The following is a 56,643-nucleotide window of genomic DNA, read 5'->3' on the forward strand; positions in this document are numbered from 1 at the left end:
GGACTGGTGAACCCTATCGGCCTGGAAGACTGGAAAGCCCTCGGTGTGCCCTACCAGAGCGTCGACCAGTGGTACCAGCGCGAGCTGAAAATGAGTGCCGACGGGGTGCGCAAATATGAACGCGACACCTATTATGGCGGGCGCTGGAAGCCGGAATACGAACGCTGGGTGGATATGCTCGCCGGCCTGAACAAAGGCCCGGGGCATACCCAAGTCGCGTGGAACTCGGCATTGATTTACGACATGATCTTCACCCAACCGGTGTACTACGAATTCAAGGATCTGAAGGTGCCCACCCTGTTGCTAATTGGCACCAGCGACACGACTGCGATCGGCAAGGATGTGGCGCCGCCCGAGGTCAAGGCCAGGATTGGCAATTACCAGGTGCTGGGCAAGCAGGTGGCCAAGCTGATTCCCCACGCCACACTGGTGGAATTCCCCGGCCTGGGCCATGCGCCACAGATGGAAGAACCGGAGCAGTTTCATAAAGCGCTGTTGCAGGGTATGAATGCCCTTTGATTTCGAGGCCCATGGCATGTCGATACAGATCGCAGTGATAGATGACTGGCAGAACGTCGCCAGTGACGTGGTGGATTGGTCGGCGCTGGACGGCGTGGGTCAGGTACATTTTCTCCACGACTACCCCGCTGATACGGCGACAATGGTTGAACGCTTGAAGGGCTTCGAGGTGATTTGCGTCATGCGCGAACGCTCCACCTTCGACAAGGCCTTGCTGCAAGGGCTGCCCAAGCTAAAATTGCTGGTCACCGGCGGTATGCGCAATGCTGCCATCGATATTGCCGCCGCCAAGGCCCTGGGTATCCAGGTGTGCGGCACCGACAGCTATAAACATGCGGCGCCGGAACTGACCTGGGCGCTGATCATGGCCTCTGCGCGCAATCTGCTGGCCGAAGCCAACTCGCTGCGCGCAGGCGGATGGCAGGTGGGCCTGGGCGGTGACCTGCATGGCAAGACCCTGGGCAGTATCGGCCAGAAAGAGTCCATGCATAGGAGCGAGCTTGCTCGCTCCTACACTGATCGGCATTAGACGTGACTATCCGATTTGATCACGGCATTTTCACAAGGCCTTCACTTTTCGACCTATAAGGTCAGGCCTACCTACTCCAGTGAATCACTTGGCCCGCCCTCTCCTCGCGGGCCTTTTTTTTGCGTGCGCAAACCTTTATCAGCCATCACGCCTGATCGCTGTCATGGTAAAGCACAGGGGCAGTTGCGCGGCCTGATGCTCATATTGATCGTAGAGTTCTTCCCGGTTGGAATGCGGGTATTCCTGCAAATGAGCGATCTGCAACTGCGCTGCGATAGCCGCGCTGAGCACACTGCCCAGGGTATGTACATACCAATAGGAGGTCGGCCCGGGCCGCTCGTCCTTCCCTTCATAGACAATTGCCTCCTGCAGCACAAAGGGTTCACGCTGGAAGTAAGAACTGGCAGGCAGCATCGGGTTGGCCCCACAGGGGTCAAACACCTCAAGAAAGGGATGGGTTTCGTACATGACCAACGTACCGCCGGGCTTCAGCACACGGGCAACCTGGCGCATGAACAACGCCACATCCGGCATCCAACCCAGTACGCCAATGGTCACCAGGGCAATATCGAACCGTGCCTGCAAACGCTCCGGCAAATGGTGGATATCGGTCTCAATGAAATCAGGGCTGTGTGGCGAGACCTCGGCCAATTCCCGCGCCTGTTCAAGAAACTCCCGGGATTGATCAACCCCCACCACCGAACGGGCCCCCAAGCCATACAACGAAAGGCTTTCGCGTCCGTTGTTGCAGCACAATTGCACCACGTCCTTGCCCACCACACCTATCTCATGCAGCAACGCGGTGATAGTGGGGTCAAGGCAGGAAAAGTCAGGTTCGGCCACCGAGGCCAGTAGCTCCCTCCAGGTCGCCGTGTCTTTGTGCAACCGGGCCGATTCGTCCCAAGCGTTTTTATTGCTGGCAATCGCCTCTTGCGCTGAGGGCATGTCCATTGCGTCTCCAGAAAGTCAATACAGCGGGCTTAGGAACATAAGCCAAATATCTGCCAGATAAAACCCGCAGCCCCAGCGAAACTTATGGCCAAGCCTACCGGTCATTAAGCCATCGCGTGTTCAGCCCTTGAACGCCGCTCTTGAAGGTCGCACTGTGGCCCATCATTCAGATCTGCGTACCGCCCTTTCCCTGGACAGCCTGAACTTCTTTCTTGCGGATGTTCGCGACGGTCTCGGGCCGTACCTGGCGATCTACCTGCTGGCGGTCCATAAATGGGACCCGGCCAGTATCGGCGTAGTCATGACCCTGGCCGGTATCGCCGCCTTGATCACCCAGGGCCCGGCGGGTGCGCTGATCGACCGAACCCGCAGCAAGCGTGCAGTCATCGCGATTGCCGCGCTGCTGGTCACCGGCAGTTGCCTGATACTGCCCTTCGTCAGTTCATTTGGTTGGGTGGCGCTGACCCAGGCCGCCAGCGCCGTTGCCGCATCGGTATTCGCCCCGGCCATTTCTGCCATCTCCCTTGGTATTACCGGCCCCCGTGCTTTCACTCGGCGTACCGGGCGCAACGAAACCTTCAACCACGCCGGCAACGCTGTGGCCGCACTGCTGGCCGGGGGCCTGGCGTATCTGTATGGGCCGGTGGTGGTGTTTTACCTGATGGCGTTTATGGCGGTCGCCAGTGTCATTGCGGTCAGTTGTGTTTCTGGCAAGGCGATTGATCATGACGTGGCCCGTGGCTTCGATCCCGCCCATCACAGTGACCATGAGCAGCCATCGGGCCTGACAGTCTTGCTGGCCAACCGCCCGTTGCTGCTGTTCGCCGTGTGCTGCGCGCTGTTTCACCTGGCCAATGCCGCGATGCTGCCACTGGTCAGCCAGAAACTGGCGCAGATCAACCTGCAGATGGCCACCCCCCTGACCTCAGCCTGCATTGTCGCTGCACAGTTGGTCATGGTCCCGATCGCCTGGCTGGTCGGGCTCAAGGCTGATATCTGGGGGCGCAAGCCGCTGTTGCTGGCCGGCTTTCTGATCCTGCCGCTGCGTGGCGTGCTGTATACCCTGTCCAGCGATCCGTATTGGCTGGTGGCGGTGCAGATGCTTGACGGTATCGGCGCGGGTATTTTCGGCGCGTTGTTCCCGGTCATCGTCAAGGACCTGACCCAAGGCACCGGGCGTTTCAATGTCAGTCTAGGCGCCCTTTCCACTGTGTTCGGCCTCGGCGCGGCGCTAAGCAGCAGCCTGGCCGGCTTCGTGGTGCAACAGGCCGGCTATAACGCAGCCTTTCTGACCTTGGCGGGCGTGGCGGGCGTGGCGTTGCTGCTGTTGTGGCTGGCGATGCCGGAAACCCTGGCAAAACCCAGCCTGCAGGTGCCGGTAATGGGCTGAAGCAGAGCCCCCCTGTCATCCAAGGTGCTCTGCCCCGCCCGCGTTCAGGAAATAAAGATGCCTGCGCCATTCAACTGAGTCATGTTCACGCCCATTAACATCACCGAGTTGTCACCAAAGGCCAGCACGGTGTTGTCCTCGAACGTCGAGGCATAAGAGCGGTAATCGTAATCCTGACCCAGGCCAGCCATACCCATGAACACCAGTTTATCGCTGGCCTGGTAACCCTGGATCCGGTCGTTGCCGAAGATGCCGTCGAACAGGAAGGTATTACTGCCACCGCCTGCAACCATCAGGTCATTGCCGGTGCCGCCAACAAATACGTCATTACCCGGGCCTCCGATCAGGTGATCGTCGCCGCCCAAGCCGAACAGCCAATCACCCGTGGCATGAGCGGTGAGGACATTGTCATGCGCATCGCCGTTGGTAGAGGCCACGTAGTGCGTAAGGTCGTTACCGGCCAGCAGGCCATCGCCGGTCACCTTATAAGTGATGTCATTGGAGCCCCAAGGGATTGAAGTCCAGGGTATATAGGCCTTCTCTTTGCTGACCAATGCGCCGATATCCCGGGTCATACTGATACCGCCATAGGCGTCGTTGACATACAACGTGCCATCGCCGTCATTGGCAAAGCTGAAGGCGCCCAGTGGCTTTTGCAGTTCGAAGACGTTATTGCCCTGCCCCCCCAGCAGGATGTTGTAGCCGCCGTCATCGCGGAAACGATCATCACCTGCGCCACCTTCCAGGAAGTCATTGCCCGCTCCGCCCTTGAGCAGGTCGTTGCCCTCGGTACCGAAGATGAAGGTATTGCCGGTGTGTTTTTCGGCGTAGCGGTTCAGGTCTTGCACCCAGGTGGTTTCACGCGTGGCCTCGCTGAGGCTGGAGACTACGATAGTCGAGTCTTTGCTGGTCAGGTCGTAGAAATCCGAGGACGCGATACGCTTCATGCCTTGGATGTAACCGTCCAGGGAGTGAGCCTTGCCGACTCCCCAGTTGAGGGCATTGGGTAAATGCGCCCAGGCCGAGGCGTAGTTATCGGTAAAGCTGACCAGGTTATTGGCCGCCGAATCCCAAACGCTATCGTTACCCCAGCGCAGTGCCGACGTATTGATGCCTTCGCCATCAATGGCCTTGAACACCAGGTCATTCTCATAGCCGATGTTCAAGATCCGAGTGTCACCCGAACGTTGTGTGGGTGAGGCAAAGGTGACGTAGTTGGCATCCTCGAAGAAACCGCCCCAATGATCATGGCTCAAGGTCGCCAAGCTGTTGGCCCCGAGTGCGCCGAGGCTATGGCCGGTGATCAGGATATCCTTGCCGGTCAAGCCCTGGCTCCTGGCGTAGCTGGCGACGTTCTCCAATAAGCCACTGAACGCGAACTGAGCATAATTGGCGGCGTATCCGGGAACGGCGGCAGCAGCCAGATCGCTGGCGACGTCGCCCAATCCATCCCAGGACAAGCCAAAGGACGTCCCACGAAAGGCAACCCCCATGGCGATCAGCTTACCCAAGCCATCGTACTGCCCCACAATCTTGACGTTGGCGGAGGGAGCCAATACCGTCTCGCCCCAAAAGGTGCCGTACTCGTCGACTTTCTGCGTCACCCCCAGTGCTTGCGCACCGATAGGCGCCCAGCCGCCAGCGGTCAGCGGTTGGCCGCTGGCGTCATAAGCGTAATCGGACAAGGCCAAAGCGTCGTTCAGCAGCGCCTTGGCCTTCTGGCCCGTCATGCTCTTGTAATCGAAAACCCCCATACCCATTGCCCCTTTTCAGATGACTTTTGATGTGGCCTCAGTGCCCATGGCCGGGACAGATTGGTGATGGACGGGAAAGGACTGTCAATCGTTACCTAAAAAATGAATACCTGCCCGCCGGCCCGAGCTTTGGTTTCAGCGCTTCGAATCACGCAAGGCGCGGAACATCGTCGTCGACTGCCATACAACTGTCGCCTCACATATGCGACAATGCGCGCCAAATTCCAACACACATCCCAAATTTTCCGCTCAGCGACCGGGTTTCGCGCCTTGATGTCGCTGTTGACGCATGCCTGAAGGCACCTGCCGTCACGCTCGCAACCCATTGATAGGTAAAGTAATTGATCTCCACAGCTAACATCACCATGCAGTTCGGCGCCAAGCCGCTCTTCGAGAACGTCTCGGTCAAGTTCGGCGCCGGCAACCGCTATGGTTTGATCGGGGCCAACGGTTGCGGCAAGTCGACCTTCATGAAAATCCTCGGTGGCGACCTCGACCCGTCCGGCGGCCAGGTCATGCTGGAGCCGAATGTGCGCCTGGGTAAACTGCGCCAGGACCAGTTCGCCTACGAAGAATTCACCGTGCTCGACACCGTGATCATGGGCCACGAAGAGCTGTGGAAGGTCAAGGCCGAGCGCGACCGTATCTACTCGCTGCCGGAAATGAGCGAAGAAGACGGCATGGCCGTGGCCGAGCTGGAAACCGAGTTCGCCGAAATGGACGGCTACACCGCCGAATCCCGCGCCGGTGAGTTGTTGCTGGGCCTGGGGATTCCCCTGGAGCAGCATTTCGGCCCGATGAGCGAAGTGTCCCCAGGCTGGAAACTGCGTGTATTGCTGGCTCAGGCGCTGTTCTCGGACCCTGAAGTGCTGTTGCTCGACGAACCGACCAACCACCTGGACATCAATACCATCCGCTGGCTGGAAAACATCCTCACCCAGCGCTCCAGCCTGATGATCATCATCTCTCACGACCGTCACTTCCTGAACAGCGTGTGCACCCACATGGCTGACCTGGACTACGGCGAGCTGCGCCTGTTCCCGGGCAACTACGACGAGTACATGACCGTGGCGACCCAGTCCCGCGAGCAGTTGCTGTCGGACAACGCCAAGAAGAAAGCGCAGATCTCCGAACTGCAATCCTTCGTCAGCCGCTTCTCGGCCAACGCCTCCAAAGCCAAGCAGGCCACGTCCCGTGCCAAGGCGATCGACAAGATCCAACTGGCCGAAGTCAAGCCGTCGAGTCGTGTGAGCCCGTTCATCCGTTTCGAGCAGAACAAAAAGCTGCACCGCCAGGCGGTCATGGTCGAAAAGATGGCCAAAGGCTTTGACGGCAAGCCGCTGTTCAAGGACTTCAGCTTCCAGGTTGAAGCTGGCGAGCGCGTGGCAATCATCGGCCCGAACGGTATCGGCAAGACCACCCTGCTGCGCACCCTGGTCAACGAACTGACCCCGGATGCCGGCAGCATCAAGTGGACCGACGCCGCCGAACTGGGCTACTACGCCCAGGACCACGCCCACGACTTCGAAGACGACGTGAGCCTGTTCGACTGGATGGGCCAGTGGACCCAAGGCGAACAAATGATCCGTGGCACTCTGGGCCGCATGTTGTTCTCCAACGACGAAATCCAGAAGTCGGTCAAAGTGATCTCCGGTGGTGAGCAAGGCCGCATGTTGTTCGGCAAGCTGATCCTGCAAAAGCCGAACGTGCTGATCATGGACGAACCGACCAACCACTTGGACATGGAATCCATCGAGGCGCTGAACCTGGCACTGGAAAACTACCCGGGCACGCTGATCTTCGTCAGCCACGACCGCGAGTTCGTATCGTCTTTGGCCACCCGCATCATCGAGTTGAGCCCAAGCGGCGTGATCGACTTCAGCGGCACCTATGACGACTACCTGCGTAGCCAGGGTGTGGTGTTCTAAGAACGCCCTCAGCTTCCAGGGCAGTCAGATCCAAATGTGGGAGGGGGCTTGCTCCCGATAGCAGTGTTTCAGTCAATAGATCTGTTGGCTGACACTCTGCGATCGGGAGCAAGCCCCCTCCCACATTGGTTAGAGCAGTGGCATCATGGCCGCACCGCCCGCCAGCGATCGAGTACCCATGCCTGCCGCCCCCTCCTCCCTGTCGATCACCCTGCAGATCGTCTCCATCGTGTTCTACACCTTCATAGCCTTTATCTGCATCGGCCTGCCGATTGCGGTGATTCCAGGCTATGTGCACGAACAACTGGGTTTCAGCGCAGTTGTCGCCGGGGTCACCATCGGTTCGCAATACCTGGCCACGCTGCTCAGCCGCCCGATGGCCGGGCGGATGTCGGATAACGTCGGCACCAAGCGTGCGATAGTGCTGGGCCTGGCCGGCATCCTGATCAGCGGCGTGCTGACCTTTATCGCCACCCTGGTGGACAGCCTGCCAGCCTTGAGCCTGGGCATTCTGATCGTCGGTCGCCTGTTGCTGGGCGTGGCCCAGGGCCTGATTGGCGTGGGCACCATCAGTTGGTGCATGGGCGCGGTGGGGACTGAACACACGGCCCGCTCGATCTCCTGGAATGGCATTGCCTCCTACGGCGCCATTGCCGTTGGTGCGCCGGTCGGCGTGGTGATGGTGGCGGAATATGGCTATACCAGCCTGGGAGTTGCCCTGTCGGTGTTGGCGGGGCTGGGGCTGGTGCTGATCCGCAATAAACCGTCGGTGCCGGTGGTGCGCGGTGAGCGGCTGCCGTTCTGGGCAGTGTTCGGGCGAATCGCACCGTTCGGCACCAGCCTGTGCCTGGCGTCGATTGGCTACGGCACGCTGACGACCTTCATTACCCTGTATTACCTCAATCGTGGCTGGAGCGGCGCGGCGTATTGCCTGACGGTATTTGGCGCGTGTTTTATTCTCTCGCGCCTGATGTTCATTTCTGCCATCAGCCGGTTTGGTGGGTTTACCGCCGCCATCGCCTGCATGAGCATCGAAATCCTGGGCCTGACGCTGCTGTGGCTGGCGCCGTCCACCGGCGTCGCCTTGATCGGTGCCGGGCTGACCGGCTTTGGCCTGTCGCTGGTGTACCCGGCGCTGGGGGTTGAAGCCATCAAGCAAGTGCCGGACAGCAGCCGAGGTGCGGGGCTGAGTGCCTATGCGGTGTTTTTCGACCTGGCGCTGGCGATTGCCGGGCCGTTGATGGGCGCCGTGGCGTTGAATCTTGGCTACGGCTGGATCTTCTTCTGTGCCGCGTTGCTGTCGGTCAGCGCACTCGCCCTGACCGTACTGCTCAGGCGCCGCGCCTACTGATCAGCCGTCTGCAGGCCGGCACGCGTCGCCTCACCGAGGGTTCGGCTGAAAAAGCGCCCGGCTTCAGAGACCATATCGCGGTGAATACCTTCGCGGTCGACGCCATCGGCATCGGTGCAGATGCCTGGCATTGTCGCCAGTTGATCGCTGTCGCATGGCGCCATGAATACAAAGTGCCCTGCCCCGGCTAACAGCTTGAAGTCCGGTGGCTCTGGGAGCTTACGCGCCAGGGCGGCAGCGTTTTTGTCCACCGCCACCAACTGGTCGCCGTCGCCACTGTAGAGCAACACCGGCACGTGCACATCGGCCAGAGTGTGGCGGCCGAACATCAGGCTCAGTGGCGCCATCAGCATCAAGGCATGGATGCGTGGGTCGGCCTGGGGCTGCAAGTCGTCGCGGTCGACCACCAACTCGCCCTTGGTGGTGCAGGCATCACGGTCCTCGGGGCGTTGTTGGCAGTAACGGCGCAGGCGCTCGAAATCCGGCTTGGCGCCCGCCAGGATCAGCGCGGTTTCGCCACCGGCGGAATAACCGATCACGCCAATCTGATCGACATCCACAAAGGGCGACAGCATGGGATCAGCCAGGGTCGCGGTGATCGCCTGGGAGATCTGGATCGGCCGGCCATACAGATTACTCACAGTGCCCAGGCGGCTGTGGTCCTTATAGTTGTCGCCGGGGTGCAGGACCGCCACCACCACAAATCCCTTGCGCGCCAGTGACGTGGCCAGATCATGCAAGGCCAGGGGCGTGCCGGTATTGCCGTGGGACAACATCAGCATGGGAAAACGGCCGATGGCAACCTTGGCGTCTTCACTGGCCGCGACCTGATAGGCGCCCAGCGGCGTGGTGCGTTCGGTGTCAGTGGAAGGGTAAAACGCAATGGCCTTCATCGGCTGCGAATCCAGCGGGTCGAGCACGCTCATGCGATGAAACCCCACACTCCAATGCGGGTGCGGTGCCGGTGCAGCGTGCACTGAAAGCAGGCCGCTAAGCAGCGAAAGAACCAGAACAGCACTAAGACGCATCATGGGGATGTCCACCTTTGCTGCGTAAGAACCGGCATGTCGAATAAAAGTCCAGGTATCGGATCCCTATCTGCATAACCTCTGCATAACCTGGGCCACAAACGAAAAAACTCCGTACTCCGCTCGCGTTCAGGCGATCAGAATACAGAGTTTAGGCGCCCGGCTTCAGAATGAAACCGGGCAACGGCTTAATTTACACAAGCCTTACGCGGCGGCGAACAACTGCTGGTTGATCCGCACGTTGGCGTCGTTCAATGCTTTGCTGCGCGCTTCATCACCGTAGGCCAGCCCTTCAGCGCGGACGATTTCAATATTGGTGATGCCGAGAAAACCGAACAGCAGTTTCAAGTAGCCTTCATGGGCAGCGCCAGATGCCTGATCCGCGTGCAAGCCACCGGCCGTGGACACGATAATCACCTTCTTGTTACCGCACAGGCCTTCAGGGCCGGCTTCGGTGTAGCGGAAGGTCTGGCCGGCAACCGCGATGCGATCAATCCAGGCTTTCAACTGGGTAGGAATAGTGAAGTTGTACATCGGCGCGCCTACCACTATGGCATCGGCGGCGAGGAATTCAGCCAGCGATGATGCACTCAGTTCGGCCTCGTGCTTTTGCGCGGCATCGCGCAGTTCGGCCGCAGTGCCCAGTGCACCCAGGGTAGCGCCGGAGAAGTGGTTGATGCCTTCGCTGGCCAGGTCACGGTAAGTCACTTGCACACCCGGTTCAGCCGCTTGCCATGCCTTGACCACACCGGCACTGAGTTGGCGGGAAGCCGAGTTGTCGCCGAGGATGCTGGAATCGATATGCAGTAGTTTCATGGTGGATCTCCGAGGTGGGATCGACAGTGGCGATCAGATGGTGGTGATGCTACGCATGAAACCAATAGTCGATAAGCCACCTGAAATGCGATAGTTTGTCCTACTGACAGGACAATAGGCCGACCATGCAAGACCTCAACGATCTCTACTATTTCGCCAAAGTCGTCGAAGCCGGCGGTTTCGCCGCGGCGGGCCGGCTGCTGGGGATTCCCAAGTCCAGGCTGTCACGGCGCATTGCCGAGCTTGAAGAGCGCCTGGGAGCGCGCCTGCTGCAACGCACTACCCGACAACTGACCCTGACTGCCGTGGGCGAGCGTTACTTGCGCCATTGCCAGGCGATGTTGCTGGAAGCGGAGATGGCCGATGAGGCCGTGGCGAGCATGTCCAGCGAGCCGCGTGGACGCCTGCGGGTCACGTGCCCGGTGGGTCTGGCCCAGCAGATCCTGCCGGAATTGGTGGCAGGCTTTCTGGCCGCGCACCCGTTGGTGCAACTGGACATGACCCTGGTCAATCGCCGCGTCGATCTGGTCGCCGAAGGCATTGACGTGGCCCTGCGTGTGCGCGAACTGGGTGATGAAGACCCGCTGCTGGTGACCAAGCGCCTGCGCCAGGCCCAGACAGTGCTGGTCGCCAGCCCGGCATTGATGCGCGAGCGGCAGGTCCTCGCCCTTGAAGACCTCAAGCAACTGCCCATACTCGGCGCACTGGAAGCCGACCGCATGGTGCACCAGCGGATTATCGACCCCCAGGGCAACCTTCACGATCTGGTGATGGAGGCCCGCCTGGGCATCGATGACTTCATCGTGCGCAAGGCCAGCGCCATCATGGGCCTGGGCTTTACGGTGCTGCCGATGATGTATTGCGAAGAGGAACTGGCCAGCGGCCGCCTGGTGCAATTGCTGCCGCAATGGTCATTGCCGGGCGGCTGGTTGCAGGCCGTATACCCGCATCGGCGCGGCGTGCTGCCAGCGATCCGCGCGTGGATCGACTACCTGGAAGAAGGCTTCAAAGGCTGTGGAGATCGACTGCTATGAGCATGACCGAAACACAAGTGGCCGCGTTCTGCCTGACCCTGCCCGGTGCGCGGGAAGATTATAAATGGGGCGGCGTGCGCGTGTTCTCGATTGCCGGCAACAAGATGTTCGCCTTGCAGAACCTGCGCGGCGACTCGCTGGCGTTCAAGGTCGACAAGGAGCTGTTCCTGGGCCATGTCGACCGCCCCGGTATCCACCCCGCACCGTATCTGGCGCGGGCGCAGTGGATCATCATGAATACGCCCTACCCGCTGGGCGCCGATGAGCTGCGTGGCTTGTTGCAGCGCTCCCACCAACTGGTGGTGAGCAAACTGCCCAAGCGCACGCAGGTCGGTTTGTTGCTAGAGGATTGAAAGCAGCGTACCGCCCAGGAACAGCTGGTCCAGCCAAAACACCTGATGCAGCAGCACGATCACCCAGAACAGCACCTGGTAAGACACCTTGCGCGTCTTGTGCCTGAACACCTGCTGGGCAATCAGCGCACCCGGCCAACCGCCTGCCAGCTCGACAGCGTGCAGAATGTTTTCCGGGATGCGCCGGCCCTCGGTCTGCGCCTTGCGCTTGTCGCTCCAGTACAGGAAGAACGCCACCACACTGACCACGCCATACGCCGCCAGCGGGATCACCGTCTCGCCGCGATACCACAGCACCGCTGAACCCAACAGTGGCGCGGCGAATAACAACACAAAGATCAGCGCCTTCAGGCGTGGATGCTGGATGCTCATGGCTTGACCGCAGTCCAGTCGATCCAGCCGAATTGCCAGGTCGCCAGGATGACCAGGCCGAAGGCAATCCGGTACCAGGCAAAGACCGCGTAGCTGTGGCTGGCGATGAACTTGAGCAAGCCCTTGACCGCGATCATGGCGAAAATGAACGAGGTGACAAAACCTATGGCGAATACCGGGAAGTCCGCCGGCTGGAACAGGTCGCGGTACTTGTAGCCCGAGTACACCGCCGCCCCGACCATGGTCGGCATGGCCAGGAAGAACGAAAACTCGGTGGCCGTCTTGCGCGACAGGCCGAACAACAGGCCGCCGATAATCGTCGCACCGGAGCGCGAAGTGCCCGGAATCATTGCCAGGCACTGGGCCAGGCCGACCTTGAGGGCGTCTTTCCAGGTAATGTCATCCACCGTTTCAGCGCGCACCGCATGTTGGCGCTGTTCGGCCCACAACATGATCACCCCACCGACCACCAGGGCACTGGCGACGGTGATCGGGTTGAACAGGTAATGCTTGATCAGGTCGGCAAAAATCACCCCCAATACCACCGCCGGCAATACGGCGATGATCAGGTTGACGGTGAAACGCCGGGCCTTGGGCTGGGTCGGCAGGCCGATGACCACATCGAGGATCTTGCGGCGAAACTCCCAGACCACCGCCAGGATCGCGCCCAGCTGGATGATGATATTGAAAGCTTCGAAACGCTCGCCGCCGAAATTGATCAGGTCGGCGACGATGATCTGGTGCCCGGTGCTGGAGATCGGCAGGAACTCCGTCAGCCCCTCGACGATGCCGAGAATCAATGCCTGTATGGCGGTCCAAAAATCCATGCTCTCTCCAAAGGTCATGCGCGTGGCATGCCTCTTAGTCTTTTTTAAAGTTCACTGACGATGAGCGCACTCAAGCGCCCGCGGTTGATTCTCAACGCCGGTCTGCAAAAATTCCGTGAAAAATCAGGCAGTACTCAGGTTTTTCGATTCCGGGCCGAAAGCCTATCAGACACGCCGGAAATCTCGAAGCAGCACCACAATTATAAAGAGCATGGAGTGACAGGACGATGAACAGTTTGCGGAGCATGTCGATCAGCCGCCGCCTTTGGCTGATCCTGATAGTCGCCGTGTTGATGCTGCTGGCCTTGGGGCTGCTGATGCTGAACCAGATCCACGGCGACCTCTACCAGGCCAAGCGCCAGCAGACCCAGCACGTGGTGCAGACCGCCAGTGGCGTACTCGGGTATTACCAGAACCTGGAAAAAACCGGGGTACTGACCCGCGACGCCGCGCAGCAGCAAGCCCTGAGCGCGGTGCGTGGCCTGCGCTACGACCACGATGACTACTTCTGGATCAACGACCTCACCCCCGTGATGATCATGCACGCGGCCAACCCCAAGCTCGATGGCCAGAACCTCTCGGCGATTCGTGACCCGGATGGTTTCGCCGTGTTCAATGAGTTCGTGATTCTGGCCAAGGCCAAGGGCGCCGGGATCGTCAACTATCGCTGGCCGAAACCGGGCGCCGACGCACCGGTGGAGAAAACCTCCTATATCCAGCTGTTCGAACCCTGGGGCTGGATTATCGGCTCCGGCGTGTACGTCGATGATGTGCAGGCCGAGTTCAAGACCCAGGTATGGAAAGCCTCGGCAATCGGCCTGGGCATTGCGCTGATGATGGCCGTGCTGGTGGTGCTGATCGCCCGCAGTATCGTGCAGCCGTTGCAGGCGGCGGTGAATGCCATGGGCAATATTGCCAGCGGTGAAAGCGACCTGACCCGCAGCCTGGACACCCATGGCAGCGACGAGCTTACCCAGCTGGCCCGCCACTTCAATGGCTTCACCGCCAAGTTGCGCCAGGTGGTCGGCCAATTGCAGGTATGCGCGAACGCTTTGGGCCAGTCATCCACCGAGTTGGGCCACAACGCCAGCCAGGCCCACGACCGCAGCCAGCAGCAGTCGCAGCAGATGGAACTGGTGGCCACCGCCATCAACGAAGTCACTTACGGCGTGCAGGACGTGGCCAAGAATGCCGAGCACGCGGCCAGCGAAATGCGCGATGCCCAGGCCCAGGCGCAACAGGGCCAAGTGAATATTGACGGCAGCTTGCAGCAGATCGATCAGCTCTCCAGCACCATCAGCCAGGCTGTGGAGGTGATCCGCACGCTCTCCAGCGAAAGCACGCAGATCGGCGGCGTACTCGAAGTGATCCGTTCCATTGCCGATCAGACCAACTTGCTCGCCCTCAACGCCGCCATCGAAGCTGCCCGCGCCGGGGAGCAAGGCCGTGGCTTTGCGGTGGTTGCCGATGAAGTGCGCTTGCTGGCCCAGCGCACGCAGAAATCCACCGCCGAAATCCAGGTGATGATCGAGCGCCTGCAAGGCCACTCGGAAGCGGCGGTCAAGGTCATCAGCGACAGCCACAGTGCCTCGCAACTGACCATCGAACAGGCCGGCCAGGCCGGAGCCAGCCTCACCGCCATCGGCCAGGCACTGCACAACCTCAACGGGTTGAATGCTTCGATTGCCAGCGCCACCCTGCAACAAGCCCATGTGGTGGAAGACATCAACCAGAACGTCACCCAGGCGGCCGGGCTGTCCCACAGCACGGCGCTGGCGGCGGAACAATCCAGCGTGGCGAGTGCGCAGTTGCGGGGCTTGAGTGAACAGCTTGATGGGCTGTTGCGTCAGTTCCGAATCTAGCGCCGGGTAAATTGTGGGAGGGGGCTTGCTTAGCCTTATGTAGGAGCGAGCTTGCTCGCGAAAAACCCAGAGGCGCCGCGTTTACTCAGGAAACACGCGTTACCGTTGACGTTTTTCGCGAGCAAGCTCGCTCCTACACGGGGCATGGTGGCGAGCCCCCTCCCACATTTGTATTGCTGTGTTTTGAGGATCGGTGAGCTCTGGGTACAATCACCGCCCTCTCCCACTTCCCAAGGATCCGCCATGTCCGGGCTTGAACTGTTCGCCGCCGCCCTGGGGGTGATCGCTGTCTGGCTGACGGTCAAACAAAACCCTTGGTGCTGGCCCATCGGCCTGGTGATGGTGCTGCTCTACACCTGGGTGTTTTTCGAGGTCAAGCTCTACTCCGACATGCTGCTGCAAGTGGTCTACGCCGCGTTGCAGGTGTATGGCTGGTGGCAATGGACCCGTGCCGGCGAAGTCAAACAGGGCCGTCAGGTCACCAGCCTGCGAGCGCCTGCGATCATGATCAGCCTGGCCGTAGGCGCCGTCGGCAGCCTGTTGCTCGGCGCCGCCATGGCTCACTGGACCGACGCCGCCCAGCCCTGGCTCGACGCCGCCCTCACCGGTTTCAGCCTGGTGGCGCAGATGTGGATGGCGCAAAAACGCGTGCAGTGCTGGGCGCTGTGGATTGTCGTTGACGTGATTTTTGTTGGGTTGTTCCTCTACAAAGGCCTCTACCTCACAGCCGCGCTCTATGCACTGTTTACCGTGATTGCCGTACAAGGCTGGCGCGAATGGCGCACCGACCCGGCGTTGCACTCATGAAGGTGGTGGTACTGGCAGGCCCCGAATCCAGCGGCAAAAGCTGGTTGGCGGCGCAACTGAACGCGCACTTCGGCGGGTTGATGGTGGGTGAATACGTGCGGCATTTCATCGATCACCATCAGCGTGACACGACCCTGGCGGATATCCCCGCCATCGCCCATGGCCAATTAGCCTGGGAAGACAGCGCCCGCGCCCGGCACCCTGCCCTGTTGATCCTCGACACTCATTTGCTGACCAACAGGCTATGGAGCCAGACCCTGTTTGGCGATTACCCCGGTTGGCTTGATGACGAACTGCTGGCCCGGCAGTACGACCTGCACCTGCTGCTCTCCCCCGAGGACGTGGAATGGAGCGCCGATGGCCAGCGCTGCCAGCCGGAACTGGCCGATCGCCGGGCGTTTTTCCAGGCCAGCCTGGAGTGGATGCAAGAGCATCAACAGCCGGTGGTGGTGATTCGCGGGGATTGGGAGCAGCGTCGCCAAGCGGCATTTTCCGCAGTAGAGCAGTTGCTCAAGCGCTGACACACTTCCCCTGTGGGAGCGGGCTTGCCCGCGAATGCTATGTATCAGCTAGCACATGCATAGACTGACCCACCACTTTCGCGGGCAAGCCCGCTCCCACATTTTTACCGTACCAGGTTTTAGTAACCCAACGACAAGCCCGTGTTGCGCCGCGGATCGTTCGCCCCATAGAAACGATTGTTACCCACTGGCTTGCCACCCAGGGAAGGCGCGCCTACCAGGATCGCCGCCAAGTGGTTGGCATCTTGCGGGCCTGCAAACTTATGGCCCCAGCTTTCGAGGATCTTCTGGGTATCCGGGCTGACCGCAAAGGTCTCAAGGTTAGTGGTCTCGGGCATCCATTGCTGATGGAAGCGTGGTGCGTCGACCGCTTCCTGGATATTCATCTTGTAGTCGATCACATTCAGGATGGTCAGCAAGGTGGCGGTGATGATGCGGCTGCCACCTGGCGTGCCGACCACCATGACCGCCTTGCCGTCCTTGGTGACGATGGTCGGGCTCATCGACGACAGCGGCGCCTTGCCCGGTGCGATAGCGTTGGCCTCACCCTGCACCAGCCCGTACATGTTCGGCACGCCGACCTTGACGGTGAAGTCGTCCATTTCATCGTTGAGGATCACCCCGGTCTTGCTCGCCATCACCCCGGCACCAAACCAATCGTTGAGGGTGTAGGTCACCGAGACCGCGTTGCCCCATTTGTCGACGATCGAATAGTGAGTGGTGTTGTTGCCTTCGTGGGGTGACACACCTGGCTTGATCGCCTGGGAATCACCGGCCTTTTGCGGCTCGATGGCAGCGCGCAACTTGGTGGCGTAGTTCTTGTCCAGCAGATGCTCGATCGGGTTCTTCACGAAATCCGGATCGCCGAGGTAGCTGTTGCGGTCCACGTAGGCATGGCGCATCGCTTCGATCTGGTAGTGCAGGCCCTGGGCCGAGTGATAACCGAGGTCGGCCATCGGGTAGCCTTCGAGGATGTTCATGATCTGGCAGATCACCACGCCGCCCGAACTGGGTGGCGGCGCCGAGACCACATGGTAACCACGGTAATCGCACTCGATGGGCGCCAGTTCGCGGGTCTTGTACTTGTCGAGGTCAGCCTGGGTGATGATGCCCTTGCCGGCCTGGCTGGAATCCACCAAGGCCTTGGCCACCCAACCTTTATAGAAACCGTCGGTGCCCTTGGCGGAGATTTCCTTGAGGGTTCTGGCCAGGTCTTTTTGCACCAATTTCTGGCCCACCTGCATCGGTTGGCCGTTGTGCAGAAAGATCCCGCGCAAATCCTGATCTTTCTCGAATTCGCCAGTGGCGGTGTGCAACAGGTCGATATCGCCCTGCTCCAGCTCAAAGCCGTTTTCCGCCAGTTTGATCGCCGGGGCAATCACTTGGGCGCGCTTGAGAGTGCCGTATTTGCTCAGGGCCAGTTCCATGCCGGAAACGGTACCCGGTACGCCGACCGCCAAATGGCCTTTGGCGCTGAGGCCCTCGACCACGTTGCCGGCCTTGTCCAGATACATGTCGGCGGTGGCCGCCAACGGGGCCTTTTCGCGGAAGTCGAGGAAGGTCTTGCGTCCGTCCGCCAGTTGCACGGTCATGAAACCGCCGCCACCGAGGTTACCCGCCGCCGGGTACACCACCGCCAGCGCGTAGCCCACGGCAACGGCTGCATCCACTGCGTTGCCGCCGGCCTTGAGCACATCCACGCCGACATGTGTGGCCAGGTGCTGGGCCGTCACCACCATGCCATTTTCACCGGCTACCGGGGCCTGGGAAGCGGCGTGAACACCGCTGACTGTCAACACGAGCGCAGTGGCGATCAAAGTGCGGTGCAAAGGTTGGTATTTCATCCATGGCTACTCTATTTATTGAGATGCGCCAAAATAGCCGCTCCCAAATCTAATCCCCAGTGCAATGGCGTTTTTATTACAGAACTTGTCGGTCATGGAACGGACGCGTAACGAAACAGCGAATAAACCGAATGTGGGAGGGGGCTAGCTCCCTCCCACATTTGTACCGCCAATGGCGCTAGAATCAGCGCCACTTTTTCGCCGCCGCTTTGATACGAGCCTTTTTCATGAGCTTTGATTTCGACACGCTCCACCCACGCCACGGTACCGGCAGTACCAAGTGGAGCCGCTACCCGCAAGACGTTCTGCCGATGTGGATCGCCGATATGGACATCGCCGCGCCGCCCGCTGTATTGCAAGCCCTGCACACGCGCCTCGACCAACAGATTCTTGGCTACAGCATGGCCGGCCCGGATGTGCGCGAGGCCATCATCGCGGACCTGTGGGCCAAGTACGCCTGGCGCGTACAACCTGAAGAACTGCTATTTCTGCCTGGCGTCGAGCCTGGTTTCAACATGGCCTTGCACGCCTTCGTCAAACCCGGCCAAGCGGTAGTGCTGCAAACCCCCAACTACCGGCCGATTCGCCTGGCACCCGGCAACTGGAACCTGCCGCGCATCGAAATGCCGTTCGAGTTGATCAACGGCGCATACGTCACGCCAATGCCTGCGATGCGCCAGGCATTGAGCGGTGCCGGTGCGCTGCTGCTGAGTAACCCGCACAATCCCATCGGCAAAGTATTCCCCCGCGAAGAACTGCAGGCCGTGGCCGACGCCTGCCTTGACAGCGGCGCGCTGATCATCAGCGACGAGATTCATGCCGAGCTGTGCTTCGATGGTCGCCGGCATATCCCCACTGCCAGCCTCAGCCCCGAGATTGCCCAGCGCACTATCACCCTGATGTCGGCGAGCAAGGCGTATAACGTGGCCGGCTTGAAGACCTGCTTCGCCGTGGTGCAAAACGCCGAGCTGCGCGAGCGCTTCAATAACGCGCGCTGCGGCATGGTCGACAGCGTCAGCCCCCTGGGCCTGGAAGCCACTCGCGCGGCCTACAGCCAATGCGGCGACTGGCTCGCTGCGCTGTTGCAGTACCTGCAGGCCAACCGTGATTACCTGCTCGATGCGCTAAAGACCCGCCTGCCCGGTGTAGTGATGCACGCACCACAAGGTACCTTCCTGGCGTGGCTCGATTGCAGCGCATTGGGCCTGGAAGACCCGCAACGGTTCTTTCTGGAACAGGCCAGGGTCGGCCTGAGTGCCGGGATTGAATTTGGCGATGACAGCCAACAGTTCGTGCGCCTGAACTTCGGTTGCCCACGGGCGATGCTCGAGGAAGGTATACAGCGCATGGAACGTGCCTTGCGCCAGCGCTGACTCGCCCAGCGAAACATTCGTGGGAGGGGTAAGCAATCCCCACCCACGTTATCCATTCACAACTTGGCGATGGACACTTCCGTCGACTTCACAAAGGCAATCACTTCGCTGCCCACCTTCAATTCCAGGTCACGTACCGAGCGCGTGGTAATCACCGAAGTAACAATGCCGGACGCCGTCTGCACGTCGATTTCCGACACGACTTCCCCCAGCAGAATTTCCTTGATTACGCCTTTGAACTGGTTGCGCACGTTGATCGCTTTGATGGTCATGTCGGCTTTCCTTTTGGCTGTTGGGTCAATCCGCACGAATGCGCAGGCCCCCAAAATGCGCCTCACGAGAAAACATTAAAAGGAATAAATAACTATTTATCCATTCCATAATGATATATGAGGGGAATGTCCTTCGGCGCCCATCTGCCCGGCGCCGCACTCTCGACAGCGACGTATGACCGCATATCTTGTGCGTTGACCAACCTTGTTACACACCATATAGTGTGCCCACAAACAGAACAGACCACTACATAGTGTGCAGAATCGGTATTCACCGACCACACTCAGCGCAGTATTTCAATGCCTGGTAGCCTGCAAATCGCACATTTTTTGGACGGGTTGAACACCGTCAGAACGGATCAGAAGGGAGTATTTCAATGCTGAGTTGGGATGAAGTCGACAACGAAGACACCGGTGCAGCGGTGATCAAAGGCGCCAACGCCGGCCATGCAAGCGAAGCCAACATGGACCGCCTCGACGGTGCCGGCGCCGCTGCTGCCCTGGAGGCGCGCAACGTGACCGCCAACGACTCCGCCGCGATCATCCGCGCCAAGGCCGCCCTGGACAAACTCGACGTCGCCGAAGGCCTCGCTGAGCTGGAAGGCTCCGCCGCCCGCGTCGCCGTCGACGAAAAGCGCATGATCAACTGCCGCGCCGACCTCAACCAACTCGTGCCTTTCAAGTACGACTGGGCCTGGCAGAAGTACCTCGACGGCTGCGCCAACCACTGGATGCCGCAAGAGGTCAACATGACCGCCGACATCGCCCTGTGGAAAAACCCCGAAGGCCTGACCGACGACGAACGCCGCATCGTCATGCGCAACCTCGGCTTCTTCTCCACCGCCGACTCCCTGGTCGCCAACAACCTGGTGCTGGCCGTGTACCGCCTGATCACCAACCCGGAATGCCGCCAGTACATCCTGCGCCAGGCATTCGAAGAGGCGATCCACACCCACGCCTACCAGTACTGCATCGAATCGCTGGCCATGGATGAGGGCGAGATCTTCAACATGTACCACGAGATTCCATCGGTCGCTAAAAAAGCCGCCTGGGGCCTGAAATACACCCGTTCGATCTCCGATCCCAAATTCGAAACCGGCACCGTCGAGACCGACAAGGAGCTGCTGCGTAACCTGGTCGCTTACTACTGCGTGCTGGAAGGCATCTTCTTCTATTGCGGCTTCACCCAGATTTTATCCATGGGTCGCCGCAACAAGATGACCGGCGTGGCCGAGCAGTTCCAGTACATCCTGCGCGACGAGTCGATGCACCTGAACTTCGGTATCGATGTGATCAACCAGATCAAAATCGAAAACCCGCACTTGTGGGATGCCGAGATGAAGGAAGAAGCGACCCAGATGATTCTGCAAGGGACTCAGTTGGAGATCGAGTACGCTCGCGACACCATGCCTCGCGGCGTGCTGGGCATGAACGCGGCGATGATGGAGGATTACCTCAAGTTCATCGCCAACCGTCGCCTGTCGCAGATTGGCTTGAAGGAAGAGTACCCAGGCACCACCAACCCGTTCCCGTGGATGAGCGAGATCATGGACTTGAAGAAAGAGAAAAACTTCTTCGAAACCCGCGTGATCGAGTATCAAACAGGTGGTGCGCTGAGCTGGGACTGACGTAACGCTGTAGGAGCGAGCAAGCTCGCTCCTACAGTCAACGGCTTCAGTTCGACACCTGCTCCAGGAAAATCAACTGCAACGGCTCGCTGAGCAAAGCATCCGCCGTGGCCGCAAAGTGCTGGAAGTACGGCGTGGCAAAATGCTCATCCAGTGCTGCCTGGCTCTTGAACGCCTCGCGCATATAGAACGTGCCGGGTTCATCGCGTCGCTCGAACAACACGTAATCCAGATTGCCAGGTTCGGCCCGCGTCGGTTCGATCAGGCTCAGCAAACCAGTCTTGAGCGCGTGTTCTTGGCCAGGTTTGGCCTTGAGTACGGCGAGGGATACCAGGGGTTTGGGCATGGCGATGTCTCTTTGAGTGGGTGGGTTGGAACAGCCGGCAACAGCGGTGAACATCACGGCATACAGCCAGGGTTTGATCGATGCTCTCATGGGTGTCGCTCGCAATGGATTGAAGCCATCGTTGCCCATTTGGCGACGCAGAAACACCGACTAAACACGCTTACACTTTCTTCAAAGGCTTGAAAATGCCGCACTCCATCAAGACCCCTTGCGTCGGCCTGTGCTCCACCGTCTACGGTGATCTGGTCTGTCGGGGCTGCAAGCGCTATCACCACGAGGTGATCCAGTGGAATGGCTATAACCCCGAGGAAAAACAGGCGGTGTGGCTGCGTCTGGAACAGCTACTGGTGCAGGTGATGGCCAGCAAGCTAGAGGTTTTCGACCCACACTGCCTGCGACAGCAGTTGGAGGCCCGCAAGATTCGCTTTATGCCGCACCAGTCGCCGTATTGCTGGGCATACCAGCTGATCGCGCGGGGTGCACGGGTGATTTCCAGGCTGGATGCCTATGGGTTGGCATTGCTGCCGGAGTTTCGCGAGCGCCACCTGGCGGATTTGCGCGATGCGATAGATCGGGAATTCTTTCTGCTTTCAGAGGCGCATTACGAGCGCTATATCGCCCCTGGATTCCTCAAGGATGCCTTCGGGCCAGCCTTGATCGCCACAGTCTAATGTGGGAGGGGCGGTGCGACGCTTCGACTTGCCCCCTCCCCAATCAGCAGGTCCAGGGCGCATCCCGTTCTGGCTGCAACCCGTAGAGATGAATCGCCCGCTGACACACCGCCGGCGCCAAACTCCCCTGCTCCACCAATACCGTCAACGCTGCCAGCACAATATGGTGCCGATCCACCTCAAAGAAATCACGCAACGCCGCCCGTGTATCACTGCGCCCAAACCCATCGGTGCCGAGCACGGTGTAGCCCGAATCCACGTACGAGCCAATCATCTGCGGCACTGCCCGCACATAATCGGACACGGCAATCACCGGCGCGCCTTTGGGCAAACAGTCATGCAAATGACTGACACGCTTGATGCCCTGCGGATGCAGGCGATTCCAGCGCTCCACCTCTCTCGCTTCCCGCGCCAGTTCACTGAAGCTGGTGACGCTGTACACCGCGCTTTGCACCTGCCAGTCGTCCATCAGCAACTGCGCCGCCGCCAGGGCCTCACGCACCAGCGTGCCGGAGCCGAGCAGGCGCACCTGCGCGTCCTGCGTACCCTGCAAGCGATACATGCCCTTGATGATCGCGCCTTCCACGCCTTCCGGCAGGCTGGGTTGCGGGTAGTTTTCGTTCATCAGCGTCACGTAGTAGAACTCGTCGACATCCTGCTCCAGCATCCGACGCATACCGTGGTCGAGGATCACCGCAAACTCACCGGCGAACGCCGGATCATAGGCGCGGCAATTGGGCACGGCGGCGGCAGCAAGGTGGCTGCTGCCGTCCTGATGCTGCAAACCTTCGCCGCCCAGGGTGGTGCGCCCGGCCGTGGCGCCGAGCAGGAAGCCCCGGGCACGCTGGTCGGCAGCTGCCCAGATAAGGTCGCCCACGCGCTGAAAACCGAACATCGAGTAATAGATATAGAAGGGCAACATGCGCAGGCCATGCACCGAGTAACTGGTCGCGGCGGCCACCCAGGAACTGATGGCGCTGGCTTCGCTGATGCCTTCTTCCAGGATCTGCCCGTCGGTGGCTTCGCGGTAACTGAGGATCGAGCCGATGTCTTCCGGCTCATAGTGCTGGCCGACACTGGAGTAGATGCCAATCTGCTTGAACAGGTTGGCCATGCCAAACGTACGCGCCTCGTCGGCAACGATGGGCACGATGCGCGGCCCCAATTGTCCGTCTTTGAGCAAGTGGGTGAGCATACGGACGAAGGCCATGGTGGTAGACATTTCCTTGCCTTCAGCGGCCGTGGCGAAACCCGCATAACCGCTCATGGACGGCACGCTGACCCGCGCTGCGAGCTGGCTGCGGCTGGGCACGTAACCGCCCAGGGTGTTGCGGCGCTGGTGCAGGTAGCGTAACTCCAGGCTGTCATCGGCCGGCTTGAAAAAACTCAAGGACTCGACCTGCTCATCCGACAGCGGCAATTGGAAGCGATTGCGAAAGGCAATCAGCGCCTGGCGATCAAGCTTCTTCTGTTGGTGAGTGGTCATCTTGCCCTGCCCGGCTTCGCCCATGCCAAAGCCCTTTTTGGTCTGGGCCAGGATCACCGTGGGTTTGCCCTTGGTCCGGCGGGCTGCGTGGTAAGCGGCGTGGATCTTGACCATGTCATGGCCGCCACGCTTGAGGCGGTCGATCTGCTCATCGCTCAGGCCCTCGACCAGCTTGGCCAGGGCTTCACTCTGGCCAAAAAAATGCTCGCGATTATAGGCGCCATCCTTGGCGGCGAAGGTTTGGAACTGGCCATCCACGGTCTGCGAAAGGGTTCGGACCAATGAGCCGTCGACGTCCTTGGCGAGCAACGCATCCCAGTCCGAGCCCCACACCAGTTTGATCACATTCCAACCGGCGCCGCTGAACAATGCCTCCAACTCGTCGATGATGCGTCCATTACCGCGTACCGGGCCGTCGAGGCGTTGCAGGTTGCAGTTGACGACCCAGGTCAGGTTATCCAGGCCCTCGCGGGCGGCCAGGGTCAGAGCTGACATGCTTTCCGGTTCGTCCATTTCGCCGTCGCCGAACACGCCCCATACATGGCGGTCCGAGGTGTCCTGCAAGCTGCGGTGCTGCAGGTAACGCATAAAGCGCGCCTGGAAAATCGAGCTGATGGGGCCAATGCCCATGGAACCGGTGGGGAACTGCCAGAAGTCGGGCATCAACCATGGATGGGGATAGCTGGACAGCCCGCGAGCGCCCTCCTTCGGCCCACCGATTTCTTGGCGGTAGTGGGCCAGATCCTGTTCTGTCAGGCGCCCTTCAAGGTAGGCACGGGCATAAATACCGGGCGCCGAATGGGGCTGGTAGAACACCAGGTCACCGCCGGATTGCTCGCTGCGGGCGCGGAAAAAGTGGTTGAAGCCCACTTCGAACAAATCCGCGGCGCTGGCGTAACTGGCGATATGCCCGCCCAGTTCGCCATACGCCTGATTGGCGCGCACCACCATGGCCAGGGCATTCCAGCGCACCAGCGAGGCGAGGCGCTCTTCGGTGGCCAGGTCGCCGGGAAAAGCCGGCTGCTGCTCGACGCTGATGCTGTTGATATACGGTGTGCCGTGGCGGGGTTTCCAGTCGATGCCCGGCGCACCGCCTTCGCGGGCCAGCAGGTCGAGAATTTCGCGGGCCCGGGCGGGGCCGGCATTGGCCACCAGCGAGGCCAGGGCATCACGCCACTCATCCAGCTCCTGCTGATCCTGCGCCGTGTGATTGACTGCGTGGGCGAAACCGTTCATGGGCACCTCCGGACTTTTTTTCCAGTTTATGTCGGTGCTGAAGGATTTTTTGCCTGTTATCAGGCTCACCCAACAGAATTTTGAGCATGAATCACTGTAGATCGGCTTTATTCCAGCACGTTGTGCTCATGCACCCGCAAACCCGGCAATTGTGTTTAAAATGCCGCCCGCCCGATGACTGACGCACAACGATGAACCCAGACGCACTCGCAACCCTTCACGCCCACTTGCTGACCGCCCTGGCTGACGCACCGGTGGAAACCCGGCGCCTGTTCCATGGCCGTGGCCGTTGCTGGCCGGGCCTGGAACAACTGACGGTGGACTGGCTGCAAGGGGTGGTGCTGGTAGCGCTGTTCAAGGAAACCGAGCACCTGCAAGCCCTCAAGCAGACGCTGCTGAACATCGACTGGGCGAGCTTTGGCGCGCACACAGTGGCGCTGCAACACCGCTACCTGCCGCAAAGCACCACCGAGTGGTTAGTGGGTGAGGCCATCGATGAGCTGACCATCACCGAGGGCGGCCTGCGGTACCTGATCGACCTGGGTAAAAAGCAGAACAGCGGGCTATTTCTGGACATGCGCTACGGGCGCAACTGGGTGCGCGAACAGGCCCAAGGCCAGCGCGTGCTGAATTTGTTTGCCTATACCTGCGGTTTTTCGGTGGCCGCCATCGAAGGCGGCGCCGACCATGTGGTGAACCTGGACATGGCCCGTGGCGCCCTCAGTCGTGGCCGCGACAACCATCGCCTGAACGGGCATGACCTGGGCAAAGTCACCTTCCTGGGCCACGACTTGTTCAAGTCCTGGGCCAAGGTCACCCACAGCGGCCCTTACGATCTGGTGATCATCGACCCGCCGTCATTCCAGAAAGGCAGCTTCCTGCTGACCAAGGACTACCAGCGCGTGCTGCGCCGCCTGCCGGACTTGCTCACCGCCCAAGGTACGGTGCTGGCGTGTATGAATGACCCAGCCTTCGGCGAAGATTTCCTGATCGACGGTGTAACCCGCGAGGCACCGGGCCTGCGCTTCGTGCAGCGCCTGGACAACCCGCCGGAATTCCCCGACGTCGATCCGCAAAGTGGGCTGAAGGCCCTGGTGTTCCGTCAGGGTTGATGCCGAATCGTCCTACGCTTGCTACGCTTACGCAGACACCGGGCGGTGAACCTTATCCCCCTCTTCCCGGTCGATACCTGCATTCCCCGGCCAGACTCGACGGCGCTACGTTGTCGGCTGCCCCGTTTGACCTTTTGGAGAACCGCCCGTGATATCGACCCTGCATGTAGCCAGACTCAAAGCCTGGGGCGCCCACGGCTTTACTGCCACCGGAGTGGTACTGGCCTTCCTGGCCACCCTGGCGCTGCTGGAAAACTCCCCCAAGGCGTGCCTGCTGTGGCTGGGCCTGGCGCTGGTGGTGGATGGCGTCGATGGCTCGCTGGCACGACGGGTGAATGTCAGCACGGTATTGCCCAGCTTTGACGGCTCGGTCCTGGACCTGGTGATCGATTACCTCACCTATGTGTTCATCCCCGCACTGTTTATCTACCGCTATATCGACCTGCCGGAATTTACCCACCTGTTTACGGTGTCGGTGATTCTGGTGTCTTCGCTGTTCTGCTTTTGCAATGTGAACATGAAGAGCAAGGACAACTACTTCGTCGGCTTCCCCGCCGCCTGGAACGTGGTCGCCCTGTGCGTGTACATCATCCAGCCTGACGCCTGGGTCACCTTGCTGACCGTGATCGGCCTGGCCCTGCTGACCGTGACACCGATGAAGTTTTTGCACCCATTCCGGGTCAAGCGCTTCATGCCGATCAATATTGCGGTGACTACGATCTGGTTACTGTGCAGCTTTTTGATGGTGGTGGACTATCCCAACACCAACCCGTGGACGTTCGGATTGTGGTCGCTGATGTCGGCGTATTTCCTGGGCATTTGCATCTGGCGTACGGCGCTGGAATGGCTGGGCGCGCACAAATGACCGAGCACGCTCGGTAAAAATGTGGGAGGGGGCTTGCCCCCGATAGCAGTGGGTCAGTGACCAATAAGCTGACTGACCCACCGCCATCGGGGGCAAGCCCCCTCCCACATTTGAGTCACATCGCAGTAAGATGCTGGCTTTCTGCGGCCCTCCAACAATAAGCCCTGCCCATGCCCTTCGAACTCAGCGTTGACCTCACCACCCTGGCCATCCTGGCCGTCGTTGCCTTTATCGCCGGTTTTATCGACGCCATCGCCGGCGGCGGCGGGCTGCTGACCACACCGGCCCTGCTCACCGCCGGTATGCCGCCTCACCTGGTACTGGGCACCAACAAACTCAGCTCCACCTTCGGCTCGGCCACCGCCAGTTTCACCTTTTACCGGCGCAAGCTGTTCCACCCGCGCCAATGGGTGCACGCCATCGTCGGTACATTGATCGGCGCGCTGACCGGTGCGGTGGTCGCCCACTACCTGCCCGCCGAAACCCTGAACAAGATGCTGCCGGTGATCGTCTTTGCCTGCGGGGTGTACCTGTTGTTCGGCGGTACGCCAAAGGCGCCGGTGGATGCCGAAGCACCGATCAAGAAGAAATGGCAGGCCACCCAGGGCTTTGGCCTGGGCTTCTACGACGGCGTGGCCGGGCCCGGCACCGGTGCATTCTGGACCGTCAGCACGATGCTGCTGCACCCCATCGACCTGGTGAAGGCCAGCGGCGTCGCGCGCAGCATGAACTTCGTCAGCAACGCGGCGGCGCTGACGGTGTTTATCATCAATGGCTCGGTAGACTGGATCGTCGGGCTGGCGATGGGCGTGTCAGTGATGTGTGGCGCGTTCTTTGGCGCACGCAGCGCAATCAGCGGCGGCGCCAAATTCATTCGCCCGGTGTTTATCACCGTGGTGCTGGGCCTGACCGTACGCCTAGCCTGGCAGCACTGGTTCAGCGTGGCCTAAGCGGCGGGCCACGTAGAGGTCGATCAGGTAACGAGCAATCGAACGTGACGCCGGCAACGGCGGCAGTTCGTGGATGTTGAACCACTGCGCATCCTCGATCTCGTCGGCCTGGGGCACGATGTCGCCACCGGCGTACTCGGCGTGGAAACCCAGCATCATCGAATGGGGGAACGGCCAGCACTGGCTGCCCATGTACTGGATATTCTTCACTTCTATCTGCACTTCCTCGCGCACTTCGCGGATCAGGCAGTCTTCGGCCGATTCGCCGGGTTCGGCAAAGCCGGCCAAGGTGCTGTAGACCCCTGTGACGAAACGTGGCGAGCGCGCCAGCAGGATCTCGTCGCCACGGGTCACCAGCACGATCATGCTCGGCGAAATCCGTGGGTAGCTGCGCAGGTCGCAAGGCGCGCAGTACATCGCCCGCTCCCGCGGGACCTGAACCATGGCCTGGCCGCAACTGCCGCAGAAACGATGCTCCCGCGCCCAGGTGCCGATCTGGGCGGCGTAGCCCAGCACTCTGTAGAGAGTGTGATCGCCCTGTAGCATGAAACCGCGCAGCCCCTGCCAACTGCACCCTGGCACATCGGCAGCACTGTCGAGTTCCAGCAAGTACACCGGTTCACCATCGAGGTGGCCGATGCCGTGTTCAGCGAACACCGGCAGGTCCTGACGCTTAAGCCACTCCCGAGGGAACAGAGGGCCATTGGCGTCATGCAAAAAGCCCTCACGGCTGCGGGCGACGGCCCAGCCGCCGACGGCGTCGTTATCCAGCAGCGTTGTGGTAATCCAGCCTGGGGTCATATCAGTCAATCCACGAATTCGGGTTTCTGCTTGCTCATATGGGCCGCAATGGCCACGCGCAAGTCGTTGGATTGCAACATAGCCGAGTTCCAGGTGGCAACGTATTCCAGGCCGTCATTGACTGTGTGGTCACGCATGTAGCTGATCATGGCTTTGGTGCCGGTCACGGCGATTGGCGACTTGGCGGCGATTTCATGGGCGATTTCCATAACGCCGGCCAGCAGGCTGTCCTGATCGGCATACACGCGATTGACCAGGCCGATGCTGCGCGCTTCTTCAGCACCGAACTGGCGACCGGTGTAAGCCAACTCACGCAACATGCCGTCGCCGATGATGCGCGGCAGGCGTTGCAAAGTGCCTACGTCAGCGGCCATGCCGATGTCGATTTCCTTGATCGAGAACTGCGCGCCCTCGGCCGCGTAGCGCATGTCGCAGGCGCTGATCAGGTCAATGGCCCCGCCAATGCAGTAGCCCTGGATCGCGGCGAGTACCGGCTTGCGGCAATGGTCAACCGCATTGAACGAGGCTTGCAGCTCGAGGATCTTGCGCCGTAACAGGCGCGCATTACGCCCCACGTCCTTGCTGAACTCATTGGCTATCGAGGCCAGCATCATCAGGTCGATACCCGAAGAGAAATGCTTGCCCGCACCACTGAGCACCACGGCGCGCACGGCATCGGTGTCGTCGATCCATTGGAAGATGTCGATGATTTCGGTCCAGAACGCCGCGTTCATGGCGTTGATCTTTTCCGGGCGATTGATCTGCACATGGGCAACGTTGCCGCTCAGTTCGACGACGAAGGCTTGGTATTCGGACATGGCAGTGATCCCTGACTGGCGATTGAGGAAGGCCAGACTATATCAAGGGTGCGCCACGGCGCATCGGCCAAAAGCGGGACTGGCCACGGTGAGGGAAAAGACGCTGGATAAAACCCGGTGCACACGCCATCCTTTGCGCTTTAAGCCGCCCCTGTCAGCGGCGCTCGACGTTTTAAGGATATGCCATGCACGCCCAACCCCTCTCCCCCGCCGATTTCGACTTCATTGAGGCCACCTTGCTCAAATACGGTGAAGACCACTCGGTGCTGAACATGGCCGAACTCGACGGTTATTTCACCGCCCTGGTTTCCAGCCCGGCCAAGGTGGACGTGGCCGAGTGGTTCCCGGCGATCTGGGGGGGGCAAAACCCTGAATGGGACAACATGGACGAGGCCCAGGATTTTCTCGAACTGTGTGTACGCCATATGAATACCCTGGCTGCTCGATTGGCCACCGACTCCCAGGCATTCAAAGCCCGTTTCGATGAAACCGAACATCAAGACCAGGCAGTGACGCTGGCTGAAGAATGGTGTTTTGGTTATGTGCGGGGTGTGACGATCGGCAACTGGCCGCCATTGCCCGCCGAACAAGCCGGGCAACTGGAAAAAATCACCGGGTGCGCCGAGCAGGACAATTTCGAACTGCCGGCGGACCTGGATATAAACGCCCATCAACAGCAGGTCAGCGAAATCGAACCGGCTGCGCGGGTGCTGCATGACTACTGGTTGAGCCAGCGTTAAGCCGGGCTTGCTGGCCCCGTCCCACATTTGAATCGGAGCACATTCCAGAAAATTCACGCAGATCACTTGCTCACTCGACAAGCATGGCGTGTTTGCCTGATTATTCGGGTCCGCACGTCGGCCACTCCACGCCACCTCGCCTTGACCAGGAGCCTTGTACCTTGAGTTCGCAAAAAACCGTGACCGTTACACCGCCCAACTTTCCTCTCAATGGCAAGGTCGCGCCCCCCGGCTCCAAATCCATCACCAACCGCGCCCTGTTGCTGGCGGCATTGGCCAAGGGCACCAGCCGTTTGAGCGGTGCGTTGAAAAGCGATGACACTCGCCATATGTCAGTCGCCCTGCGTCAGATGGGTGTGAGTATCGATGAGCCAGACGACACCACGTTTGTCGTCACCAGCCAAGGCTCGCTGCAATTGCCTCCCCAACCACTGTTCCTCGGTAACGCCGGGACTGCCATGCGCTTTCTCACCGCCGCCGTGGCCACCGTGCAAGGCAGCGTGGTGCTGGACGGCGATGAATACATGCAAAAGCGCCCGATTGGCCCGCTGCTGACCGCCCTCGGCCAAAACGGAATTCAGGTCGACAGCCCCACTGGCTGCCCGCCCGTGACCGTGCATGGCACAGGCAAGGTACAAGCCAGGCGCTTTGAGATCGATGGCGGCTTGTCCAGCCAGTATGTATCGGCCCTGCTGATGCTCGCGGCCTGTGGTGAGGCGCCGATTGAAGTGGCGTTGACCGGCAAAGACATCGGCGCCCGTGGCTACGTGGACCTGACCCTGGATTGCATGCGCGCCTTTGGCGCCCAGGTTGAAGCCGTGGACGATACCACCTGGCGCGTCGCCCCGACCGGCTACACCGCCCAGGATTACCTGATCGAACCCGACGCCTCGGCCGCTACCTACCTGTGGGCCGCCGAAGTGCTGACCGCTGGCCGTATCGACATCGGTGTCGCGGCCCAGGATTTCACCCAGCCGGACGCCCAGGCCCAGGCCGTGATCGCCCAGTTCCCGAACATGCAAGCCACGGTGGTCGGTTCGCAAATGCAGGACGCAATCCCGACCCTGGCCGTGCTCGCCGCTTTCAACAACACCCCGGTGCGTTTTACTGAACTGGCGAACCTGCGCGTCAAGGAATGTGACCGTGTACAGGCACTGCACGACGGCCTCAATGAGATCCGCCCAGGCCTGGCGAGCATTGAGGGCGACGACCTGCTGGTGGCGAGCGACCCAGCCCTGGCCGGCACCGCGTGCACGGCGCTGATCGACACCCACGCCGACCACCGCATCGCTATGTGCTTTGCCCTGGCCGGGCTGAAAGTTTCGGGGATTCGCATCCAGGACCCGGACTGCGTGGCCAAGACCTACCCTGAGTACTGGAAAGCCTTGGGCAGCCTGGGCGTTCAATTGACCTACTGACACGCCGATCGTGAAACTTCGCCGGGAGCGTCGATGACCATTCGCCAACCCTGCCCTCCCGGCGCCTGTGTGTGCGAGCGTGAACAACTGCTGGAGGCGCCCGGCGCGGACCTGCGCATCCTCCAGTTGACGCGACAGCAGGAAAAAATCCTGCTCGAACGCCTTGAAAACCTCAAGAGTCTGCAAGACCTTGAACACATGCAGCAGCGGATGTACGAGCAACTGGGCATCCGCGTGCACATTGCGCCTGGGCATACCGAGGTCAAGAGTATGCGCGGGATCCAGATCGTTATCGACGAGTTGCCGGGCATGTGCCGCAAGACTCGTCAATCGATCCCGGCATCGATCCGCCGCGGCCTGGAAAAACGCCCCGAGATTGCCTACCGCTTGCTCGATGCCCACGACCTGTTTCGCGACACCTGAATCACCCCGCGACTGTCTCGCGCTGGAACATCCCCTGCCCCACAGCTTTGGCCGTGTGCAAATGCGCCTGGGCGCCCCCGCTCTCCGAATCCAGCAGCAGCTTGGACGTCAGCACCTGCGCCCCGCAGTAATCAAAGATGCCGTAATCGATCTGGGTGTGCATGGCCTTGGCATAGCCGTGCCGATCGAAAGCGCTGTCATCCGCGCCCCCGAGGGCCAGCAGGTGCACCTGCAAGTGGCGCAGTTTTTTCACGACGGGTGTGTCGGGGCCATAATCAATCGCCCAGCCGTTGACGAACACGCGGTCGACCCAGCCTTTGAGCAACGCCGGCATCGACCACCAGTAGATCGGGAAAGCCACCACCAGCGCGTCGGCGCGCTCGATACGCGCCTGTTCGGCCAGCACATCGGCCGGCGGAGTTGCATGAGCGCGGTGCACCTGATGATCGGCGGCGGTGTAGCGTGGGTCGAACCCTTCGGCGGCAAGGTCGGCGATTTCGAAGGTGTGGCCGGCGGCGGTCAAACCGGCGCCTACCTGAGCCGCTACGCTATGGGTGAGCGATTTCGGGTCGTGATGAGCAACTACGATCAAGGCGTGCATGACTTTAACTCCTGACAGGATTAAGCTACGTTTAGTAAGTTACGCCCTTTAAGTTACTTTTGGTATATAAGCATGTCAAGCCGTGAATCCCCTGCCCCACGTCGGCGCTTGTCCCGTGAAGATCGCCAGCGCCAATTACTCGATGTGGCGTGGCAATTGGTGCGCGAGGAAGGCACCGACGCCCTGACCCTGGGCCGCCTGGCGGAGCTGGCAGGTGTGACCAAGCCGGTGGTCTACGACCACTTCACCACGCGTGCGGGATTGCTGGCGGCGTTGTATGCCGATTTCGATGCGCGCCAGGACCAGGTGTTTACCGAGGCCATCGACACCAGTAAGGCGACGCTAGAGGACCGGGCATGGGTGATCGCGTCGGCGTATGTCGATTGCGTGCTGTTGCAGGGCCGGGAAATCCCCGGGGTGATTGCCGCGCTGAGCGGCTCGCCGGAGCTGGCGGTGCTCAAGCGCGAATATGAGGCGATCTTCCTGGAAAAGTGCTCCAACGCACTGTCACCGTTCGCCTCGGGCGGCGGTGTTTCCAAGGCCGGCTTGCGCGCTATGCTCGGTGCGGCGGAAGCCCTGTCTCATGCGGCAGCCAATGGCGAGATCAGCCGTGAGGAGGCCCAGCAGGAATTGCTGGCGACCATCCTGGGGATGGTCCAGCGGGTCAAATCGTAGGAAAACGCTGCTGGATGTACAGCTGCACCTTGCGCGTCAACTGATCCAGATGCCGGTCACGCTGTTTTTCAGCGTCGACCATGGCGCGCTTGCCGTGCTTTTGCAGCAGGTAGGTATGAATCTGGCGCACTTCCAGCGAACGATAGATCGCTGCCACATCCAACACCCCCATCAAGCCATCGGTGCCGTAGTCTCGGGTGTTCATCAGCACTTGGGTGCCACGTGCGCCGCGCACCTGAAACCCCATGGCCTCGAATACCGGGACCTTCTCCACCGCACAGGCCAGTTCGGCGTGGGGATAGCGCGCCAGCACATCGCCTAGCATTTGCTTCGCCACGCCCTGGCGACGAAAGCCGGCCTGCACCGCCATAAAGGCAATGCCGCAGGCTTGAGGGTCGTTCTTGACCGGCAGATACAGGCAAAAACCGACAACGGTTTCGTCCTGCATCGCCACGACCAGCTCGACGGCGATGCCCTTCTCGCCATTCAACGCCTCAAGGTACAAGTGCACCTCAAACCCGATGGCGTACTGGTAGATGTTGTAGAGCAAGTTACTTGGCGCCAGCGCGACACTGCTGATGTCGGTGAGGTTGTCCACCACCATCTGCAGGATCTGGCTATTGACCGATTCGGGGCACGGCGTGGTGTAACGGGTAAGGCTGAACATGCAAATTCCTGGAGTTTCGCGTCAAGGCAGCGGCGATTGTACCTGTTGCAGGCCGCTCATGGCCCGCACAGTGAACGCAGGTAACGGGCCTTGCCGCCTATCTTGCTGCACTGATCGTGTTGGACACATATTGACAAGCTAAATTCGTAACGACTATTGTCTGACAACCTGATTACCAAGGTTTCATCATGCTTGAGCTCCAGCGCCCCGACTCGCTTGTCGTACGGGTTGTCAGCGCCATTCGCGCAGAAATCGAATCCGGCCAACTGGCTCCGGAGTCGCGCCTGCCTACCGAACAGCAATTGGCTGAACAGCTCAACGTCAGCCGCTCTGTGGTGCGCGAGGCCATTGCCCAGCTCAAGGCCGACGGTGTTCTCACCGCCCGCCGGGGGTTGGGGTCGTTCATTTCGCAGACCCCGGCCGGCACGGTGTTCCGTTTCCCGCAGCAAAATGGGCGACGGCCTGACCTGGCGCAGATGTTCGAAGTGCGCCTGTGGATCGAAACCCAAGCCGCCTCGATTGCCGCCCAGCGCCGTGACGCCGCCGACCTGCAACGCATGGAAAGCGCCTTGCAGGCCATGCAGGACCATCGCGACGACTTTGAAGCCGCAGCCCTGGCCGATGTGGAATTCCACCGCGCCATTACCGACGCCAGCAAGAATGACTACTTCGTGGCCTTCCATGACTTCCTCAGAAGCCAGCTGGCGAGCGCACGCAAGACCGCCTGGGAAAACTCTGCCTCGCGCTTCGCCACCGGCTCGGCCGATGCGACCCAGGAACACCAGCAGCTCTATCAGGCCATCGCCGACGGTGATGCCCAACGCGCCGCTGCCAGTGCAGAGGCCCATCTGCGTGCATCCGCACGGCGCTTGCAACTGGAACTGCCTCCCATCAACTGATCGACTTTTTAAAGCGTGTCCCCGGACACGCCATTTTTTTAACAAAAACATTAGTCTGACAACCTGATAAGCAGACCAAAATGTCTAACCTTAGGTACTCCCAGCAATGATTCACGACTTTTGCATTATCGGCGGCGGCATCGTCGGCCTCGCCACTGCCATGGAACTGCTCAAGCGCCAACCCGGCGCATCACTGGTTATCCTGGAAAAGGAGCCGGTGCTGGCCAAGCACCAGACCGGCCACAACAGCGGCGTGATCCACGCCGGTATTTACTACGCCCCCGGCAGCCTCAAGGCCGACCTGTGCAAGCGCGGTGCCGAAGCCACCAAGCAGTTCTGCCGCGAACACGGGATCAAGTTCGAGGTGTGCGGCAAGCTGCTGGTGGCCTCCAGCCCCCTGGAAATGCAACGCATGGAAGCCCTGCACGCCCGCGCCCAGCTCAACGGTATGCAGGTCGAGCGCCTGGATGCCGAGCAACTGCGCGAGCGTGAACCAAACATCGTCGGCCTGGGCGGCTTGTTTCTCGATGCCACCGGCATTGTCGATTACCGCCAGGTGTGCGAGACCATGGCCCAGGTGATTCGCCGCAACGACGGGCAGATCTGCCTGGAACGCACGGTCACTGCGATCCACGAAGACACCGATAAAGTCACGGTCCATACCCAGGGCGAAACCTGGCAGGCGCGGCACCTGGTGGTGTGCGCCGGTTTGCAATCGGACCGCCTGGCTCGCCTGGCCGGGATCAGTATCGACCATCAGATCATCCCGTTTCGCGGCGAGTACTTCCGCTTGCCGGCGGCAAAGAACAACATCGTCAACCACCTGATCTACCCGATCCCCGACCCGCAGTTGCCGTTTCTCGGCGTGCACCTGACACGCATGATCGACGGCAGTGTCACCGTCGGCCCGAATGCCGTGCTGGGCCTGGGCCGCGAGAACTACCGCAAGTTCTCGGTGAACTGGCGCGATGTGGCGCAATACGCCAGCTTCCCGGGTTTCTGGAAAACCCTCTGGCAGAACCTCGGCTCCGGCACCACCGAGATGAAAAACTCTTTGTTCAAGTCCGGCTACCTGGAGCAGTGCCGCAAGTACTGCCCTTCTCTGACCCTCGACGACTTGCTGCCCTACGAGGCCGGTATCCGTGCCCAGGCAGTCATGCGCGACGGCAGCCTGGTACACGATTTCCTGTTCGCCCAAACCCCGCGAATGCTCCACGTGTGCAACGCACCTTCACCGGCCGCCACCTCGGCCATGCCCATCGGCGCGATGATCGCCGACCGTCTGTTCCAGCCTCAGTAATACCCGTACTGCCCGTTCACCCAAAAATAACTACAAAGACCAGAAGGAAATCCAGCATGTCGGCATCCGCCTCAATCCCCGGCACCGAAACGCCCGAACAAACCCGCAAGCGCCTGCGCAAAGTGGCCGCCGCCACCATCTTTGGCTCGATGCTGGAGTGGTACGACTTTTACCTGTACGCCACCATGGCGGCCATTGTGTTTTCGAAGATCTTCTTCGATAACAGCGACCCGAAAACGGCCACGCTGATGGCCTTTTCCACCTTTGCCATCGGCTTTATCGCCCGCCCTTTCGGCGGCATTCTGTTCGGCTACCTGGGTGACAAGTTCGGACGCAAGCAGGTGCTGGTGCTGACCTTCTGCCTGATGGGCGTGTGCACCACGCTGATCGGCCTGATCCCCAGCTATGCCTCCATTGGTATCTGGGCGCCGATCCTGCTGGTGTTCATCCGCATCATCCAGGGGCTGGGCGCGGGTGCTGAACTGTCGGGCGCCGCGGTAACTTCCTACGAACACGCCTCCCATGGCAAGCGCGGCAGCCAAGGTGCCTGGCCGGCACTGGGGCTGAACCTGGGCCTGTTGCTGTCCTCACTGACCATTTACCTGCTGACCATCAACGGTAACGAGTTCTTGCTGGCCGGCGGTTGGCGCATCCCCTTTATCTGCAGCATCGTGCTGGTGGGCGTGGGTCTGTGGGTGCGTAACAGCATTCCGGAAACCCCGCAGTTCGAGGAACTGAGCAAGGAAAAAGCCAAGGCCAAGCCGTCGCCCCTTAAAGCGTTGTTCAAGAACGACCTCAAGGGCCTCGCCGTGGTGTTCTTTGTCGCGATTGGCTACAACGCCCTGAGCTATATCTTCAAGACCTTCTCCCTAGCGTACCTGACCCAATTCAAAGGTGTGGATGTACACGTCACCTCCCTGTCGGTGACCATCGCCAGCCTGGTGGCCATCGTGGCCGTGCCTTGCTTTGGCTGGCTGTGCGACAAGTGGAGCAGCAAGATTGTGTTGATGCTCGGCGGTCTGTGCTCGCTGCTGTTCGCCTACCCGTTCCTGGCCCTGCTCAACAGTGGTGAAAGCCTGATGATCTATCTGGCCATCGGTGTGGGCACCGGTATCCTTGCGCCGATGATGTTTGCGCCCCAGGGCTCGTTCCTGAGCCGGCAATTCCCGACCCAGACGCGCTCATCGGGCTTCGGCACCGGGCGCGAAATCGGCACCGCGATTGCCGGTGGCCTGGCACCGCTGGGCGCGCTGTCGATGGTGGCGGCCTCGGCCACTCATTCCACCGATGGCGTGGTGGTTATCCTCGCGATTTCCGCCCTGCTGGTGGTGGTGTTCGCCCTATGCGATCAGGGTGCAAAACACTCGACATTCAAGAACTGAAGAAAAAAGTTCGGACCAACGGGTGCATGGATGCACCTGGATCGCGCATCATGGGCACTTTCAAGCTCAAGGGTAACGTCCATGCGCGTTCTGTCATTGATGATGGGTCTTACGACGCTGGCCGCCACTACGGTGTTCTGCGCCAGCGCGATGGCGAATGAAGAAAGTCAGTTAGTCCAACAGATCAACCAATACCGCAGCCAGGTGCAACGCTGCGGTGACCAGGGTTCCCAGGAACTGCCACCGCTGACCAGCGACACACGGCTGGTGCTGCCGGCCTCCAATGTCGGCGACTTGCAGCAGTCGCTGGCGCGGGCTGCGTACCCTATGGTCAACGTGCAGGCCATCAGCCTGTCCGGGCCCAAGGATGCCGACGCCGCCATGAAAGCAGTGCGCGAAAGCTTCTGTCGGGTCGTACTGGACCCGCAATATGTCGACATCGGCGTCAGCAACAGCGGCCAGGATTGGCGCATCGTGCTGGCCCGCCCGCTGCTGACCAGTGGCCTGGGCGACTGGCAGACCGAAGGCAAGCAACTGCTGAACCTGGTCAACGCTGCGCGCGCCGAACCACATCAATGCGGCACCCAGGCGTTCAGCGCGACCACGCCGCTGTCGTGGAACGACACCCTGGCCAGCGCGGCCAACAGCCACACGCGCAACATGGCCAACGGCAACTTCTTCGACCACCTGGACCACGACGGTCGTACTCCCGGTGACCGCGCCGAACTGGCCGGGTATATCGCGAAGAACATCGGCGAAAATATCGCCGCCGGCCTCGATACCCCTCGCAAGGTCGTGGACGGTTGGCTCGCCAGCCCCGGCCATTGCGCCAACCTGATGAACCCGCAATTTCGCGAATTGGGCGCGGCCTACGCGATGGACCCCAAGAGCGATGCGGGTATCTATTGGACAGGTGTATTCGCCGCTCAATAACCTGGATATTCGCGCTGAACTGGGAGCAGTCATTCAGGTCTGTTGCTTGGCAACCTGACGTTTCAGGCAATAGTCGAACCGCGGTAGATAAGGTGTTGACCCCATGATGAATTGGCTGCAAGGCAACGGCGACATGGCCGAGCGGGTCCGCCAGCATGATTGGGCCAGTACGCCCCTCGGCCCGCTGGAGCAGTGGTCCGATGTATTGAAGACCACCGTCGCGCTGTGCTTCGCTTCCAGGTTTCCCCAGGCCATTGTTTGGGGGCCTGAGTTGATTACGCTCTACAACGATGCATTCCGGCCGATTCTGGGCAACAAGCCGGAGGCACTGGGCCGCCCTTTCAGCGAGGTGTGGCACGAGGCCTGGAGCGAGATAAGCCCCATCGCCAGCGCGGCGTTCGACGGTCATGCCACCTATATTGAAAACTTCCCGCTGATGCTCAAGCGCAATGGCGCGCCGGAACAGGCGTATTTCACTTTTTGCTACAGCCCTATCCGCGACTCCCGAGGCAACGTGGTGGGCATGCTCGATACGGTGACCGAGACCACCTCCACCGTATTCCTCGCCCGTCGCCTGGCGGTGCTGGATGCCATCGGCAACGCCGTGGCCAGCGCCACCGACGCCGAAGCCATCATGACATCGACCACCCAACTGCTGGCGCAACACCTGCAAGTGTCGATTTGCGCCTATGCCGATATGGATGAGGATGAAGATGGCTTCACTATCCGTGGCGACTGGGCGGCGCAGGGCTCACCCAGCATCATCGGCCACTACAGCCTGGCGGCGTTCGGCGAACGCGCGGTGAGGGCTCTGCGTGCCGGTCAGCCCCTGGTGATCCGCGATAACCTGATCGAACTGCCCGCCGATGAGTCGGCAACCTTCCAGGCGCTGGGCGTCACGGCTACCATCTGCGTGCCGCTGATCAAGGATGGACGTCTCACGGCGCTGATGGCCGTGCATGACAAACAGCCCCGCTACTGGTCGCCCTACGATCTGGCGTTGTTGGGTGAAGTGACCGAACGGTCCTGGGCGCACATCGAGCGCGTGCGCGCCGATGCCGCCGTACGCGAGGGTTTGGCGGCCTACACCGAACTCAACGCCACACTGGAGCAGCGCGTGGAAGAACGCACCCTCGCGCTGGCCCAGGCCGAGGCCGCGCTGCGCCAGTCACAGAAGCTTGAAGCCATCGGCCAACTGACCGGCGGCGTCGCCCATGACTTCAACAACCTGCTGACCATCATTCGCTCGTCAGTGGACTTCCTGCGCCAACCGAACTTGTCGCAAGAGCGTCGCCAGCGCTACATGAGCGTCGTCTCCGACACCGTGGAGCGGGCCAGTAAACTCACCAGCCAATTGCTTGCCTTCGCCCGTCGCCAGCCGTTGAACCCGCAGGTATTGGATGTCAGCCAGCGGGTACGCAACATCGGCGAGATGCTTGAAAGTGTCACCGGCGCCCGCATTCATGTACAGGTGCAGTTGCCCGATCAGCCGTGCTACGCACGCATTGACCCCAGCCAGCTCGAAACCGCGCTGCTCAACATCGCACTCAATGCTCGCGACGCAATGGACGGCCAGGGCACCCTGACCCTCAAGGTCGCTACACAGCAAGCGCTGCCGCGCATCCGTGGTGACGCCGAGTCGCGCCTGCCGTACATCAGCATCTCTCTGACCGACACCGGCACCGGTATTGCCGGCGACACCATCGACCGTATCTTCGAGCCGTTCTTCACCACCAAGGCCGTTGGCAAAGGCACCGGGCTGGGCCTGTCGCAAGTCTTCGGCTTTGCCAAACAGTCGGGCGGCAACATCGATGTGGCAAGTACCCTCGGCCAGGGCACTGTGTTCACCTTGTATTTGCCCCAAGTGGAAGGCGAACCCGCCCCGCAGCAGGACGAACAGGAGCAACTTGTACCGCCGCAGGAGGCTGCCCAACGGCATGTTCTGATCGTGGAAGACAACCTGGAAGTGGGACGTTTCGCCAGCCAGATCCTCAAGGACCTGGGCTACAAGACCACTTGGGCGACCAATGCCGAGCAGGCACTGGCCCTCGCTGGCAACGACGCCCGAGCTTTCGACGCGATTTTTTCGGATGTGGTCATGCCGGGGATGACCGGCGTTGCGATGGCCAGACTGCTGCGTGAGCGGCGTCTGGACCTGCCGGTGGTACTTGTCTCAGGCTACAGCGAAGAGCTGGCGGACAGCGGTTATGAGGGGTTTGAGTTCCTCGCCAAACCCTACTCCGCCGAACAGGTCGCCAGGGCGTTGGTGAGGGCGATGTCCAAGGATCAGACCGCTACAGCCACCTGATCAAGACCTTGAGCCTTAGCGGTGCAGGTCTTCAAACCCGTCGCGCTCATCGGTTTGGGCCGCGCGGGTTGAAAGACGGTGTGTACGCTCCATTTGCCGAGTCAGGCGAAAGGCTTTTTCCAGCGCATCGGACAGTTTGCAGGTGGCCGTCACCACAAAGGACGAAAACACCAGCACTGCCAGGGCCACACCCACTTGCATCGGTGCCGGCTGGAACAACAGCCACAGCGTACAGGGCAACAGCACCAACGCCATCGAACTCAGGGTCATGTAGCGATAGGCCGAGTAGCAGGACACCGCACTGACTGACATCCCTACGGTAAAGAGCATCACCAGTACCTGGGACACTCGGTCATCAACCGGCATCACCGCCAGCGCCCCACCTCCCCAGATGCCCGCCGACAACATCAGCGTGATCCAGTAACGCACCTCCCAACGCTTTGGGGTGCGCTTGCTGTCGGGGCAGCGAAACCACTGCACGAACATGTGCAGGCGCAGCAGTGACGAGCAACCCAGCAGCACCAGCCATACCAGAATGATCCGATGATCGAAGCGATCCCAGCACAGCCAGCAAAGCATGGCGGCCCCCAGATAACTGCCGAAGACGGCCGAGAACGACTGGCGAAACAGTTGGTGCAACCGGTCGGTTCGCACTTGCTGCTCGATGATGGGATCCTGATCTTGCCCATGTCCAAGGCTGTTCATGCAATGCGCCTGTGTCGATTGCGACGGCAAAGGCGCCATTGTGGCACCCTGCCAGTATCGGGAACAACTGCATCAGCCAATCCAGCGCCCTTACAGCTCCTGCGGACGCAGAATCAACACACCCAGCGGCGGCAGGTTCAACGACAGCGACACCGGTTGCCCATGACGCGGCTCATCCTGGGTGAACACCTCTCCCCCATTGCCAAAGTTGGAACCGGCGTAAGTGTCCGCATCACTGTTGATCACCTCACTCCAACGCCCGCCGAACGGCACACCAACCGCATAGCCTTCACGCGGCACCGGAGTGAAGTTAGCAACCACCAGCACCGGCCGGCCGTCCTTGCTCCAGCGCAGCCAGGCGTAAACACTGTTGATCGCATCATCGCCAATCAGCCACTGGAAGCCTTGGGGCGCATCATCCTGTTCATGCAGCGCCGGCTCCTCGCGGTACAGGCGGTTCAAATCGCCCACCAGCTTCTGCACACCACGGTGCTCAGGGTATTGCAGCAGATACCAGTCCAGTTGCTGGTCGTGGTTCCATTCGCGCCACTGGCCAAATTCGCAGCCCATGAACAACAGCTTCTTGCCCGGGTGCATCCACATGAAACTCAGATAGGCGCGCAGATTGGCAAACTTCTGCCAGCGATCTCCCGGCATCTTGTCGATCAGCGAGTGCTTGCCGTGCACCACTTCGTCGTGTGAGATCGGCAAGATAAACCGCTCGGACCAGGCATATACCAGGCCGAAGCTCAGCTCGTTGTGATGATGGGCACGGTAGACCGGGTCTTGCTGGATGTAGTGCAGCGAGTCATGCATCCAGCCCATGTTCCACTTGTAATTGAACCCCAGGCCACCTTGCTGGGTAGGCTGGCTGACCCCCGGCCATGCCGTCGATTCCTCGGCGATCACCAGCGCGCCGGGCGCTTCAAGGGCGACCACGTCGTTCAAATGCCGCAGAAAATCGATGGCTTCCAGGTTCTCGCGCCCGCCATGGCGGTTGGGCACCCACTCGCCGGCCTTGCGCGAATAATCGCGGTACAACATCGAAGCCACCGCATCCACCCGTAGCCCATCCACATGAAAATGCTTGAGCCAGTGCAGGGCCGAGGCCAGCATGAAGCCGTGCACTTCCGTACGGCCCAGGTTGTAGATCAGCGTGTCCCAGTCCTGGTGAAAGCCCTCCAGCGGGTTGGCATACTCGTACAGCGCTGTGCCGTCGAACTGCGCCAGGCCGTGGGTATCGGTGGGGAAATGCGCCGGCACCCAATCGAGAATCACGCCGATATCCGCCTGGTGACAGGCATTGACGAACCAGGCGAAATCCTCGGGCGATCCAAAGCGTGCACTCGGGGCGAATTGCGACAAAGCCTGATAGCCCCAGGAACCACCAAAGGGGTGCTCCATGATCGGCATCAGCTCGATATGGGTGAAGCCCAGTTGCTGCACGTAGGGGATCAAGCGCTCCGCCAGTTCACGCCAGCCGTATTGACGGGCGACCTCGCCGGTCTCGTCCAGCTCGCACTGCCAGGAGCCCACGTGCAGCTCGTAGATCGACAACGGCGCCGTGGATTTCTGCTTGTCACCCCGGGCTTGCATCCACTCATGGTCTTGCCAGTCCACCTGCAACGGTGCGGCGACCTTGGAGGCCGTGTCGGGCGGCAGTTGGGTGGCCAGCGCCACCGGGTCGGCCTTGAGCGGCAGGATCCCATGGGCCCCGAGGATTTCGTATTTGTAGGCAGCGCCCGGCTGCAAACGCGGGATAAAAATCTCCCACACACCGGAGGGGTGACGCAGGCGCATCGGATGGCGGCGACCGTCCCAGATATTGAAATCGCCAACTACCGAAACCCGCCGCGCATTCGGTGCCCACACCGCAAAGCGCACACCTTGCACGCCATCGACACTGGTCACCTGGGCCCCCAGGCAACTGCCCAGGTCGCGGTGATTGCCTTCGGCAAATAGGTAAAGGTCCATTTCCCCCAACAGCAATTGACTGAAGCTGTAGGGGTCTTCGGTAATCTGTTCACCGCCCGCCCACTGGATTTTCAACAGGTACGGCTGGCGCGTGCTGAACTGCCCGACAAACAAGCCTGGCACCTGGGTTGCCTCGAGGCTGCCCAGCACTTCACCGCCATCCCGGCTGAGTACCTGAACGCTGAGCGCCTCTGGCAGAAAGGCGCGAATAAACTGCCCGCCCTGCTCGTCGTCATGCGGGCCCAGGATCGAGAACGGATCCGGGTGTTCGGCGCGTACCAGCGCTTCGACGTCCTTGGACGCCGGCAATGCAGTCAACTTGGGCTGCAGCGGTTCTTTATGTGTAAAACTCATGACGTCTCCCCACCGCGTACAGGTTTCGATTTAGGTGTAAGCCCGCTCAGCAAGCCATGCAGCCCTTGCAAGGGCACCGGCAACCAGGTCGGGCGATTTTCCGCTTCGTAGGCCACTTCGTACGCGGCCTTTTCCAGGCTGAACAACGTCAGCGCTGCGTCCTGGCCGTTGGCATCCTGCCAATCATGCGCCAGTGTAGACGTCGCCGTCTGATAAGCCTGAGTAAATGCCTCGCGGGCTTCACTCAGATAGCGATCGGTGACGCGCTTGCGCGCAGTGTTGGCTTGCGGTGTCTGATCCACTGCTTGCACATTCAGGGCCATGGCCGCCGCGTAGTCAAAGGAGCGCAGCACTCCGCTCACATCTTTATAGGGGCTGTGCTTGCCGCGCCGCTCATGCAACGGCCGCGCAGGTTCCCCTTCAAAGTCGATCAGGTACGCGTCGCCCTTGACCACCAGCACCTGGCCCAGGTGCAAGTCACCGTGGACACGAATCCGCAGCCCGCCGACCGTGGCCTTCGCCAACGCCTGGACATGCCCGGCGATGGTTTTTTTGTGTACCAGTAACTCACTGACCAACGCCTGGTCAGCGGGGTTCAACTGGCTTTGATGAAGCTTGAGCAATTGCAGCGCACGCTCGATCTGCGCGCCGACATCCTTGGCCCAGGCCTGAGTATCCTTGGCGGTAGTGATTTGCGGCTTGAAGTCCTTGTCATCCGTTGGCGCACCCAGCACCCCATGCATTTCCCCCAGGCGCTGGCCGAGCGCCGCGGCGAAATCCGCCAGTTCGCCAAGGGCGTTGTAGTGCTGCTCCTGTTCAGAAATGGCCTCGGCCAACTCGTCGCGGATCGCCCGTTCCAGGTTGTTCTGGGTCCAGCTCCAGGCATCGCCCTGGTTGCTCAGGTAGCCCTGGGCAATCATCAGCAGGTTGTCCTGCCCCTGCGCGTCGCGGCGGCTCATAAAGCCCAGCAAAGGCGAGATATTCGGGTAGCCGGCGGCGGTCAGGTAGGCGCTCATTTCCAGCTCCGGGTGTACCCCGGCGCTGACTTTGCGAATCAGCTTGAGCACCAGGCTTTCGCCCACCACCACCGAACTGTTGGACTGCTCGGCAGACAAGTAACGCACCGGCGATTCGTGAGTCAGTTGCAGCCCGGCCAGGTGTCCGGTCGCCTCAAACCGCAGATCGCCCTCACTGGAGTTGAGCACGGTCCCTGCCTGCATGGCCTGGATGACTTCACGGATGAAAGGCTCAAGGCTGAAGGCATCGGTCACCAACCCTACCTGGCGAGTACGTCGCACCCGGGCCAGGGCCAATTGCTGGGGCAAGGCGCTGCTCACCTGATCTTCGCCGAGAAAGCCCAACGGCAGTTGATAACGGCTGACCTGACCGCCGCTGCTGACCTCGACTTCACTGAGCAATACCGGGTGCTGTGGGTCGCCAAAACGTACGCCGTAAGCGATGCGCACGCTGTCGATCGCCGTGTCTTTGCCGGCAAACCAGCGACGTTTGGGCAACCAGGCTGGCAATGAGGTTTGTTCCAGGCTGGTGCGGCAAGGCTCTTCGAGTAATTCTTCCATGCGTTTTTTCAGTACCAGAGTGGTGAAGTCGGGCATGCTCTGCGCCGGTTCCACATGCCAGCTTGGCATCTGGTTTTCCGTCGCCAGCACAAACCAATAAAAGCCATAGGGCGCGAGGGTCAGCAGGAAATTCAGCTGGCCAATCGGTGGAAAGGCATTACCGCCGAGCATCTCCACCGGCACCATGCCGGCGAAGGCAGACAAGTCCAGCTCCGCCGCCTGGGCGCTGCGCGACACATTGGCCACGCACAGGATGATTTCGGTGTGGCCGTCTTCCCCCGTGTATTCACGGGTGTAAGCCAGGATGCGCCGATTGGTCGGCGAGAGCATTTTCAGGCTGCCACGGCCAAAGGCCTTGGACTGCTTGCGCACCGCGAGCATGCGCCGGGTCCAGTTCAGCAACGAATGCGGGTCCTGGGCCTGGGTCTCGACGTTGACCGATTGATAACCGTATTGCGGGTCCATGATCGGCGGCAATACAAGGCTGGCCGGGTTGGCACGGGAGAAGCCGCCATTGCGGTCGATAGACCACTGCATCGGCGTACGCACACCGTCGCGGTCGCCCAGGTAGATGTTGTCACCCATGCCGATCTCATCGCCGTAATACAAAGTCGGTGTGCCCGGCATCGACAACAACAGGCTGTTGAGCAACTCGACACGGCGACGATCACGCTCCATCAGCGGCGCCAGGCGTCGACGAATACCCAGGTTGATTCGGGCGCGGCGGTCTGCAGCATAGTAGTTCCACAGGTAGTCGCGTTCCTTGTCGGTGACCATCTCCAGGGTCAGCTCATCATGGTTGCGCAGGAAGATCGCCCATTGGCAATTGGCGGGAATCTCCGGGGTCTGGCGCAGAATATCGGTGATGGGAAAGCGGTCTTCCTGGGCCAGCGCCATATACATGCGCGGCATCAGCGGGAAGTGAAAGGCCATATGGCATTCATCGCCGTCATCGCCTTTGCGCTCACCGAAATACAGCTGCGTGTCTTCGGGCCATTGGTTAGCTTCAGCCAGCAGCATTCGGTCGGGATAATGGGCATCTATTTCGGCGCGAATCTGCTTGAGGACGTCGTGGGTTTCAGCCAGGTTTTCGTTGTTGGTGCCGTCGCGTTCGATCAGGTAGGGGATGGCGTCCAGACGCAGGCCGTCAATGCCCAGGTCCAGCCAATAGCGCATCACCGACAGTACGGCCTTCATGACTTGCGGGTTATCGAAGTTGAGGTCGGGCTGGTGGGAGTAGAAGCGGTGCCAGAAATACTGGCCGGCGACCGGGTCCCAGGTCCAGTTGGATTTTTCGGTATCGAGAAAAATGATGCGCGTGCCGTCGTACTTCTGGTCATCGTCCGACCACACGTAGAAGTCCCGCGCGGCCGAACCCGGCTTGGCCTTGCGCGCACGCTGGAACCAGGGGTGCTGGTCGGAGGTGTGGTTGATCACCAGCTCGGTAATTACCCGCAGCCCGCGTTTATGCGCCTCGGCGATGAAGCGTTTGGCATCGGCCATGGTCCCGTAGTCGCTGTGCACGCCACGGTATTCGGCAATATCGTAGCCGTCATCGCGACGTGGCGAGGGGTAGAACGGCAATAGCCAGATGGTGTTCACGCCAAGGTCGGCAATATAGTCGAGCTTGGCAATCAGCCCGGGGAAGTCACCGATGCCATCATTGTTGGAGTCAAAGTAGGATTTGACGTGAACCTGGTAAATCACCGCGTCCTTGTACCAGAGCGGGTCTTTGATGAAGGTGGCTGTCTTGGGTTTCTTCGCCATCGGGAACTCCTGAAAACACTAAAGTTCTGCAGACGGAATGCGATCCAGTGTGGGAGCTGGCTTGCCTGCGATAACGGTCTGTCAGTACCTGAAATGGTGGCTGACAAATCGCTATCGCAGGCAGGCCAGCTCCCACAGGGGAACTCCATCAGCCTGGGGAATGGGTGATGCGCCAGATTCCAAAGGGCATCTGCGGTTCAAGCCGTGTCCATTGGGTCTTGCCGTACCAGGTCCAACGGTGGCCGTTCATCAAGTCTTCACCCTGGGTCTGGGCGTCATCCGGCAGGCCCAGCTCCCACAGCGGTAGTTCAAAATGGGCTTCCTGAGCGTTAAAGGGGTCGAGGTTGACTGCCACCAGAATGAAGTTGCTGCCATCTTCGCTGCGCTTGCCGAAATACAGGATGTTGTCGTTCCAGGCGTTGTAGAGCTTGAGCCCCAGGTGTGTGTGCAGGGCCGGGTTCTGCCGACGGATACGGTTGAGTTGGGCGATCTCGGCAATGATGTTCCCGGGGGCGGTGAAGTCCCGCGGGCGGATTTCGTACTTCTCCGAATCCAGGTATTCCTCCTTGCCCGGCACTGGCGCGGCTTCGCACAGTTCAAAGCCTGAATACATGCCCCACAGGCCCGAGCCCATGGCCGCCAGCGCGGCACGAATCAAGAAGCCGGCGCGCCCGGACTGGTGCAAAAAGCCTGGGTTGATATCAGGTGTATTGACGAAGAAGTTCGGCCGGTAGCATTCGCGCCACGGCGGCTGGTTCAATTGCGTCAGGTACTCGCTCAACTCGGCCTTGGTATTGCGCCAGGTGAAGTAGGTGTAGCTCTGGGAGTAGCCGACCTTGCCCAGGCGCGCCATCATCGCCGGAGTCGTAAAGGCCTCGGCGAGGAAGATCACCTCAGGGTATCTGGACCTGACATCACTGATCAGCCATTGCCAGAATGGCAGCGGCTTGGTGTGGGGATTATCGACGCGAAAGGTCTTCACGCCCTCTTCCACCCAACCCACCACAATATCGCGCAGCTCTGTCCATAAGCCCGGAATCGCATCCGCCGCATAAAAATCGACGTTAACGATGTCCTGGTACTTTTTCGGCGGGTTCTCTGCGTATTTAATCGTGCCATCGGGGCGCCAGTTGAACCACCCAGGGTGCTGTTCAAGCCACGGATGGTCCTGGGAGCATTGGATGGCAAAGTCCAGCGCAATTTCCAGGCCGTGGTCGGCAGCGGCTTTGACCAGGCGACGGAAATCCTCACGACTGCCCAGTTGCGGGTGAATCGCCTCGTGCCCGCCCTCCTCGCTGCCGATGGCATAGGGGCTGCCCGGATCATCGGGGCCGGCGGTAAGTGAGTTGTTCTTACCCTTGCGATGGCTGCGGCCGATGGGATGGATCGGCGGGAAGTACAGCACGTCAAAGCCCATGTCGTGGATCATCGACAAGCGCGAGTGCACGTCATTGAATGTGCCGTGGCGAGCCGGATCGTCGGTGATCGAGCGGGGAAACAGCTCATACCAACTGGCGAACTGCGCCGCCTCTCGCTCTACGTCAATCGGGTAGGCGGGGCTGATGCTCAGATAAGCGCGATGATCGGCCTGGGTCATCAAGTGTGCACTGTCTTCGTGCAGGAACAACGCCACCTGCTCGGTTTCCAGCAGGCCCGACAATTCGTGGTGCAGCAACATCAAGCGGTCGCGCAATTCGTTGTCACTGCGCTCGGCGGCCTGCAACACCAGGCTACGGCCCTCCTGCAATTCAAGGCTGACCGGCACCCCGGCCTCGTGTTTCTTGCGCAGTTCATAGCAGAAGCTGGCGAAGGTATCGATCCATGCCTCGATGCAGTATTCATGCGGACCGAGGTGGGCGACGGTGAACGCGCCCTCCCAGCCATTGTTACCGACATCGGTCATGACCACGCTGTGCCAGCTTTCATCCTCCAGCGCGTGCCAGCGGATCAGCACCGCCAGTTTGTCGTGGCCATCGGCGAACACTTTACTGGTGACATTGACGCGCTGGCCGACCACGGCCTTGACGGCAAATTCCCCCTTGTCGATCACCGGCATGGTGCTTTCGATAGCGATCCTGGGTAACAACAGCGCTTGCGACAACGGCAGTGCGCAGCCCTCTGGAGCCAGTATTTCAGCAGTCATCGAGCATCTTCCCCTTACGCCCCGTGGACGCTCTTTGCTTGATCCGAATTCAAGTACGGCGACGCTCTCCCTGAGCAGAGCCGTTTAAAGTCCGAGCCTGGGCGCGCGGCAAAAGTTCAGGTGGATATGTCGCCGCCGGGCGGGGAATCAATTCCCCAAGGCAATGGTCCACCCATAGAGCCAAGCACAAAGGAGGCCACACTGATGAATATCCCAATACCCCCTGAACCCGAAGATCCGAATATCGATGCCCCGCCCTTGCCGCCTTCGGAGCCGACGCCAGCGCCAAAGCAGGAACCCCCTGAAGATGAGCCACCCGCAGCGCAAGAACCGCCCACGACCACGCCGCCGGTCATCGTCTGAGTCACAATGATGGAGGTTCGCTCGGGAGGGGCCAGGCTGTTCTTCAACTCGAGCGAGCCGCAAAAAATCGAACTCTCCTACAGACACTGGGAACAAGCCTGAATGCTCGCGTGACTGCAGGTTTATATATTTACCTCGCACTCAACCCATCTTCCGATGGGAAGTTCTGATCCTATCGCGAGGACACCATGTCGACTATCAACCCTCAGCACTTTTCCCGCACGCAGCCATCGCCACCTGGACACTCCAGCGGCGCCCAAGCTCAGGGCCGGCCCACACAGCAGCAGGTGGACGCGTTGCTCAACGCTGGCCCGAACTGGTCCGTTACGCCCAAGGCACCGGACCGTGCACAGCAATCGCCTGACACGCGTTCCAATCAGACCTCTCCTGAGCAACACGCAGACGCGACGAAACGCGTGAGCGATACTCATACACTATTGACCCCGGAAACAATCAACGCGCTACAGGGCAATCCGGACTCTGCCCAATCTCGTGCGATCAAGTCCGAACTCGAATGGATTTTTCAGCCAGAAAACAGGCGCGCAGCGTTACGTGGGCCCGACGCCAAAGCGAACCGCAAAAAATTTGAAGAGATGAGCGTCGTGCTCAATGCCGGTGCCAGGAACCTGAACTCAGCCAAGCACAAAACAACAGAAGAGGTAATGAATAAATTCGCCTTTAAAAATATCGAGGCCCTGCTCGGGGCATTTGACGGCGACGCCTCGAGCTCTTTTGGCCGTCTCGATAACTCACTCGCAGAGTTAGCCAAAATCAAACAACACTATTCCAGGATGGACTCGACCTATAAAACCTTAAGCAATACCTGCGATTCGCTGGCCAAGGAAAAGCTCGACGCGTCACAAGCAGATGCCACGCCACCGCCATCGGCCTCCGACACTGGCCACGACAGCTCTGCAACCTACAGCTTCCGCTCTGCCAGTGAATCCACACTCGAATCTCCTCAAGAGATCCGGAATTTCAAATCCCAAGACAAACTGAACCTGACCGGCATTCAGAAACAGTTGAACACCCCGCTGCGATGGGTTGAGCGCCGCCCAGAGTCGATCGGGGAGATACAGATTCAATATTCGCCCAATAACAATGTCAGCGTGGTAGTCATTGCTGATGCTCCAGGCAAGCCACCCTTCGTACTGAAGGTGTTTGGTGAGGTGCGCCAAAGCAACATCGTGACCTGATGGCTGGGTATCACTTTTCCACTAACTTGACGATTCTCGGCATGATGCTGAACACCGCCAGGGCCAGCAACGTACTGAGTACCGCCGTCGATTCACGCCCCATGCCCGCCGCCACCCCGATGGCGGCGGTCATCCACAACCCGGCAGCCGTGGTCAGGCCCTTCACATGCTGGCCCTCTTCATCTTCCTTGCCCTTGAGGATAGTGCCGGCGCCAAGGAAGCCGATGCCCGCAATCACCCCTTGAACCACCCGGCTCATGGCGTCTGCCTGGTTGCCGGACATCTGCGGCACCAGCACGAACAGCGCCGCGCCAAGCGCCACCAGCATATGAGTGCGCACGCCCGCCGCCTTGCCCTTGTGTTCACGCTCAAAACCCAGGATGCCACCCAGGATCGCAGCGATCAGCAGGCGCACAGTCACTTGAGTGAGTTGCCGGGCATCGGCGATGTCGGCGAACTCGGCTTGCAGGGTTTGCCACACTTGTTGCCACCAGACGTCCATGGATGCGCTCCTTTTATTATGAGTAAAGAATAGACCGCACAGACCGCCAGTCAGTTGCCCGGAACCCGTGCGCATGGCAGTCGCCTAACGCTGCACAGTTCACAAAACGGAGATCGTCATGACCGTACGCATCGAAAATCATCTGTGCTACTTCACGCTCGACGAAAACGGCCAGGAACAAAGCCTGCCCGCCACCCGGGTGACCATCCTTACCGATCACGACAAAGCCATGTCTTATCTGGAATTGGCGGGTTCTCGCATCTACATCACCGAAGCCGAGGCGGACGCCCTGACGGTTGAAGGCGCCACCGATGGCCGTCAGCATGTGAAGGCCGACGAACCGGGTTCGGTGATTTAATTGATCTGCGTCAGCCCCTTCGATCGATCGCTGCACCTTATTGACGCTGGGGTGCAGCACATTGACGCAGATGGGTACATCCAGCCCATCTGATCCGCTTTATATCGCCATACCTGAGTCTGTTATGCAAACAGCCTGTCGCCCATAGTGCATTGGCCTGATGGAGGCTGATGAGCGAACGACCATGAGCGAACGAATCCCAACCGTGGAAACCTTTGAGCCCATACACCCAAAGAAGGTGAAGGCCAAATCCAGCGATAACCTGATCCATACCCGCAGCTTTACCGGCCTGTTCCGCACCTTGCGTGTCAGTGGAGCGGCTTTGCTGTTCCTGGCCTTTTTCGGCACCGTATGGCTGAACTGGGGTGGGCGCCAGGCCGTGCTGTGGGACCTGGCGCACAGCAAGTTCCACATTTTCGGCGCCACCTTCTGGCCGCAGGACTTTATCCTGCTCTCGGCGCTGCTGATCATCTGTGCCTTCGGCCTGTTTGCGATCACGGTGTTTGCCGGCCGCGTCTGGTGCGGTTATACCTGCCCGCAAAGCTCGTTCACGTGGCTGTTCATGTGGTGTGAAAAGATCACCGAGGGCGAGCGCAACCAGCGTATCAAGCTGCAGGCGGCCCCGTGGAGCCTGAACAAACTCGCGCGACGCTCAGCCAAACATACGCTGTGGCTGGGCATCAGCGTGCTGACCGGGCTGACCTTTGTCGGCTACTTCACGCCCATCCGCCCTCTCGCCGTCGAACTGCTGACCTGGCAAATCGGCGGGGTGAGCTTGTTCTGGGTGCTGTTTTTCACGGGCGCTACCTACATCAATGCCGGCTGGTTACGCGAAGCGGTGTGCATGCATATGTGCCCGTATGCGCGATTCCAAAGCGTAATGTTTGATAAAGACACCCTGACCATTTCCTACGATACCGCCCGCGGCGAACGCCGTGGCCCGCGCAAACGCGAAGTGCAGCCAGCCGATGCAGGGCTTGGTGATTGCATTGATTGCCAGCTGTGCGTGCAGGTTTGCCCTACCGGCATCGATATCCGCGACGGCCTGCAAATGGAATGTATCGGCTGTGCGGCCTGCATTGATGCCTGCGACTCGATCATGGACAAAATGGGCTATGCCCGGGGTTTGGTGAGCTACACCAGTGAACACCAACTGCAGGGTGGCAAGACTCATCTGCTCAGGCCACGCCTGATCGGCTACAGTGCCGTACTGCTGGTAATGATTGCCGCGTTGGTGGTGGCCTTGATTGAACGGCCGATGGTGTCGCTGGATGTCACCAAGGACCGCGGCATGTTTCGCGAAAACAGCCAGGGTTTGATCGAGAACATCTACAGCCTCAAGGTCATCAACAAGACCCAGCAACGCCAGGACTACCGGGTGGAACTAGTGGATGCCGACGGGTTCCAGTTGCAAGGCAAGACCCGGATCAGCCTGGCGCCCGGAGAAATCGTCGATATGCCGGTGTCAGTGGCACTGCTGGCCGAGAAGCCGGCGAGCAGCTCGCAGAGCCTGCGCTTCAAGGTGACAGATGTGGATGAGCCCTGGATCTACAGCGCCGCAGACAGTCGCTTCGTCGCGCCGTTGAACCGCTGACAATCCGCCAATGTGGGAGGGGGCTTGCTCCCGATAGCGGTGGGTCAGAACAGTTTTGGTTACTGACACCCCCTCATCGGGACATAGGTATCTACACAATTTTTTAGGTTGTAGAAGCCGACGGTAACTACGATGCGAAGCGAGCCGCTCTTGATCTTGATCTGTTTTTGATCTTAAGCGCCCCGTCAAACCACGCTGGCCGGAATTCGACAGGGATTCTGGGCCGGCATTCCGGCTTTTCGAAAGTGACCCGCTGTAAGAGCGGAACCATAAGTGGCCGTTACCGCAGCAATGGATATGTACTCGGTATAACTGTGTCGGCTGCCTGGCCGCCTGCGCGAGCAAGCCCGCTCCCACATTTGGATCTCGGAGCATCAGATAGATATGCGCTGGCTGACTGGTCGTCACGGGAGCAAGCTCCCTCGCCACAGGTACAGCGCCGTACCAAAAATGTGTAGATACCTATGCTAATCGTGGGCAAGCTCCCACACACACTTACCCGGCGTACAGACTGAAAACTGTTTAAGGCTGCCATGAAACGCTACGAAAAATTCGCCGATGACATCGCAGAACTGATCCGCTCCGGCGTCCTTGGCCCAGGTCAGCGCGTACCGTCGGTGCGCTATGCCAGCCAGACCTACGGCGTCAGCCCGTCTACCGTGTTCCAAGCGTATTACTTGCTGGAACGCCGTGGCCTGATTCGCGCGCGGCCGCGTTCGGGCTACTTCGTCAACACCCATGCGCCGAGCCCGTTTTCCGAGCCAGTGGTGAGCGAGCAGGTGCATGAGTCCACCCATGTGGACGTCAGTGAATTGGTGTTTTCGGTACTCGACTCCATCAAAGACCCTAATACAGTGCCCTTCGGCTCGGCCTTCCCCAGCCCGATGCTGTTCCCGTTGCCGCGCCTGGCCCGCTCCCTGGCCAGCGCCAGCCGCGAAATGGACCCGCGCCTGGTGGTCACCGACATGTCGCCGGGCAACCCGCAACTGCGCCGACAGATTGCCCTGCGCTACATGGTCGGCGGCCTGATGCTGCCCATGGAGGAGCTGCTGATTACCAACGGTGCCCTCGAAGCGCTGAACCTGTGCCTGCAAGCCGTGACTGAACCGGGCGACCTGGTTGCCATCGAGGCACCGGCGTTCTACGCCTGCCTGCAAGTGCTGGAGCGCCTGAAACTCAAGGCCGTGGAAATCCCGGTGCACCCGCGCGATGGTATTGACCTGAACGCCTTGGCACAAAGTCTTGAGCGCTACCCAATCAAGGCCTGCTGGACCATGACCAGCTTCCAGAACCCCATGGGCGCCACCCTGCCCGAAGCAAAAAAACAGGCGCTGGTAGAGCTGTTGCGCAGCCATCAGGTGCCGTTGATCGAAGATGATGTCTATGCCGAGTTGTACTACGGGCAACACGCGCCAAAACCGGCCAAGGCGTTTGATACCGAAGGGCTGGTGATGCACTGCGGCTCCTTTGCCAAGAGCCTGGCACCGGGCTACCGCGTCGGCTGGGTCGCGGCCGGGCGCTTTGCGCAGAAGGTCGAGCGCCTGAAACTGATGACCTCGCTGTGCCCGTCGATGCCGGCCCAGGCGGCGATTGCCGACTACCTGCAACACGGCGGTTATGACCGGCATCTGCGCAAATTGCGCTATGCCCTGGAAGAACAGCAAAGCGCCATGCTGGCGGCCATCGCCCGCTACTTCCCGGCCCAGACACGGGTCAGCCAGCCGGCGGGCGGTTATTTTCTGTGGTTGGAATTGCCGGAGCAAACCGACTCGCTGAAATTGTTCCAGATGGCCCTGGCCCAAGGCATCAGCATCGCACCGGGGCCGATTTTTTCAGCGACCCAGCGCTTCAGAAACTGCATACGCTTGAATTATGGCAGCCCATGGAACGAAGCCTCGGAAAAGGCCATGGAGACGCTGGGGCGGATAGTGCGGTCTTTTTAACGGCGCGAAACACAGCCCGTGGAACCGTGTGCCATCAGGAACCACCTAGCTATGCCTATCCTCATGTCGAGATCGTCATGCGCATCAACCCTCTTGCGGCATCGACCGCCTATCGGCTTGGCGAAGGTCGCCCTGAAAATAACTGGCTTATTGCGCCGACTGCGCCCGAAGAACCTCCCGTCGGTGACCGTCGTACCACCCGGCAGATCATCAACGCCAATCCTGCGCTCAAGCACCTGTTCAAGCGCCGCGATAGCTACCCGGTGACAGACTTGCTCAAGCGCCGACTGGGGGACTGGACATTCGCCAACCCTGATGCCAAGGCCAGGGCCCACGCGGCCTATAACCTGGCGAGAGTGATTAACGTCCTCGACAATGTGAATGATCGCCGCGTCGGTAACAGCGAACGACACGACGGCAAGATCAATGGCTTTCACAACGCCGGCTATTCCACCCGAAAGAACTCAGAAGCCCGTCTACTTGTAGCATTCGCGGAAAACGGCTACGACGTGCTGCAAAACCTCGGGCAGTAAGCTGCTTTTCAGCGTCCGCCCCCTAGGTCTAAAAAGGTGCCGGTGGCGTATGAGGCCTTGTCCGACAGCAACCAGATAATCGCCTCAGCCACTTCATCCGGACGCCCGCCACGCGCCATGGGGATACCGGACTCCAACTTGCTGACGCGGTCCGGGTCGCCGCTCAGGGCGTGGAAATCGGTAAAGATATAACCAGGGCGTACCGCGTTGACTCGAATGCCTTCACCTGCGACTTCTTTGGACAGACCGAGGGTGAAGGTATCCAGAGCGCCCTTGGACGCAGCGTAGTCCACATACTCACCTGGCGACCCCAGCCGCGCCGCTACCGACGACACGTTGACGATACTGCCACCCTGCCCGCCATGCCGAGGCGACATACGCAGCACCGCGTGCTTGGCGCACAGGATCGGGCCCAGCACGTTGGTCTTCATGATCTTCAGGATACGAAACTCGGACATCTCGTCGACCCGCGACTTTTGCCCCACAGTACCGGCGTTGTTGACCAGCGCCGTGACACGCCCCAATTCGGCATCCACGCGATTGAACAGCGCTATCACTTCATCTTCGATGCTGACATCAGCGCGCACCGCAATGGCCTGGGCGCCGAGGCCGCGCACTTGTTCAAGCACGGCATGGGCAGCCTTCTCGTCCGACTGATAGTTAATGCAGATGCGATAACCTTCGCGAGCAGCCAGCAAGGCCGTCTCGGCGCCAATCCCGCGGCTGCCTCCGGTGATGATGACGACTTTGTCCATGGCTACGGTCTCCTGATTCAACCTGATGGTTAGGGTTGGATCCAAGAATACCCGTCACTGATGGCTTTTGTCAGGCGCTGGCGCATCTT

At 60.3% G+C, this 56,643-nt stretch carries 51 protein-coding genes and 2 pseudogenes (1 of these 53 cut by a window edge); 32 read left to right on the forward strand and 21 right to left on the reverse strand.

Going from position 1 to position 56,643, the window contains the following annotated elements; all coding sequences use genetic code 11:
- Positions 1–519 (forward strand): alpha/beta fold hydrolase (locus tag JH25_RS25450; protein WP_236648011.1); only part of this gene is annotated, 519 nt, incomplete at its 5' end.
- 16 nt (positions 520–535) lie between these two features.
- Positions 536–997 (forward strand): annotated as a pseudogene (locus tag JH25_RS0126740) (D-2-hydroxyacid dehydrogenase family protein); the annotation flags it as partial.
- Positions 998–1,186: 189 nt separating this feature from the next.
- Here JH25_RS0126740 and JH25_RS25445 read toward each other — a convergent pair.
- A complete protein-coding gene (locus tag JH25_RS25445; protein WP_032875644.1) occupies positions 1,187–1,999 on the reverse strand; it encodes a class I SAM-dependent methyltransferase in 813 nt (270 codons plus the stop codon).
- Positions 2,000–2,153: 154 nt separating this feature from the next.
- Here JH25_RS25445 and JH25_RS25440 point away from each other — a divergent pair, with 154 nt between their 5' ends.
- Positions 2,154–3,389: an MFS transporter gene (locus JH25_RS25440; protein WP_032875647.1), complete on the forward strand. Its 1,236-nt coding sequence runs from the start codon at positions 2,154–2,156 to the stop codon at positions 3,387–3,389.
- Positions 3,390–3,433: 44 nt separating this feature from the next.
- Here the strand turns inward: JH25_RS25440 and JH25_RS25435 are convergent, their stop codons facing one another.
- Positions 3,434–5,143, reverse strand: a complete 1,710-nt coding sequence (locus tag JH25_RS25435; protein ID WP_032875650.1) for a polyurethane esterase — start codon at positions 5,141–5,143, stop codon at positions 3,434–3,436.
- A gap of 341 nt (positions 5,144–5,484) precedes the next feature.
- On the opposite strand from JH25_RS25435, the gene JH25_RS25430 reads away from it, so the two are divergent.
- A complete protein-coding gene (locus JH25_RS25430; protein WP_003191057.1) occupies positions 5,485–7,071 on the forward strand; it encodes an ABC-F family ATPase in 1,587 nt (528 codons plus the stop codon).
- Between the two features lie 178 nt (positions 7,072–7,249).
- Positions 7,250–8,422 carry an MFS transporter gene (locus JH25_RS25425; RefSeq protein ID WP_032875653.1) on the forward strand — a complete coding sequence of 391 codons (1,173 nt, stop codon included), beginning with the start codon at positions 7,250–7,252 and terminating at the stop codon, positions 8,420–8,422.
- Here JH25_RS25425 and JH25_RS25420 read toward each other — a convergent pair.
- Both JH25_RS25420 and JH25_RS25415 read right to left on the reverse strand, forming a co-directional pair.
- A complete protein-coding gene (locus JH25_RS25420) occupies positions 8,416–9,453 on the reverse strand; it encodes an alpha/beta hydrolase family protein (protein WP_032875656.1) in 1,038 nt (345 codons plus the stop codon). The genes JH25_RS25425 and JH25_RS25420 overlap by 7 nt on opposite strands.
- A gap of 201 nt (positions 9,454–9,654) precedes the next feature.
- Positions 9,655–10,266: an FMN-dependent NADH-azoreductase gene (locus JH25_RS25415; protein ID WP_005788514.1), complete on the reverse strand. Its 612-nt coding sequence runs from the start codon at positions 10,264–10,266 to the stop codon at positions 9,655–9,657.
- 125 nt (positions 10,267–10,391) lie between these two features.
- On the opposite strand from JH25_RS25415, the gene JH25_RS25410 reads away from it, so the two are divergent.
- Entirely contained in the window at positions 10,392–11,300 is a 909-nt protein-coding gene (locus tag JH25_RS25410) for a LysR substrate-binding domain-containing protein (RefSeq protein WP_032875659.1), read from the forward strand.
- Entirely contained in the window at positions 11,297–11,653 is a 357-nt protein-coding gene (locus JH25_RS25405) for an MmcQ/YjbR family DNA-binding protein (protein WP_032875662.1), read from the forward strand. The genes JH25_RS25410 and JH25_RS25405 overlap by 4 nt, the downstream gene beginning before the upstream one ends.
- Here the strand turns inward: JH25_RS25405 and JH25_RS25400 are convergent.
- Together JH25_RS25400 and JH25_RS25395 are read right to left on the reverse strand one after the other, a co-directional pair.
- Entirely contained in the window at positions 11,642–12,025 is a 384-nt protein-coding gene (locus JH25_RS25400; protein ID WP_032875664.1) for a DUF1294 domain-containing protein, read from the reverse strand. The genes JH25_RS25405 and JH25_RS25400 overlap by 12 nt on opposite strands.
- Positions 12,022–12,852, reverse strand: a complete 831-nt coding sequence (locus tag JH25_RS25395; protein ID WP_005788518.1) for an undecaprenyl-diphosphate phosphatase — start codon at positions 12,850–12,852, stop codon at positions 12,022–12,024. Before JH25_RS25395 ends, JH25_RS25400 begins: the two co-directional genes overlap by 4 nt.
- Positions 12,853–12,912: 60 nt before the next feature.
- On the opposite strand from JH25_RS25395, the gene JH25_RS28520 reads away from it, so the two are divergent.
- The 4 genes from JH25_RS28520 to JH25_RS25380 all read left to right on the forward strand — a co-directional run bounded on the left by JH25_RS28520 (position 12,913) and on the right by JH25_RS25380 (position 16,042).
- Positions 12,913–13,083 carry a hypothetical protein gene (locus JH25_RS28520; protein WP_164699485.1) on the forward strand — a complete coding sequence of 57 codons (171 nt, stop codon included), beginning with the start codon at positions 12,913–12,915 and terminating at the stop codon, positions 13,081–13,083.
- A complete protein-coding gene (locus JH25_RS25390; protein ID WP_032875667.1) occupies positions 13,080–14,714 on the forward strand; it encodes a methyl-accepting chemotaxis protein in 1,635 nt (544 codons plus the stop codon). The genes JH25_RS28520 and JH25_RS25390 overlap by 4 nt, the downstream gene beginning before the upstream one ends.
- 243 nt (positions 14,715–14,957) lie before the next feature.
- Positions 14,958–15,521, forward strand: coding sequence for a nicotinamide riboside transporter PnuC (gene pnuC, locus JH25_RS25385; RefSeq protein WP_032875669.1), 564 nt, complete (start codon positions 14,958–14,960; stop codon positions 15,519–15,521).
- Complete coding sequence (locus JH25_RS25380; protein ID WP_032875672.1) at positions 15,518–16,042, forward strand: AAA family ATPase; 525 nt, start codon at positions 15,518–15,520, stop codon at positions 16,040–16,042. Before pnuC ends, JH25_RS25380 begins: the two co-directional genes overlap by 4 nt.
- A gap of 119 nt (positions 16,043–16,161) precedes the next feature.
- Here the strand turns inward: JH25_RS25380 and ggt are convergent, their stop codons facing one another.
- Positions 16,162–17,886, reverse strand: a complete 1,725-nt coding sequence (ggt, locus tag JH25_RS25375) for a gamma-glutamyltransferase (RefSeq protein ID WP_032875675.1) — start codon at positions 17,884–17,886, stop codon at positions 16,162–16,164.
- Between the two features lie 227 nt (positions 17,887–18,113).
- On the opposite strand from ggt, the gene JH25_RS25370 reads away from it, so the two are divergent.
- Positions 18,114–19,259 (forward strand): MalY/PatB family protein, encoded by a 1,146-nt coding sequence (locus JH25_RS25370; protein ID WP_032875678.1) that lies wholly within the window; start codon positions 18,114–18,116, stop codon positions 19,257–19,259.
- 56 nt (positions 19,260–19,315) lie between these two features.
- Here the strand turns inward: JH25_RS25370 and JH25_RS25365 are convergent, their stop codons facing one another.
- Entirely contained in the window at positions 19,316–19,531 is a 216-nt protein-coding gene (locus JH25_RS25365; RefSeq protein ID WP_003173733.1) for a TOBE domain-containing protein, read from the reverse strand.
- A 377-nt stretch (positions 19,532–19,908) separates the two neighbouring features.
- Here JH25_RS25365 and JH25_RS25360 point away from each other — a divergent pair, with 377 nt between their 5' ends.
- Positions 19,909–21,159: a ribonucleotide-diphosphate reductase subunit beta gene (locus JH25_RS25360; RefSeq protein WP_005788524.1), complete on the forward strand. Its 1,251-nt coding sequence runs from the start codon at positions 19,909–19,911 to the stop codon at positions 21,157–21,159.
- A 46-nt stretch (positions 21,160–21,205) separates the two neighbouring features.
- Here JH25_RS25360 and JH25_RS25355 read toward each other — a convergent pair whose 3' ends face one another.
- The gene (locus JH25_RS25355) at positions 21,206–21,505 is read right to left on the reverse strand and encodes a putative quinol monooxygenase (protein ID WP_032875681.1); all 300 of its coding nucleotides are present in this window, start codon (positions 21,503–21,505) and stop codon (positions 21,206–21,208) included.
- A 185-nt stretch (positions 21,506–21,690) separates the two neighbouring features.
- Here JH25_RS25355 and JH25_RS25350 point away from each other — a divergent pair, with 185 nt between their 5' ends.
- Positions 21,691–22,176 (forward strand): DUF1289 domain-containing protein, encoded by a 486-nt coding sequence (locus tag JH25_RS25350; protein WP_032875684.1) that lies wholly within the window; start codon positions 21,691–21,693, stop codon positions 22,174–22,176.
- Positions 22,177–22,219: 43 nt separating this feature from the next.
- On the opposite strand, the gene mdeB is transcribed toward JH25_RS25350, so the two are convergent.
- Positions 22,220–24,898, reverse strand: coding sequence for an alpha-ketoglutarate dehydrogenase (mdeB, locus tag JH25_RS25345; RefSeq protein ID WP_032875687.1), 2,679 nt, complete (start codon positions 24,896–24,898; stop codon positions 22,220–22,222).
- Between the two features lie 191 nt (positions 24,899–25,089).
- On the opposite strand from mdeB, the gene JH25_RS25340 reads away from it, so the two are divergent.
- The 3 genes from JH25_RS25340 to JH25_RS25330 all read left to right on the forward strand — a co-directional run bounded on the left by JH25_RS25340 (position 25,090) and on the right by JH25_RS25330 (position 27,825).
- Positions 25,090–26,010 (forward strand): class I SAM-dependent methyltransferase, encoded by a 921-nt coding sequence (locus JH25_RS25340; protein ID WP_032875690.1) that lies wholly within the window; start codon positions 25,090–25,092, stop codon positions 26,008–26,010.
- A gap of 148 nt (positions 26,011–26,158) precedes the next feature.
- The gene (gene pcsA, locus JH25_RS25335) at positions 26,159–26,875 is read left to right on the forward strand and encodes a phosphatidylcholine synthase (protein WP_032875693.1); all 717 of its coding nucleotides are present in this window, start codon (positions 26,159–26,161) and stop codon (positions 26,873–26,875) included.
- A 170-nt stretch (positions 26,876–27,045) separates the two neighbouring features.
- Positions 27,046–27,825 (forward strand): TSUP family transporter, encoded by a 780-nt coding sequence (locus tag JH25_RS25330; protein ID WP_005788530.1) that lies wholly within the window; start codon positions 27,046–27,048, stop codon positions 27,823–27,825.
- Here JH25_RS25330 and nudC read toward each other — a convergent pair.
- Both nudC and JH25_RS25320 read right to left on the reverse strand, forming a co-directional pair.
- Positions 27,793–28,626 carry an NAD(+) diphosphatase gene (nudC, locus tag JH25_RS25325; protein ID WP_005788532.1) on the reverse strand — a complete coding sequence of 278 codons (834 nt, stop codon included), beginning with the start codon at positions 28,624–28,626 and terminating at the stop codon, positions 27,793–27,795. The two genes, JH25_RS25330 and nudC, sit on opposite strands and share 33 nt — an antisense overlap.
- Before the next feature lie 5 nt (positions 28,627–28,631).
- Entirely contained in the window at positions 28,632–29,444 is an 813-nt protein-coding gene (locus tag JH25_RS25320) for a crotonase/enoyl-CoA hydratase family protein (RefSeq protein ID WP_032875698.1), read from the reverse strand.
- Positions 29,445–29,629: 185 nt separating this feature from the next.
- Here JH25_RS25320 and JH25_RS25315 point away from each other — a divergent pair, with 185 nt between their 5' ends.
- The 3 genes from JH25_RS25315 to JH25_RS25305 all read left to right on the forward strand — a co-directional run bounded on the left by JH25_RS25315 (position 29,630) and on the right by JH25_RS25305 (position 32,025).
- Positions 29,630–30,184, forward strand: coding sequence for a UPF0149 family protein (locus tag JH25_RS25315; protein WP_032875701.1), 555 nt, complete (start codon positions 29,630–29,632; stop codon positions 30,182–30,184).
- A 161-nt stretch (positions 30,185–30,345) separates the two neighbouring features.
- The gene (locus JH25_RS25310; protein WP_032875703.1) at positions 30,346–31,602 is read left to right on the forward strand and encodes a 3-phosphoshikimate 1-carboxyvinyltransferase; all 1,257 of its coding nucleotides are present in this window, start codon (positions 30,346–30,348) and stop codon (positions 31,600–31,602) included.
- 33 nt (positions 31,603–31,635) lie between these two features.
- On the forward strand, positions 31,636–32,025 hold the full coding sequence (locus tag JH25_RS25305; protein ID WP_005788540.1) for a hypothetical protein: 390 nt from the start codon (positions 31,636–31,638) through the stop codon (positions 32,023–32,025).
- A gap of 1 nt (position 32,026) precedes the next feature.
- On the opposite strand, the gene JH25_RS25300 is transcribed toward JH25_RS25305, so the two are convergent.
- Positions 32,027–32,626 (reverse strand): NAD(P)H-dependent oxidoreductase, encoded by a 600-nt coding sequence (locus tag JH25_RS25300; RefSeq protein ID WP_032875706.1) that lies wholly within the window; start codon positions 32,624–32,626, stop codon positions 32,027–32,029.
- A gap of 72 nt (positions 32,627–32,698) precedes the next feature.
- On the opposite strand from JH25_RS25300, the gene JH25_RS25295 reads away from it, so the two are divergent.
- Complete coding sequence (locus tag JH25_RS25295; RefSeq protein WP_032875709.1) at positions 32,699–33,301, forward strand: TetR/AcrR family transcriptional regulator; 603 nt, start codon at positions 32,699–32,701, stop codon at positions 33,299–33,301.
- Here the strand turns inward: JH25_RS25295 and JH25_RS25290 are convergent.
- A complete protein-coding gene (locus tag JH25_RS25290) occupies positions 33,291–33,968 on the reverse strand; it encodes a GNAT family N-acetyltransferase (protein ID WP_032875712.1) in 678 nt (225 codons plus the stop codon). The two genes, JH25_RS25295 and JH25_RS25290, sit on opposite strands and share 11 nt — an antisense overlap.
- A 188-nt stretch (positions 33,969–34,156) precedes the next feature.
- Here JH25_RS25290 and JH25_RS25285 point away from each other — a divergent pair, with 188 nt between their 5' ends.
- From JH25_RS25285 to JH25_RS25265, 5 genes are all read left to right on the forward strand, one after another.
- Positions 34,157–34,867 (forward strand): FadR/GntR family transcriptional regulator, encoded by a 711-nt coding sequence (locus tag JH25_RS25285; protein WP_032875715.1) that lies wholly within the window; start codon positions 34,157–34,159, stop codon positions 34,865–34,867.
- Positions 34,868–34,973: 106 nt separating this feature from the next.
- The gene (gene lhgO / locus JH25_RS25280; protein WP_032875718.1) at positions 34,974–36,167 is read left to right on the forward strand and encodes an L-2-hydroxyglutarate oxidase; all 1,194 of its coding nucleotides are present in this window, start codon (positions 34,974–34,976) and stop codon (positions 36,165–36,167) included.
- Positions 36,168–36,223: 56 nt separating this feature from the next.
- Complete coding sequence (locus JH25_RS25275; protein WP_032875721.1) at positions 36,224–37,549, forward strand: MFS transporter; 1,326 nt, start codon at positions 36,224–36,226, stop codon at positions 37,547–37,549.
- Positions 37,550–37,630: 81 nt separating this feature from the next.
- Complete coding sequence (locus tag JH25_RS25270; protein WP_005788547.1) at positions 37,631–38,482, forward strand: CAP domain-containing protein; 852 nt, start codon at positions 37,631–37,633, stop codon at positions 38,480–38,482.
- 103 nt (positions 38,483–38,585) lie between these two features.
- On the forward strand, positions 38,586–40,790 hold the full coding sequence (locus tag JH25_RS25265; RefSeq protein ID WP_032875724.1) for a GAF domain-containing hybrid sensor histidine kinase/response regulator: 2,205 nt from the start codon (positions 38,586–38,588) through the stop codon (positions 40,788–40,790).
- 36 nt (positions 40,791–40,826) lie between these two features.
- Here the strand turns inward: JH25_RS25265 and JH25_RS0126745 are convergent.
- The 4 genes and pseudogenes from JH25_RS0126745 to JH25_RS25250 form a co-directional block, all read right to left on the reverse strand.
- Positions 40,827–41,534: pseudogene (locus JH25_RS0126745) on the reverse strand (GGDEF domain-containing protein); the annotation flags it as partial.
- A 51-nt stretch (positions 41,535–41,585) separates the two neighbouring features.
- A complete protein-coding gene (gene glgB / locus JH25_RS25260; RefSeq protein ID WP_032875727.1) occupies positions 41,586–43,823 on the reverse strand; it encodes a 1,4-alpha-glucan branching protein GlgB in 2,238 nt (745 codons plus the stop codon).
- Positions 43,820–47,167 carry a maltose alpha-D-glucosyltransferase gene (treS, locus tag JH25_RS25255; RefSeq protein WP_032875730.1) on the reverse strand — a complete coding sequence of 1,116 codons (3,348 nt, stop codon included), beginning with the start codon at positions 47,165–47,167 and terminating at the stop codon, positions 43,820–43,822. Before treS ends, glgB begins: the two co-directional genes overlap by 4 nt.
- 148 nt (positions 47,168–47,315) lie before the next feature.
- On the reverse strand, positions 47,316–49,310 hold the full coding sequence (locus JH25_RS25250) for an alpha-1,4-glucan--maltose-1-phosphate maltosyltransferase (protein ID WP_032875733.1): 1,995 nt from the start codon (positions 49,308–49,310) through the stop codon (positions 47,316–47,318).
- A gap of 204 nt (positions 49,311–49,514) precedes the next feature.
- Between JH25_RS25250 and JH25_RS28525 the strand changes: the two genes are divergently transcribed.
- Together JH25_RS28525 and JH25_RS28530 are read left to right on the forward strand one after the other, a co-directional pair.
- On the forward strand, positions 49,515–49,673 hold the full coding sequence (locus JH25_RS28525; protein WP_164699486.1) for a hypothetical protein: 159 nt from the start codon (positions 49,515–49,517) through the stop codon (positions 49,671–49,673).
- A 188-nt stretch (positions 49,674–49,861) separates the two neighbouring features.
- Positions 49,862–50,869, forward strand: coding sequence for a M10 family metallopeptidase C-terminal domain-containing protein (locus JH25_RS28530; RefSeq protein WP_164699487.1), 1,008 nt, complete (start codon positions 49,862–49,864; stop codon positions 50,867–50,869).
- Positions 50,870–50,879: 10 nt separating this feature from the next.
- Here JH25_RS28530 and JH25_RS25240 read toward each other — a convergent pair whose 3' ends face one another.
- A complete protein-coding gene (locus tag JH25_RS25240) occupies positions 50,880–51,371 on the reverse strand; it encodes an MgtC/SapB family protein (protein ID WP_005788557.1) in 492 nt (163 codons plus the stop codon).
- Positions 51,372–51,489: 118 nt separating this feature from the next.
- On the opposite strand from JH25_RS25240, the gene JH25_RS25235 reads away from it, so the two are divergent.
- From JH25_RS25235 to JH25_RS25220, 4 genes are all read left to right on the forward strand, one after another.
- A complete protein-coding gene (locus tag JH25_RS25235) occupies positions 51,490–51,729 on the forward strand; it encodes a DUF3203 family protein (RefSeq protein WP_005788559.1) in 240 nt (79 codons plus the stop codon).
- Between the two features lie 184 nt (positions 51,730–51,913).
- Positions 51,914–53,323 carry a cytochrome c oxidase accessory protein CcoG gene (ccoG, locus tag JH25_RS25230; RefSeq protein ID WP_032875737.1) on the forward strand — a complete coding sequence of 470 codons (1,410 nt, stop codon included), beginning with the start codon at positions 51,914–51,916 and terminating at the stop codon, positions 53,321–53,323.
- Positions 53,324–53,856: 533 nt separating this feature from the next.
- The gene (mapR, locus tag JH25_RS25225) at positions 53,857–55,266 is read left to right on the forward strand and encodes a GntR family transcriptional regulator MpaR (RefSeq protein ID WP_005788562.1); all 1,410 of its coding nucleotides are present in this window, start codon (positions 53,857–53,859) and stop codon (positions 55,264–55,266) included.
- 77 nt (positions 55,267–55,343) lie between these two features.
- Positions 55,344–55,799, forward strand: a complete 456-nt coding sequence (locus JH25_RS25220) for a hypothetical protein (RefSeq protein WP_032875740.1) — start codon at positions 55,344–55,346, stop codon at positions 55,797–55,799.
- A gap of 8 nt (positions 55,800–55,807) precedes the next feature.
- Here JH25_RS25220 and JH25_RS25215 read toward each other — a convergent pair whose 3' ends face one another.
- Both JH25_RS25215 and JH25_RS25210 read right to left on the reverse strand, forming a co-directional pair.
- Entirely contained in the window at positions 55,808–56,554 is a 747-nt protein-coding gene (locus JH25_RS25215) for an SDR family oxidoreductase (RefSeq protein ID WP_032875743.1), read from the reverse strand.
- Between the two features lie 54 nt (positions 56,555–56,608).
- A protein-coding gene (locus JH25_RS25210; RefSeq protein WP_032875746.1) for a putative bifunctional diguanylate cyclase/phosphodiesterase crosses the window boundary here: on the reverse strand, positions 56,609–56,643 show its 3' portion. Its footprint extends 2,062 nt past the window's final position; 35 of the gene's 2,097 nt are visible here — the last part of the coding sequence; the start codon falls outside the window, past its right edge; it ends in the stop codon at positions 56,609–56,611.

It is taken from the genome of Pseudomonas sp. BRG-100 (assembly GCF_000737955.1).
Taxonomy (GTDB): domain Bacteria; phylum Pseudomonadota; class Gammaproteobacteria; order Pseudomonadales; family Pseudomonadaceae; genus Aquipseudomonas; species Aquipseudomonas synxantha_A.

What these genes read in the sequence shown, in the direction of transcription:
- JH25_RS25445 (WP_032875644.1), bottom strand. Translation starts at nt 1,999, where the DNA reads ATGGACATGCCCTCAGCGCAAGAGGCGATTGCCAGCAATAAAAACGCT.
- JH25_RS25435 (WP_032875650.1), bottom strand. Translation starts at nt 5,143, where the DNA reads ATGGGGGTTTTCGATTACAAGAGCATGACGGGCCAGAAGGCCAAGGCG.
- JH25_RS25425 (WP_032875653.1), top strand. Translation starts at nt 7,250, where the DNA reads ATGCCTGCCGCCCCCTCCTCCCTGTCGATCACCCTGCAGATCGTCTCC.
- JH25_RS25420 (WP_032875656.1), bottom strand. Translation starts at nt 9,453, where the DNA reads ATGATGCGTCTTAGTGCTGTTCTGGTTCTTTCGCTGCTTAGCGGCCTG.
- JH25_RS25415 (WP_005788514.1), bottom strand. Translation starts at nt 10,266, where the DNA reads ATGAAACTACTGCATATCGATTCCAGCATCCTCGGCGACAACTCGGCT.
- JH25_RS25410 (WP_032875659.1), top strand. Translation starts at nt 10,392, where the DNA reads ATGCAAGACCTCAACGATCTCTACTATTTCGCCAAAGTCGTCGAAGCC.
- JH25_RS25405 (WP_032875662.1), top strand. Translation starts at nt 11,297, where the DNA reads ATGAGCATGACCGAAACACAAGTGGCCGCGTTCTGCCTGACCCTGCCC.
- JH25_RS25400 (WP_032875664.1), bottom strand. Translation starts at nt 12,025, where the DNA reads ATGAGCATCCAGCATCCACGCCTGAAGGCGCTGATCTTTGTGTTGTTA.
- JH25_RS25395 (WP_005788518.1), bottom strand. Translation starts at nt 12,852, where the DNA reads ATGGATTTTTGGACCGCCATACAGGCATTGATTCTCGGCATCGTCGAG.
- JH25_RS28520 (WP_164699485.1), top strand. Translation starts at nt 12,913, where the DNA reads ATGAGCGCACTCAAGCGCCCGCGGTTGATTCTCAACGCCGGTCTGCAA.
- JH25_RS25390 (WP_032875667.1), top strand. Translation starts at nt 13,080, where the DNA reads ATGAACAGTTTGCGGAGCATGTCGATCAGCCGCCGCCTTTGGCTGATC.
- pnuC (WP_032875669.1), top strand. Translation starts at nt 14,958, where the DNA reads ATGTCCGGGCTTGAACTGTTCGCCGCCGCCCTGGGGGTGATCGCTGTC.
- JH25_RS25380 (WP_032875672.1), top strand. Translation starts at nt 15,518, where the DNA reads ATGAAGGTGGTGGTACTGGCAGGCCCCGAATCCAGCGGCAAAAGCTGG.
- ggt (WP_032875675.1), bottom strand. Translation starts at nt 17,886, where the DNA reads ATGAAATACCAACCTTTGCACCGCACTTTGATCGCCACTGCGCTCGTG.
- JH25_RS25370 (WP_032875678.1), top strand. Translation starts at nt 18,114, where the DNA reads ATGAGCTTTGATTTCGACACGCTCCACCCACGCCACGGTACCGGCAGT.
- JH25_RS25365 (WP_003173733.1), bottom strand. Translation starts at nt 19,531, where the DNA reads ATGACCATCAAAGCGATCAACGTGCGCAACCAGTTCAAAGGCGTAATC.
- JH25_RS25360 (WP_005788524.1), top strand. Translation starts at nt 19,909, where the DNA reads ATGCTGAGTTGGGATGAAGTCGACAACGAAGACACCGGTGCAGCGGTG.
- JH25_RS25355 (WP_032875681.1), bottom strand. Translation starts at nt 21,505, where the DNA reads ATGCCCAAACCCCTGGTATCCCTCGCCGTACTCAAGGCCAAACCTGGC.
- JH25_RS25350 (WP_032875684.1), top strand. Translation starts at nt 21,691, where the DNA reads ATGCCGCACTCCATCAAGACCCCTTGCGTCGGCCTGTGCTCCACCGTC.
- mdeB (WP_032875687.1), bottom strand. Translation starts at nt 24,898, where the DNA reads ATGAACGGTTTCGCCCACGCAGTCAATCACACGGCGCAGGATCAGCAG.
- JH25_RS25340 (WP_032875690.1), top strand. Translation starts at nt 25,090, where the DNA reads ATGAACCCAGACGCACTCGCAACCCTTCACGCCCACTTGCTGACCGCC.
- JH25_RS25330 (WP_005788530.1), top strand. Translation starts at nt 27,046, where the DNA reads ATGCCCTTCGAACTCAGCGTTGACCTCACCACCCTGGCCATCCTGGCC.
- nudC (WP_005788532.1), bottom strand. Translation starts at nt 28,626, where the DNA reads ATGACCCCAGGCTGGATTACCACAACGCTGCTGGATAACGACGCCGTC.
- JH25_RS25320 (WP_032875698.1), bottom strand. Translation starts at nt 29,444, where the DNA reads ATGTCCGAATACCAAGCCTTCGTCGTCGAACTGAGCGGCAACGTTGCC.
- JH25_RS25315 (WP_032875701.1), top strand. Translation starts at nt 29,630, where the DNA reads ATGCACGCCCAACCCCTCTCCCCCGCCGATTTCGACTTCATTGAGGCC.
- JH25_RS25305 (WP_005788540.1), top strand. Translation starts at nt 31,636, where the DNA reads ATGACCATTCGCCAACCCTGCCCTCCCGGCGCCTGTGTGTGCGAGCGT.
- JH25_RS25300 (WP_032875706.1), bottom strand. Translation starts at nt 32,626, where the DNA reads ATGCACGCCTTGATCGTAGTTGCTCATCACGACCCGAAATCGCTCACC.
- JH25_RS25295 (WP_032875709.1), top strand. Translation starts at nt 32,699, where the DNA reads ATGTCAAGCCGTGAATCCCCTGCCCCACGTCGGCGCTTGTCCCGTGAA.
- JH25_RS25290 (WP_032875712.1), bottom strand. Translation starts at nt 33,968, where the DNA reads ATGTTCAGCCTTACCCGTTACACCACGCCGTGCCCCGAATCGGTCAAT.
- JH25_RS25285 (WP_032875715.1), top strand. Translation starts at nt 34,157, where the DNA reads ATGCTTGAGCTCCAGCGCCCCGACTCGCTTGTCGTACGGGTTGTCAGC.
- lhgO (WP_032875718.1), top strand. Translation starts at nt 34,974, where the DNA reads ATGATTCACGACTTTTGCATTATCGGCGGCGGCATCGTCGGCCTCGCC.
- JH25_RS25275 (WP_032875721.1), top strand. Translation starts at nt 36,224, where the DNA reads ATGTCGGCATCCGCCTCAATCCCCGGCACCGAAACGCCCGAACAAACC.
- JH25_RS25270 (WP_005788547.1), top strand. Translation starts at nt 37,631, where the DNA reads ATGCGCGTTCTGTCATTGATGATGGGTCTTACGACGCTGGCCGCCACT.
- JH25_RS25265 (WP_032875724.1), top strand. Translation starts at nt 38,586, where the DNA reads ATGATGAATTGGCTGCAAGGCAACGGCGACATGGCCGAGCGGGTCCGC.
- glgB (WP_032875727.1), bottom strand. Translation starts at nt 43,823, where the DNA reads ATGAGTTTTACACATAAAGAACCGCTGCAGCCCAAGTTGACTGCATTG.
- treS (WP_032875730.1), bottom strand. Translation starts at nt 47,167, where the DNA reads ATGGCGAAGAAACCCAAGACAGCCACCTTCATCAAAGACCCGCTCTGG.
- JH25_RS25250 (WP_032875733.1), bottom strand. Translation starts at nt 49,310, where the DNA reads ATGACTGCTGAAATACTGGCTCCAGAGGGCTGCGCACTGCCGTTGTCG.
- JH25_RS28525 (WP_164699486.1), top strand. Translation starts at nt 49,515, where the DNA reads ATGAATATCCCAATACCCCCTGAACCCGAAGATCCGAATATCGATGCC.
- JH25_RS28530 (WP_164699487.1), top strand. Translation starts at nt 49,862, where the DNA reads ATGTCGACTATCAACCCTCAGCACTTTTCCCGCACGCAGCCATCGCCA.
- JH25_RS25240 (WP_005788557.1), bottom strand. Translation starts at nt 51,371, where the DNA reads ATGGACGTCTGGTGGCAACAAGTGTGGCAAACCCTGCAAGCCGAGTTC.
- JH25_RS25235 (WP_005788559.1), top strand. Translation starts at nt 51,490, where the DNA reads ATGACCGTACGCATCGAAAATCATCTGTGCTACTTCACGCTCGACGAA.
- ccoG (WP_032875737.1), top strand. Translation starts at nt 51,914, where the DNA reads ATGAGCGAACGAATCCCAACCGTGGAAACCTTTGAGCCCATACACCCA.
- mapR (WP_005788562.1), top strand. Translation starts at nt 53,857, where the DNA reads ATGAAACGCTACGAAAAATTCGCCGATGACATCGCAGAACTGATCCGC.
- JH25_RS25220 (WP_032875740.1), top strand. Translation starts at nt 55,344, where the DNA reads ATGCGCATCAACCCTCTTGCGGCATCGACCGCCTATCGGCTTGGCGAA.
- JH25_RS25215 (WP_032875743.1), bottom strand. Translation starts at nt 56,554, where the DNA reads ATGGACAAAGTCGTCATCATCACCGGAGGCAGCCGCGGGATTGGCGCC.